Annotated in this window: 59 protein-coding genes (2 of these 59 running past the window's edge); 24 read left to right on the top strand and 35 right to left on the bottom strand. The window is 44.8% G+C overall.

Annotated elements, in window-relative coordinates; all coding sequences use genetic code 11:
• Positions 1–546, top strand: the 3' portion of a protein-coding gene (locus E7X56_RS00610; RefSeq protein WP_135603837.1) for an MBL fold metallo-hydrolase. 201 nt of this gene lie to the left of the window's left edge; 546 of the gene's 747 nt are visible here — the last part of the coding sequence; the start codon falls outside the window, past its left edge; the stop codon is at positions 544–546.
• Between the two features lie 20 nt (positions 547–566).
• On the opposite strand, the gene E7X56_RS00605 is transcribed toward E7X56_RS00610, so the two are convergent.
• From E7X56_RS00605 to E7X56_RS00595, 3 genes are all read right to left on the bottom strand, one after another.
• Positions 567–1,487 (bottom strand): DUF5803 family protein, encoded by a 921-nt coding sequence (locus E7X56_RS00605; protein WP_135603835.1) that lies wholly within the window; start codon positions 1,485–1,487, stop codon positions 567–569.
• 105 nt (positions 1,488–1,592) lie between these two features.
• Positions 1,593–3,509, bottom strand: a complete 1,917-nt coding sequence (locus E7X56_RS00600; protein ID WP_135603833.1) for a sodium:solute symporter — start codon at positions 3,507–3,509, stop codon at positions 1,593–1,595.
• Positions 3,510–3,769: 260 nt separating this feature from the next.
• Positions 3,770–4,792, bottom strand: coding sequence for a radical SAM protein (locus E7X56_RS00595; RefSeq protein ID WP_244603343.1), 1,023 nt, complete (start codon positions 4,790–4,792; stop codon positions 3,770–3,772).
• 278 nt (positions 4,793–5,070) lie between these two features.
• Here E7X56_RS00595 and E7X56_RS00590 point away from each other — a divergent pair, with 278 nt between their 5' ends.
• From E7X56_RS00590 to E7X56_RS00580, 3 genes are all read left to right on the top strand, one after another.
• Complete coding sequence (locus tag E7X56_RS00590; protein ID WP_135603831.1) at positions 5,071–6,417, top strand: DEAD/DEAH box helicase; 1,347 nt, start codon at positions 5,071–5,073, stop codon at positions 6,415–6,417.
• Positions 6,418–6,461: 44 nt separating this feature from the next.
• Positions 6,462–6,737 carry a hypothetical protein gene (locus tag E7X56_RS00585; protein WP_135603829.1) on the top strand — a complete coding sequence of 92 codons (276 nt, stop codon included), beginning with the start codon at positions 6,462–6,464 and terminating at the stop codon, positions 6,735–6,737.
• Between the two features lie 360 nt (positions 6,738–7,097).
• A complete protein-coding gene (locus E7X56_RS00580) occupies positions 7,098–7,403 on the top strand; it encodes a hypothetical protein (RefSeq protein WP_135603827.1) in 306 nt (101 codons plus the stop codon).
• A 202-nt stretch (positions 7,404–7,605) separates the two neighbouring features.
• Here E7X56_RS00580 and rpl12p read toward each other — a convergent pair whose 3' ends face one another.
• The 10 genes from rpl12p to E7X56_RS00530 form a co-directional block, all read right to left on the bottom strand.
• Positions 7,606–7,911, bottom strand: a complete 306-nt coding sequence (rpl12p, locus tag E7X56_RS00575; protein ID WP_135603825.1) for a 50S ribosomal protein P1 — start codon at positions 7,909–7,911, stop codon at positions 7,606–7,608.
• 48 nt (positions 7,912–7,959) lie between these two features.
• The gene (locus E7X56_RS00570; RefSeq protein ID WP_091689287.1) at positions 7,960–8,988 is read right to left on the bottom strand and encodes a 50S ribosomal protein L10; all 1,029 of its coding nucleotides are present in this window, start codon (positions 8,986–8,988) and stop codon (positions 7,960–7,962) included.
• On the bottom strand, positions 8,985–9,626 hold the full coding sequence (locus tag E7X56_RS00565; RefSeq protein WP_135603823.1) for a 50S ribosomal protein L1: 642 nt from the start codon (positions 9,624–9,626) through the stop codon (positions 8,985–8,987). The genes E7X56_RS00570 and E7X56_RS00565 overlap by 4 nt, the downstream gene beginning before the upstream one ends.
• Positions 9,627–9,863: 237 nt before the next feature.
• Positions 9,864–10,349, bottom strand: coding sequence for a 50S ribosomal protein L11 (locus tag E7X56_RS00560; RefSeq protein ID WP_135603821.1), 486 nt, complete (start codon positions 10,347–10,349; stop codon positions 9,864–9,866).
• Positions 10,350–10,416: 67 nt separating this feature from the next.
• Positions 10,417–10,875: a transcription elongation factor Spt5 gene (locus E7X56_RS00555; protein WP_135603819.1), complete on the bottom strand. Its 459-nt coding sequence runs from the start codon at positions 10,873–10,875 to the stop codon at positions 10,417–10,419.
• 4 nt (positions 10,876–10,879) lie between these two features.
• A complete protein-coding gene (locus E7X56_RS00550; protein WP_135603817.1) occupies positions 10,880–11,077 on the bottom strand; it encodes a protein translocase SEC61 complex subunit gamma in 198 nt (65 codons plus the stop codon).
• 198 nt (positions 11,078–11,275) lie between these two features.
• Positions 11,276–12,379: a cell division protein FtsZ gene (gene ftsZ / locus E7X56_RS00545; protein WP_135603815.1), complete on the bottom strand. Its 1,104-nt coding sequence runs from the start codon at positions 12,377–12,379 to the stop codon at positions 11,276–11,278.
• 106 nt (positions 12,380–12,485) lie between these two features.
• Positions 12,486–13,922 carry a D-aminoacyl-tRNA deacylase gene (locus tag E7X56_RS00540; RefSeq protein WP_135603813.1) on the bottom strand — a complete coding sequence of 479 codons (1,437 nt, stop codon included), beginning with the start codon at positions 13,920–13,922 and terminating at the stop codon, positions 12,486–12,488.
• Between the two features lie 109 nt (positions 13,923–14,031).
• A complete protein-coding gene (locus E7X56_RS00535) occupies positions 14,032–14,826 on the bottom strand; it encodes a class I SAM-dependent methyltransferase family protein (protein WP_135603811.1) in 795 nt (264 codons plus the stop codon).
• Between the two features lie 60 nt (positions 14,827–14,886).
• Positions 14,887–16,251 carry an NAD-dependent succinate-semialdehyde dehydrogenase gene (locus E7X56_RS00530; protein ID WP_135603809.1) on the bottom strand — a complete coding sequence of 455 codons (1,365 nt, stop codon included), beginning with the start codon at positions 16,249–16,251 and terminating at the stop codon, positions 14,887–14,889.
• Between the two features lie 93 nt (positions 16,252–16,344).
• On the opposite strand from E7X56_RS00530, the gene E7X56_RS00525 reads away from it, so the two are divergent.
• Both E7X56_RS00525 and E7X56_RS00520 read left to right on the top strand, forming a co-directional pair.
• Positions 16,345–16,746 (top strand): hypothetical protein, encoded by a 402-nt coding sequence (locus E7X56_RS00525; protein WP_135603808.1) that lies wholly within the window; start codon positions 16,345–16,347, stop codon positions 16,744–16,746.
• Between the two features lie 53 nt (positions 16,747–16,799).
• Positions 16,800–17,726 carry a ribose 1,5-bisphosphate isomerase gene (locus E7X56_RS00520; protein ID WP_135603806.1) on the top strand — a complete coding sequence of 309 codons (927 nt, stop codon included), beginning with the start codon at positions 16,800–16,802 and terminating at the stop codon, positions 17,724–17,726.
• Between the two features lie 102 nt (positions 17,727–17,828).
• Here E7X56_RS00520 and sppA read toward each other — a convergent pair whose 3' ends face one another.
• Entirely contained in the window at positions 17,829–19,064 is a 1,236-nt protein-coding gene (gene sppA / locus E7X56_RS00515) for a signal peptide peptidase SppA (RefSeq protein ID WP_135603804.1), read from the bottom strand.
• 130 nt (positions 19,065–19,194) lie between these two features.
• Between sppA and metG the strand changes: the two genes are divergently transcribed.
• Entirely contained in the window at positions 19,195–21,240 is a 2,046-nt protein-coding gene (gene metG / locus E7X56_RS00510; protein ID WP_135603802.1) for a methionine--tRNA ligase, read from the top strand.
• A 107-nt stretch (positions 21,241–21,347) separates the two neighbouring features.
• Here metG and cyaB read toward each other — a convergent pair whose 3' ends face one another.
• From cyaB to E7X56_RS00485, 5 genes are all read right to left on the bottom strand, one after another.
• Positions 21,348–21,866 carry a class IV adenylate cyclase gene (gene cyaB / locus E7X56_RS00505; protein ID WP_135603800.1) on the bottom strand — a complete coding sequence of 173 codons (519 nt, stop codon included), beginning with the start codon at positions 21,864–21,866 and terminating at the stop codon, positions 21,348–21,350.
• A gap of 1 nt (position 21,867) precedes the next feature.
• Entirely contained in the window at positions 21,868–22,257 is a 390-nt protein-coding gene (locus E7X56_RS00500) for a Zn-ribbon domain-containing OB-fold protein (protein ID WP_135603798.1), read from the bottom strand.
• Between the two features lie 6 nt (positions 22,258–22,263).
• Complete coding sequence (locus E7X56_RS00495) at positions 22,264–23,436, bottom strand: thiolase domain-containing protein (protein ID WP_135603795.1); 1,173 nt, start codon at positions 23,434–23,436, stop codon at positions 22,264–22,266.
• Positions 23,437–23,447: 11 nt separating this feature from the next.
• Positions 23,448–24,497, bottom strand: coding sequence for a hydroxymethylglutaryl-CoA synthase (locus tag E7X56_RS00490; RefSeq protein WP_135603793.1), 1,050 nt, complete (start codon positions 24,495–24,497; stop codon positions 23,448–23,450).
• 62 nt (positions 24,498–24,559) lie between these two features.
• The gene (locus E7X56_RS00485; RefSeq protein WP_135603791.1) at positions 24,560–25,300 is read right to left on the bottom strand and encodes a helix-turn-helix domain-containing protein; all 741 of its coding nucleotides are present in this window, start codon (positions 25,298–25,300) and stop codon (positions 24,560–24,562) included.
• A gap of 122 nt (positions 25,301–25,422) precedes the next feature.
• Between E7X56_RS00485 and E7X56_RS00480 the strand changes: the two genes are divergently transcribed.
• From E7X56_RS00480 to E7X56_RS00465, 4 genes are all read left to right on the top strand, one after another.
• The gene (locus tag E7X56_RS00480) at positions 25,423–26,244 is read left to right on the top strand and encodes a Dna2/Cas4 domain-containing protein (protein ID WP_135603789.1); all 822 of its coding nucleotides are present in this window, start codon (positions 25,423–25,425) and stop codon (positions 26,242–26,244) included.
• Positions 26,245–26,297: 53 nt separating this feature from the next.
• Positions 26,298–28,199 carry a phosphoadenosine phosphosulfate reductase family protein gene (locus E7X56_RS00475; RefSeq protein WP_135603787.1) on the top strand — a complete coding sequence of 634 codons (1,902 nt, stop codon included), beginning with the start codon at positions 26,298–26,300 and terminating at the stop codon, positions 28,197–28,199.
• A gap of 74 nt (positions 28,200–28,273) precedes the next feature.
• Positions 28,274–29,890, top strand: a complete 1,617-nt coding sequence (gene purH, locus E7X56_RS00470; RefSeq protein WP_135603785.1) for a bifunctional phosphoribosylaminoimidazolecarboxamide formyltransferase/IMP cyclohydrolase — start codon at positions 28,274–28,276, stop codon at positions 29,888–29,890.
• Between the two features lie 290 nt (positions 29,891–30,180).
• Positions 30,181–30,972 (top strand): helix-turn-helix transcriptional regulator, encoded by a 792-nt coding sequence (locus tag E7X56_RS00465; RefSeq protein ID WP_371413326.1) that lies wholly within the window; start codon positions 30,181–30,183, stop codon positions 30,970–30,972.
• Here E7X56_RS00465 and E7X56_RS00460 read toward each other — a convergent pair.
• Positions 30,959–31,891, bottom strand: a complete 933-nt coding sequence (locus E7X56_RS00460) for a UbiA family prenyltransferase (RefSeq protein WP_135603783.1) — start codon at positions 31,889–31,891, stop codon at positions 30,959–30,961. The genes E7X56_RS00465 and E7X56_RS00460 overlap by 14 nt on opposite strands.
• A gap of 252 nt (positions 31,892–32,143) precedes the next feature.
• Between E7X56_RS00460 and E7X56_RS00455 the strand changes: the two genes are divergently transcribed.
• A complete protein-coding gene (locus tag E7X56_RS00455; RefSeq protein WP_135603781.1) occupies positions 32,144–32,677 on the top strand; it encodes a hypothetical protein in 534 nt (177 codons plus the stop codon).
• 62 nt (positions 32,678–32,739) lie between these two features.
• The gene (locus E7X56_RS00450) at positions 32,740–34,095 is read left to right on the top strand and encodes an MATE family efflux transporter (protein WP_135603779.1); all 1,356 of its coding nucleotides are present in this window, start codon (positions 32,740–32,742) and stop codon (positions 34,093–34,095) included.
• 24 nt (positions 34,096–34,119) lie between these two features.
• Here E7X56_RS00450 and E7X56_RS00445 read toward each other — a convergent pair whose 3' ends face one another.
• On the bottom strand, positions 34,120–34,986 hold the full coding sequence (locus E7X56_RS00445; RefSeq protein WP_135603777.1) for a class I SAM-dependent methyltransferase: 867 nt from the start codon (positions 34,984–34,986) through the stop codon (positions 34,120–34,122).
• Between the two features lie 213 nt (positions 34,987–35,199).
• Positions 35,200–36,192 (bottom strand): aspartate-semialdehyde dehydrogenase, encoded by a 993-nt coding sequence (locus E7X56_RS00440; RefSeq protein ID WP_135603775.1) that lies wholly within the window; start codon positions 36,190–36,192, stop codon positions 35,200–35,202.
• Between the two features lie 303 nt (positions 36,193–36,495).
• Here E7X56_RS00440 and gpmI point away from each other — a divergent pair, with 303 nt between their 5' ends.
• Entirely contained in the window at positions 36,496–38,046 is a 1,551-nt protein-coding gene (gene gpmI / locus E7X56_RS00435) for a 2,3-bisphosphoglycerate-independent phosphoglycerate mutase (protein ID WP_135603773.1), read from the top strand.
• 75 nt (positions 38,047–38,121) lie between these two features.
• Here the strand turns inward: gpmI and fen are convergent, their stop codons facing one another.
• From fen to E7X56_RS00420, 3 genes are all read right to left on the bottom strand, one after another.
• Positions 38,122–39,138: a flap endonuclease-1 gene (gene fen, locus E7X56_RS00430; protein ID WP_135603771.1), complete on the bottom strand. Its 1,017-nt coding sequence runs from the start codon at positions 39,136–39,138 to the stop codon at positions 38,122–38,124.
• Positions 39,139–39,160: 22 nt separating this feature from the next.
• Complete coding sequence (locus tag E7X56_RS00425; protein WP_091690805.1) at positions 39,161–39,475, bottom strand: hypothetical protein; 315 nt, start codon at positions 39,473–39,475, stop codon at positions 39,161–39,163.
• A gap of 171 nt (positions 39,476–39,646) precedes the next feature.
• Positions 39,647–39,973: a hypothetical protein gene (locus tag E7X56_RS00420; protein ID WP_371413325.1), complete on the bottom strand. Its 327-nt coding sequence runs from the start codon at positions 39,971–39,973 to the stop codon at positions 39,647–39,649.
• Between the two features lie 129 nt (positions 39,974–40,102).
• Here E7X56_RS00420 and E7X56_RS00415 point away from each other — a divergent pair, with 129 nt between their 5' ends.
• Positions 40,103–41,002 carry a presenilin family intramembrane aspartyl protease PSH gene (locus E7X56_RS00415; protein ID WP_135603769.1) on the top strand — a complete coding sequence of 300 codons (900 nt, stop codon included), beginning with the start codon at positions 40,103–40,105 and terminating at the stop codon, positions 41,000–41,002.
• A gap of 112 nt (positions 41,003–41,114) precedes the next feature.
• On the opposite strand, the gene E7X56_RS00410 is transcribed toward E7X56_RS00415, so the two are convergent.
• The 10 genes from E7X56_RS00410 to E7X56_RS00365 form a co-directional block, all read right to left on the bottom strand.
• Entirely contained in the window at positions 41,115–41,597 is a 483-nt protein-coding gene (locus E7X56_RS00410) for a carboxymuconolactone decarboxylase family protein (RefSeq protein WP_135603767.1), read from the bottom strand.
• Between the two features lie 27 nt (positions 41,598–41,624).
• On the bottom strand, positions 41,625–42,560 hold the full coding sequence (locus tag E7X56_RS00405; protein WP_135603765.1) for a methanogenesis marker 7 protein: 936 nt from the start codon (positions 42,558–42,560) through the stop codon (positions 41,625–41,627).
• Complete coding sequence (locus tag E7X56_RS00400; RefSeq protein ID WP_135603755.1) at positions 42,544–43,155, bottom strand: methanogenesis marker 17 protein; 612 nt, start codon at positions 43,153–43,155, stop codon at positions 42,544–42,546. The genes E7X56_RS00405 and E7X56_RS00400 overlap by 17 nt, the downstream gene beginning before the upstream one ends.
• Before the next feature lie 5 nt (positions 43,156–43,160).
• Positions 43,161–44,402 (bottom strand): methanogenesis marker 15 protein, encoded by a 1,242-nt coding sequence (locus E7X56_RS00395; RefSeq protein ID WP_135603753.1) that lies wholly within the window; start codon positions 44,400–44,402, stop codon positions 43,161–43,163.
• Positions 44,399–44,854 (bottom strand): methanogenesis marker 5 protein, encoded by a 456-nt coding sequence (locus tag E7X56_RS00390; RefSeq protein WP_135603751.1) that lies wholly within the window; start codon positions 44,852–44,854, stop codon positions 44,399–44,401. Before E7X56_RS00390 ends, E7X56_RS00395 begins: the two co-directional genes overlap by 4 nt.
• Positions 44,855–44,863: 9 nt before the next feature.
• Positions 44,864–45,298, bottom strand: a complete 435-nt coding sequence (locus E7X56_RS00385; protein ID WP_135603749.1) for a methanogenesis marker 6 protein — start codon at positions 45,296–45,298, stop codon at positions 44,864–44,866.
• Complete coding sequence (locus tag E7X56_RS00380) at positions 45,298–46,863, bottom strand: methanogenesis marker 3 protein (RefSeq protein WP_135604284.1); 1,566 nt, start codon at positions 46,861–46,863, stop codon at positions 45,298–45,300. The genes E7X56_RS00385 and E7X56_RS00380 overlap by 1 nt, the downstream gene beginning before the upstream one ends.
• A gap of 29 nt (positions 46,864–46,892) precedes the next feature.
• The gene (gene atwA / locus E7X56_RS00375; protein WP_135603747.1) at positions 46,893–48,509 is read right to left on the bottom strand and encodes a methyl coenzyme M reductase system, component A2; all 1,617 of its coding nucleotides are present in this window, start codon (positions 48,507–48,509) and stop codon (positions 46,893–46,895) included.
• Positions 48,510–48,780: 271 nt separating this feature from the next.
• Entirely contained in the window at positions 48,781–49,581 is an 801-nt protein-coding gene (locus tag E7X56_RS00370) for an HAD family hydrolase (protein WP_135603745.1), read from the bottom strand.
• Between the two features lie 62 nt (positions 49,582–49,643).
• The gene (locus E7X56_RS00365; RefSeq protein WP_135603743.1) at positions 49,644–50,426 is read right to left on the bottom strand and encodes a thermonuclease family protein; all 783 of its coding nucleotides are present in this window, start codon (positions 50,424–50,426) and stop codon (positions 49,644–49,646) included.
• 181 nt (positions 50,427–50,607) lie between these two features.
• Between E7X56_RS00365 and E7X56_RS00360 the strand changes: the two genes are divergently transcribed.
• The 9 genes from E7X56_RS00360 to E7X56_RS00320 form a co-directional block, all read left to right on the top strand.
• Entirely contained in the window at positions 50,608–52,017 is a 1,410-nt protein-coding gene (locus E7X56_RS00360) for a response regulator (protein ID WP_135603741.1), read from the top strand.
• A gap of 72 nt (positions 52,018–52,089) precedes the next feature.
• The gene (locus tag E7X56_RS00355; protein ID WP_135603739.1) at positions 52,090–52,791 is read left to right on the top strand and encodes a matrixin family metalloprotease; all 702 of its coding nucleotides are present in this window, start codon (positions 52,090–52,092) and stop codon (positions 52,789–52,791) included.
• Positions 52,792–52,799: 8 nt separating this feature from the next.
• Positions 52,800–53,039 carry an aldehyde ferredoxin oxidoreductase C-terminal domain-containing protein gene (locus E7X56_RS00350; protein WP_135603737.1) on the top strand — a complete coding sequence of 80 codons (240 nt, stop codon included), beginning with the start codon at positions 52,800–52,802 and terminating at the stop codon, positions 53,037–53,039.
• Positions 53,040–53,204: 165 nt separating this feature from the next.
• The gene (locus E7X56_RS00345) at positions 53,205–53,588 is read left to right on the top strand and encodes a translation initiation factor IF-5A (protein WP_135603735.1); all 384 of its coding nucleotides are present in this window, start codon (positions 53,205–53,207) and stop codon (positions 53,586–53,588) included.
• Positions 53,589–53,607: 19 nt separating this feature from the next.
• Positions 53,608–54,477 (top strand): agmatinase, encoded by an 870-nt coding sequence (gene speB, locus E7X56_RS00340; RefSeq protein WP_135603733.1) that lies wholly within the window; start codon positions 53,608–53,610, stop codon positions 54,475–54,477.
• A gap of 55 nt (positions 54,478–54,532) precedes the next feature.
• Positions 54,533–55,183 (top strand): HVO_0476 family zinc finger protein, encoded by a 651-nt coding sequence (locus E7X56_RS00335; RefSeq protein WP_135603731.1) that lies wholly within the window; start codon positions 54,533–54,535, stop codon positions 55,181–55,183.
• The gene (locus E7X56_RS00330) at positions 55,153–55,791 is read left to right on the top strand and encodes a protein-L-isoaspartate O-methyltransferase (RefSeq protein ID WP_135603727.1); all 639 of its coding nucleotides are present in this window, start codon (positions 55,153–55,155) and stop codon (positions 55,789–55,791) included. Before E7X56_RS00335 ends, E7X56_RS00330 begins: the two co-directional genes overlap by 31 nt.
• 122 nt (positions 55,792–55,913) lie before the next feature.
• Positions 55,914–56,930 (top strand): PhoU domain-containing protein, encoded by a 1,017-nt coding sequence (locus tag E7X56_RS00325; RefSeq protein ID WP_371413323.1) that lies wholly within the window; start codon positions 55,914–55,916, stop codon positions 56,928–56,930.
• 124 nt (positions 56,931–57,054) lie between these two features.
• Positions 57,055–57,671, top strand: the 5' portion of a protein-coding gene (locus E7X56_RS00320; RefSeq protein WP_135603725.1) for an Era-like GTP-binding protein. The gene runs 19 nt beyond the window's last position; the window shows 617 of its 636 coding nt (coding positions 1–617); it begins with the start codon at positions 57,055–57,057; its stop codon lies off the right edge, out of view.

Below are 57,671 nucleotides of genomic sequence, written 5' to 3'. Positions count from 1 at the left end.
CATATTGACGGAGTTATCTGGACACATGGCCATTATGACCATTACACCGGTTTTGGCGAGTTCCACCGCGTCCAGAGCCATGTGGATGTCTACGGAGTTACCGAAACACTTGACTATATACTTGATTATGTCTCATTTTTAAAACCAAGAAGGCATGACATCCGGCTCTGCGAACCTTTTGAGCTTATAGGACTTACATTCACACTGTTCGAAGTGAATCACCCGCCTGTAAAGAAGGCGATCGGTGTTATGATATGTGAAGGTGAAAAAAAGGTTGTCATCAGTGGTGATACTGATAATAACATACCGGAAAGCAGCCTTGAACTTATAATGGAACCAGACCTGTTCATAGTAGATGCTATTATCCCCGATGATGTCGGATTTCATGTAAAGAAACACATGGATGCAAAAGAAGCATTGGAAATAGCTGAAAGGATAAGGGCAAAGGATGTCGTTATGACACACCTGAGCCATTATTTCAAACCTCACGAAGAGGCATCCGAAACATACCCGTTAGGATATGACGGAATGGAGTTCACATTCTGAGATCAGATTTACGTCAGACCTCATTTCTTTTCAGATATTATATTCTCATCAAATCCTTCTTCGATCAGTTCACGTGTCTTCCGAAGTTTTCTTCGTGTTGAAAGGTAGTTCCCGAGGACTATAAGCACGCCTGCACCAAGGATGCTCGTACCTATTAGAAGCATACGTGGAGCGGATTTATGATAGAACTTTACGATTATTGGTTTATAGGGAAAGTCTTCATCAGATACATCAACTTTCAGGAAATCTCTTGCCATCTCAGTAAATGAACCTGCCGTTGCACGCAGGTCATACCATACAAGAACTTCCCTGTCGAGGTCATCAAAATACCTCTCTGCAGGTTCGGGATTCACTTTGCCTACAAAGGGATTGCCCGTAGTATAGCCTTCAGGCAGAACGAACCTCACAACAGAATCATGGGCCGGGATATACATGAAATCCTGTCCCTTGGGAGTTGCCAGACTATAGGCCACAATGCCTGTGATGCTCTCATTGAACCTTATGTAGATATGTTTTTGCCCACGAAGAACATCATCATCCATAGTGTAATTGAAAACTGGCACATCCTCTATTGAAGATGTTGAAAGCCTCTCAAAGGTTTCAAAGGATGGCTCCGTATCATTTGAGCTACCTGCAAGGATCACAATATTTGAGATCGTTTCCTTGTTCGGGTTCAGCATGTCTTCCAGAGGTACGACCTCAATAACAGAAGCGTTCACTATCATATGAACAACATTTGCAGATCCGTCATTTGCAAGATAGAACGTCGTCGTGTTAACGAACCCGACATCATCGGTGGGATCGTAAAAGACTTCCAGCTCATATGTGGAAAGGTCAGGTGATGCCACTTCTTCGTCCACAGGCACAAGCTCGTTGATACAGCCTGATACCAGTACTGCAAGAGCAAAAATAAATACTACTGTTATAATTTGTTTTTTCATTGTACACATCACAAACAGTTTATGAAAAAACAATGGGTCCCATTAGTAAAAAAGGTTATTGAAAAAAGAGATAGCACTCCCGAAGAACGGGAGTGAACTTTAAATTTACTCATTGTTTGCTATTGTCAGGAGAACACCTGTCTCTTCAAGAGCAGCTGCGACCTCTTTGTATGCGATAAAAAGTTCCCTTTTCTGCATCTCAACGGAATCTACAGGTGGTTCGGATGCAAACCAGATATCTTTCTCTCCTTCACCACGTGTGATGGACACACATGCAAGCATGTCAGCCTGGATCAGCCTGTAAACAGAATCAATTCCAGTTGGTGTGACCCACGCAGTATATGCCTCTTTTAGCTGATCAACGAATTTGGTCCAGTTAACTGTTGCAGAACCTTCAAGTCTTAAATGAAGGTGTGCACGCTCCCCTGTGATCTGCTCATCGACATTTTTGAGGAACCTCTTGTACTCTGGGCTCTGCTCATCGACCGTCTGAGCCTCGTGGCTTGCCAGCTCTTCTGCTGCTTCCTTAAAGAATGGAGCAAGGTTGACAATGGAGGATGGCCTTGTCATGAAGGAGACACCGAAGAATGCAATTCCACTCAATGCCATTCCGACAATGACACCATGGTTCATGAGAATTGGGTGTACGGTCTCAAGATATGGAGGAGTCATAGGTGCGGTCATTGAAAGATCATAGATGGTAAAGGAGATCTGTGCAATAGCACCAACAAGAAGACCTGCCAGCGCACCTTCCTTTGTAGCACGTTTCCAGTAAAGTCCACCCATCAGAGGGAAGAAATAGGATGCACTTGCAATGAAGGTTGCAATGTGAATTGCATCGATGATACTATTAATGAAGAATGAGCCCACCGTTGCTGCGGCAACTATGAAAAGGACACTGAGCCTGTTGATAGCAAGCATCTGCTTCATTGTTGCATCTGGTTTTATAAATCTCTGGTAGATATCACGTGAGACACATGATGCACCTGATGTAGCAAAAGTATCAGCACAGGACATGGAAGCTGCTGCAAGGCCAATTGCACTGATACCGATCACTGCAGGTGAGAAAGTGCTGACTATATAGGTAAGTAATGCAGGTTCTGCCTGGGCCATTCCCATTGGAAATCCTGCTGCAGCGATCTCCGGATACAATGCATTCAGTCCGATGGCAATAACTGCACATGCAGAGAATACGATTGCTACCAGAAGGGAACCAAGTACCAGACCGTTCCTTGCGGAAGTTGAGTCCTTAGCTGCCCAGACCTTCTGCCATGGGTCCTGTTCAGTGATCCATCCCGGAACTATCGCAAAGACGAAGATCAGTACCATCGGGATGCCGATTATGAACGGATTCCACCAGTCAGTAGAAACTCCAGAGAAAAGATCGGCTGCTGTTGAAATATCAGCAACCCCGGAAGTAGCTGAATCAACTGCAAGGAATGCCATTACAATTGCAAATATGGAAAGGAACACGAACTGGATCACATCGGTCCAGACAACAGCATGCAACCCACCAAGGGTAACATACACAGATACTGCAAGGGCAACGATCAGAGCTGCATATATCGGATCAAGGCCATAGAATATCTGCAGCACAAGAGCAAAGCCCTTGATGTCAGCAACTGCGAAAAGTATCATCACGATAGCGATGATGATTCCCACCGGAGCACGGATCGCAGAACTGTACCTCTGCTCAAGAAGCTCTGCCTGTGTGATAGCAGGAAGGTGTTTGATCCTTTTCACGAATATAGCGATAATAAGCAATGCAAGAATGTTCGGTGCTACGAAACCCCATATGGAGCCCATTCCAAGTAGCATGAAAAATCCTATCACGGCCAATATTCCACCAGCGGTCAGCCATGAAGCTGCCGATGAGAATCCAATCCCCATCGTACCGATCTTACGACCGGCAAGCCAGAAATCGGTCACTGTCTTTTGTCTTTTTGTAAAATACCAACCAATGCCTATCAGTCCACAAAGGTAGACTGCAAGCATTACCATAAACAATTGATAACCATCCATAACTAAACCTCAGAATATTACATTTATCCAGATATTATTTGAATCATTAAATATAATCTAACCACGCTATTTCCTATTAAAGGATAGTAAGGACATATTTGGTTTAATATATAAGCTCTTTCAAAAAGAAAACCGTTTTTACCCTACTCAAATACATTAGAATTCCGAAAAATGTATAAATACACGATGATTCTTATATTTAAACACATTTCGAAATAAAATGAAACTAAAAACTAGATTAATTAAATGAAATGAAAAGTTCACATCCACTCATAATGTTGTATGACCTCGAGATTGAGATCATACATCAGGCTATTTTCAACATAACCAAAGAAGAAGCAGCCTTCACACTTCTCGGTCAGTTCCTTTTGTTGATCCTTTGAGGCCTTCCACACATTAACAATACCGTCTTTCACATTGCCCAATGATCCCCTATGAACACGGCAGTTCTCGATAGAGCCATCTGCAGTAACATCCAGGATCAGATTGTTGACATGACAATTATATCCCTTTTTCAGCTCTTTTATCATTTTAAGATAGGTCAATGAATTTATGATTGGATAGCCATCCTTTTTCATCTCGATTATCCGATCGATCGTACATTGGTATTTTTCCATGTCACGAATACCCATGTTGCCCCAGACATCCTCTTTGATCCCCCTGAACTCATACAAAGGCTCAAATGATATCTTCACATCGATATCACGTGCCAGTTGGATAAGTTCTTCGATATCATCAAGGTTCTTGCTACTGATAACGCAGTTCATCAACAGAGGATTTTTCAGTTTGTCCTTGACAGCCATAATAGCATCCATTATTATCTCAAAATCGATGCCACGTATCTCTTTGTAGCTTTTTGTCCCATCCACAGAAACAGAAAGATAATCAAGGTCATCCAGGTCATTTATCCTTTCTTTCAGCAACTTCCCGTTAGTGATCAGGGACGTGATCATACCCTTACTTTTAGCATACGCAAGGATCTGTGGCAGATCCTCCCGGAGAAGAGGTTCAACTGTCCAGGCATTGTAGGCACCAATGCCGAAAGAGTGAGCATCATCAAGCATCCTGAAAATATCATCGAGGCTCATCTCATCCCCCGGCTCCTTCCAGTATTCACAAAAGCTACAGCTCATGTTACATCTGGAATTGACCGCGTGTGAGAGAACAAAAGGTCGCTTTCGCACTCTCATCTGCCAGATCGCACGTGCTGCAATGGTAGGAGAAAATTTAGACATGGTAATCTCTTTGATCGAATGCTCTTTAAGGTGCACTATATCTTCCATCGGTATTGATAAAACTTAGCATTTATCCGGCATATCCTTTCTACGATACTTTTGAAAGGATGTTTTCAAAGTTTTCTTTTTGTTTCTTATAGGACAATGTTTATAAGCAGAAAGATGTATGAAAGGGCATCTGAAACGAAATAGGTTAAAAACCCCCATCATAATTAACATAAAAATGATTTCTAACAAGATATCCGGTGGGGATTTGCCAAGAACGAGAGACAAAGATGGCGCTCTTCTTCTTTTAAGAATTAGATATATACTAACAGGTAATCACCATGGAATCATTTAAAAACCTAGGGATTGAAGAAGCGATCCTAAGATCGATCGAAGAAAAAAATTTTGAAGCCCCTACAGAAATTCAGTCAATGGCGATCCCGCTCATTCTGGATGGAAAGGATATTATTGGAGGAGCAGCCACCGGTTCCGGTAAAACACTCGCATTTGGGTGTGGCATTATCCAGAAAATTGAGACTGGAAGGGGAATAAAGGCCCTGGTCCTTACCCCTACAAGGGAACTGGCAGAGCAGGTTCACAATTCACTTAAGGAATTTTCCCGTCATAAAAGATTAAAAATAGCATCCATTTACGGCGGAGTTGCAATTGGCCCACAGATGAAGAAGCTGGAAAAAACAGATATTGTTGTTGCAACGCCTGGCAGACTCCTTGACCATATTGGAAGAGGTACGATAGACCTGGACAACGTAGAGATGTTGGTCCTTGATGAAGCAGACAGAATGCTTGATATGGGATTCATCGATGATGTAGAAGACATCATTAAAGAGTGTCCTGAGGAAAGACAAACAATGCTTTTCTCAGCAACTGTTTCAAAGGACATCAAATACCTCTCACGCAAGTACATGAACGATCCACAGAAGGTCTTTGCAAAAGCACATGTGGACCCTGAAAAGCTTGAACAGGTATATTATGACGTTCCAAAACCCATTAAATTCTCCTTGCTTGTTCACCTCCTGAAAAATGAGAAGTCAGGGTTAGTAATGGTTTTCTGTAACACACGAAGTAATGTGGACTTCGTCCAGAAGAACCTCAGGAAAAATGACATTGATGCGATCGCCATACACGGAGGTCACACTCAGGCAAAGAGAAAGAGCACACTCCACAAGTTCCATTCAAGCGAAGCACATGCACTTGTCTGCACAGATGTTGCTGCACGTGGTCTAGATATTCCTCATGTATCACACGTCTACAATTATGACATCCCTGATGATGTTAATGAGTATGTACACCGAATAGGCCGAACTGCAAGAGCAGGCAAGGAAGGAAAGGTCATTAATGTTCTGACAGATAGGGAAGCAGATGCTTTCCAAAAGCTCGTGAGGCATCACCGCAAGTTCACGATCAAAAAAGAAGACGTACCTGAGGTTGAAAGGGTAGTCATAAAGGACGAGAAAGACAAACGTCATGACAGGAACAGTTTCAACAAATCCGGCGGCCGTCGCAGATCAGAAGGTCGCGGAGGTCAAAAAAGGTCCGGAGGGTATGGCGGATCTAAGCCGAAAAGTGGCGAAGGTTCCGGAAGATCAGAAGGTCGCGGAGGATCCAACAAATCAAGTGCAAGAACCGGATTTAAGAAACGATCCGGAGTTAAAAGACAGAAAGAGTGATCTTACCGATCACCTTTTTATATAAACATCATCTGGTTCTTTTCATGGACTGGATTGTAATAGATGCAGCAGGCGAAGCTCTCAGAAGAACGAGAAAATGCCTGCTGGAACCGTTCGATCTAAAGAAGTGGCTGAAGCTTGCCATCATAGTCGCATTAGCAGGTGGCAGAGGCAGTTCAGGATACAACGGATCAACATCTAATACCGGCATCGGTGATCTACCGGACATCCCTTTTTCTAACATCCCAAATGGAAATGAATTCATTGACCAGATCGCATCCATGCCGGATCTGCCATTGATACTTGCAATCGTGGGATAGGACTATTTATCCTTATATTGCGGTATATCTCATCGGTTAGGGATTTTGTTTTTGTGGAATCCATCACAAAAAATGACGTTCGGTTCTGGGAATACTCAAAAAAGTACCTGAGAATGGGACTAAACCTTTTCATAATACGCTTTGTTCTGGCAATCGGGTTCTTTGCCATATTCATGATGGCAGCATTACCCATGATCCTGCAGAGAATCAATGATCCATCCACAAGTTTCTTGCCCATGCTTATTGCAGGAGGAATGAGCCTTGTTGCAGTTATATTAATGATATCTATATCTGGAAAAAGTAGTGGCGACATTCAGGCAGGACTGGAAACAAATGTTAGGTTACTGGTTTGGAAGATTTATGTTGTGGGCCGGAGGTGGAGTTGTCTTCGGCATAATTATACTTTTCATCGTATTGATCCCAGGATTGCTCTTCCTTTTCATTGATGGGATCATATACTTTGCTCTTTCAGGGATCGTGCAGCAGAGTATAATATGGCTTATCCTTGCACCAATAGGAATCATAGAGATAGCAGTACTGATTCTGCTCTCAATAATGGGGATAATGCCATTACATATCTTTATGAAATATCATATGCTTGCATTTCTGAAAAAATGGCGTCCAGACACGACAATTCCATTTTTTGACCTTGCAGATGAAAGCTAAAGATCAATAGGTTTTGACCAATCACTTAGAACCAATTTTATAATCGATCATAAAATTAGTCTATTCGAATTTTGATCACTGATGCTCCCGATAGAGAGATCCAGTGATAAAAATGATAGTCCAGGTATTTTTAAATTGAAAGTAATTAAAGAAAAAAAAGATTGGTGATACCCGCATGATGCGAGTATCGTTTTGAAAGAAATTATCCGAAGAGTGCTCCGAGACCAGCCATGCCGCTCTCTTCTTCTTCCGCTTTCTCTTCTTCTGCAGGAGCTTCTTCAGCTGCTGCCTCAGCTGCTGCAGGTGCTGCTGATGCTGCTGCAGGTGCTGCGACTGCTGCGGTTGCCATTGCGTCTGCGATGTCAACATCCTCGAGTGCTGCAACAAGTGCCTTTGCACGTGCATCGTTAACGTCTACTCCAGCTGCAGTGAGTACTGCAGTAACTGCTTCTTCTGTAATGTCTTTCTCAGCGTTGTGTAGTAAAAGTGCTGCGTATATGTATTCCATTGTAAATCACCTTTTATGTTATATTAATATTAATTTATTGTTAGTAGTTTATCCAAAGAGTGCTCCAAGACCAGCAGCCATGCCGCCTTCCTCGTCGTCCTCTTCTTTTTCTTCTTCCTTCTCTTCAACGACCTCTTCAGCTGCAGATTCAACTGGTGCTGCTGATGCAGCTGCGCCAAGTGCCTCTTTCAGCTCATCGTCAATTGAACCCTCATCCTTAGCAGATGCTGCTGATGCAACAGACATCATCTCGCCCTGTGCTTTGCCAAGCAGGACGTTCATGACATCCGGCTCGAAGACCACAGCGTTGATAGCAACGTTCTTTGATTCTGAAGCTGCCTTTGCAAGTAATGTGCTGATGTTTTCGGTTGTTGGGTACACTGCGTTGACAGACAGGTTGAATGCCTGCTGAGTAGCCTGTACGAAGTCTGCGAAGATCTGTTCCTCATCAATTGCGAGTACATCAGGAGTGAAGATAGATCCCTCTTCCATAACTGCTCTCAGATCAAGACCCACTTCAAGTGGATAGATCTCCAGCCTTGTAAGCATAGCTGCGAGCTTCTGGGATACGACCTCTCCGGCCTTTGCAACTGCCTTGGTCTCCTTGATAACGACCTTACCGCCGTCGATAGCAGCAGGAATTCCTGCAGCCTGCATATCGCCCAGTATAGGTCCTGGTGGGAAGCTTGTTGGACCTGCTTCCACAACAATATCATTAGGAGTGACCATTCCGCCTTTGATAGGGGAAGGACTCTTGCTCTTCTCAAGCAACTTGTAGAGTTTGAAAGGATTCTGTTCTGTGAATATCAGTGCAGTCTGAACCTCAACAAAATCATCCATTTTCTTGATATCATCGGATGACTCATCAAGTGCTCTTCTTATGAGAGTGTTTCTGGACACCTTCAGGACAGCAACATCCTTAAGGCTCCTTCTCATTGCCTGAAGCTGTTTTGCAGGAATGCCTCCAATACCCACAACACCTAACAATGGATATGATGTGACGAGGTTCTTGATATCCTCGACCTCTTCTTTCTTCCATTTAGGGATATGTTCACTGTGGTGAAGTTCTTCCATCATACCAACCTCACAGATTTACCCATAGTAGTCGTAACATAGACCGATTTAAGGTTATGTTTACCTTTTTCGAGTGAGTGCTCGACTCTGCTCAGAACTGTCTCGATATTTTCTGCCAGCTTTTCGACATCCATGTCTCTGCGACCAATTGCTACGTGGAACGTAAGTCTGTCTTTTGAGCGTATACGAATTGAGTTCTTCGTACTGTTGATAAGATCTGCAACGTTCTTATCAGGTGTCAAAGGTACAGGCATCTTTCCACGAGGACCGAGAATTGCACCGAGGGTCTTACCGATCAGAGGCATGTACTGCACTTCTGAAATGAAGAAGTCGCACTCATTTGCAAGACTTCTTGCCTTGGATTTATCCTCGCCAAGTTCTTTGATATCCTCTTCGGTCAGAACATAGTCTGAACCAGCATCTTTAGCATTGAGTCCAACTTCACCCTTTGCGAAAACAGCGATCTTAAGGGATTTACCAAGACCATTGGGAAGAATTATCTCTTCGTCCACACGGTTCTTGGGTTGACTCATATCGAGGTTCTTTAAGTTAATTGCCAGATCCACACTTTCAGAGAACTTACGTTCAGCAGATCCTTCGACTAACTCTTTTACTAGATTTAAAGTAGTCTCTTCTACCATTCTATTCCTCCCGTAGTTAATGAACAAATGTTCAGATACAGGGTCAGACCCGGTATCCGGCGGGCATACGAAATTGCATGCCAACCGATGCGACCGCTACGGCCTACTACGGTTAAAGTAAGGAGATTTACATCTCAATTACGAGCACTTCAATAATGAAGCAATTATTTTAAACTTATCGGTCAGCCTGAGCGGCCGACCAGTTAATTTGGTACTAAGATCAGATATATATCCCGATTACCATGCTTCTGCTGCAAGAGCTTCGTCAAACTTGCCCTCATCAACAGCTTTCTGGCATTCCCTTGGATCAAGACCTTCTACAGTAACGCCCATTGGCACGCATGTGCCCATGACCTCTTTAACTGCAGCCTTGAGGGAATAGGAAAGGATATCGTCTTTCTTCATGCGAGCGACCTTTGCGGCCTGTGCAATTGAAAGATCACCAACATTGACAGTACCGGATTCCCCGGAGCCTTTCTCAATGTTCAATTCCTTAAGGATCAATGCGGCTGTTGGTGGAGTACCCACTTCAATCTCGACACTCTTGTCATCAGCAACAATTACCTTAACAGGAACCTGCATTCCATTGTAATCTTTAGTTTTGTCATTGATCTTATCGATCACATCTTTGATATTTACACCAAGAGGTCCCAATGCTGGACCAAGTGGAGGGCCCGGATTTGCTTTACCTCCAGGAACCAAGGCTTCTACAACACTTGCCATTAGAGATTCACCTTTTTTAATTTTATAAATTTAGTTTTAGTTAATGAATATAATCATACAGTACGCATCAGGATTTTTCCTTCCTGAGTATCCGTACAGTATCACCACGTATAGTTATAGGTATTGGTACAACAGCATCGAACAGCTCGACCGTTATTTCCTCGTGACCTTCGTCAACACGCTTCACACGTGCCTTTTCACCCTTGAACGGACCGGAGGTTACCTCGATGATCGCACCTTCCACAATACCTGTGACGGTTGGTTTTGGTGTAAGGAAATGTTCGATCTCCGCTATACTGGACTGGCCTTTAACAACAGTCCTTGCATGAGGAACCGTCTGAATAGCCTGTTCTACAGCACCGGAATCGGATGATTCCAGAAGTACATACCCTTTAAGCTCATCCGGAGCAATTATAGCCCTGATGTCGAGATTGTCCTTCCTGGCAACCTGAGCCAGCATCCCGGCAACTGAGCGCTCTTGATTCGCAGTTGTCTTAACAACAAATATAGCGGCATCTTCACTCATAAAGTTACACCCACTTTGGTAATTCCGTCAGCAGTATATAGATAATGAAACCAACAAAGCCAATTACCAAAATACCGGCACCAGCGACCTTAGAGATCATGTGGAACTCTTCCCTTGAAGGCTTCTTGGACAATTTCAATACCCTCAGGTATGACTTAAGGACTTGACCGACATTACGGTTTATCTTAGGCGCTTCAAACATATTACCTGCCAAACTTCTCACAACCAGTTTTAGTATATTACATATGATTGATCGGGGTTGATCAAATTCAGAGTACCAACACCTCGACCATTATAAGTTCTAGCGGCGTTTAAATAACGTGCTATATAAAATACCTTTCGATTGAACCCCACAAAAACAATTTGGTTCAAATTAGAAAGAGAAGGAGAGAACTCCTTTTCATCTTACGAAATCAATACCGTATTTTCGAGTAACGTTCTGGGAACTACCACTTCCATATATCTGTGGAGATTTCACACCTGTTACAACAAGCATTGTGCGGACAGAGTGCTCAAGCTCAGGATCTACCTGTGCTCCCCAGATCAGCCTTGCATTTGGATCGATCCTGCTGTAGACTTCCTGTACAACACTCTCTGCTTCTGCAATGGTCATATCCGGACCACCTACAACATTCACAAGAGCGGAAGTAGCACCTGAGATATCCACATCAAGAAGAGGACTCCTCAATGCTTTCTGGACAGATTCCACAGCTTTGTTCTCACCGTCTGCCTCACCAAGACCTATCATTGCCACGCCACCGTTCTGCATGACGGTCCTTACATCAGCAAAATCGAGGTTTACAAGACCAGGTTTTGTAATAAGCTCGGTAATACCTTTCACAGCTCTCATCAAAACCTCATCGGAGACCTTGAAAGCAGCCTGTAATGGCAATCTCGGGACAACCTCAAGGAGCTTGTCATTAGGAACTACGATCACAGTATCTGCAACATCCCTGAGCCTTTCAAGCCCTGCCTCAGCGTTTGTGCGCCTTACCTGACCTTCGACAGCGAAGGGAAGAGTTACCACGGCAATTGTCAAAGCACCTGTATCACGCGCAGCCTCTGCAACCACCGGAGCGGAACCTGTACCGGTACCACCGCCAAGTCCTGCAGTAATGAACACCATATCAGTGCCATCTACGACCGCGCGTACTTCATCAATGCTTTCAAGTGCAGCATCTTCGCCGATCTGTGGCAGACTGCCAGCACCAAGCCCTCGGGTCTTCTTCTTGCCGATAAGTATCTTGCTCTCGGTAGTGACATTCAAAAGATGTTGTGCATCCGTGTTTATTGCAACAAGCTCTGCGCCCTTGATGCCTTCCTGCGCCATGCGCTGAGCACTGTTCGAACCGCCGCCGCCGCAACCAATGACCTTGATGTTCGTCTGCAGATCTCTAAGCATCGCTTCGAGTTCCGCATTGATGTCATTCTGTTCCGGGACGCTGGAACGGATTTGTGTCTCTTCTACAGATCGTGCCAATGCCTCTTCTACTATGGATTTCATAACATATTCTCCACTATAGCAAAATGATCAAATGTATTATTGGAATTATACAATACTAATGCAATACCCATGTTAGATATTTGCATTATACTTTACCATCTTTTATTCAAAGGATTGCGTTATTTAACACAAAACTTTTTTTTGTCCTTTCACGTACCATTTCTGGCCCGATGGTCCTTCCGTCTATTGTAACCGACTCACCATTTGCCAGTTTCCCAAACATGGGACCCGGAGGAACTCCCATTTTTCGTGCGAGATCGGGGTTGAACCTATCATCCGTAATATACAACACGTTTTCATCGAAAACATATTCAGTATCATAACGTCCTTTTAGTATTTTAATGCATTCGTTTACCAAAAAGGTAAGGAAATCCTCTGCATCCTGCTTCCAGAAAGTAAAGAACACATTTGAGACAGTTGCATCCTCTAATTCAAAATACACAATATTTGAGTTCTGAAGTACGTTCTTCAAAGCCGCAATGTCCACTGATTTGACCAGTTTAATAAGCTCCTGATCTACCCTGACAGTTATGGCAGACATAGCATCCATACCCGAACCAGTGAGAGCCACCTCACCCAGCCTTTTCCGGATACCTTCGGAGAACTTCACCTGACCCAATATATCATGCTCCTTCACCTTATGCAGGAATATCCTGAAATCATCCCAATGGACACCTCTCATCTCCCTGATGTCGCTCTCCCTTAGCAGTTCAAGACCGGACGAATCCGCCAGATCACTTATCTTCTTCCGATCTCCCGAAGACATCGATTTCCGGTCACAGTACACCAGATCGGCACCTGACCTCTCAACTGCCTGCCGGAACATAGCTCCATCAACATTCTGGATCTGGTAATTCGGGAAATTGTGCCCAAATGTCACATCAGAACTAAAAATAAGATTCGTCTGCCTTGCAGCATAATGCCCACCGCCAAAACCAATGGCAACCGGACATTTTACCTGTTCCACAGCAAGGATAGCACGGGCAACTATATCACCGGCAGCAGTATCGACCCATTCTGACTCCGAACTTCCGATCTCCGCATACACCGAAGGAACGTTCAGGTCTGAAGGACCATGATGCGTTGACTCCATGGAGACGTCATAGCCAATATCACCAGCCATTTCAGACATTGACAGTAGAATAGAACGCAAAGCAAATGGAGCTGCTTTTGCCAGCTCACCCGGATTGCCGCCAAAATCGGCTGATCCCGGATTTCCTGTAAAATGGGATGTGAGCAACCGTCTTCCATCCGCACTCCTGTGCTTGGAAGCAAAAATTATGAGATCACAAGGAAACCCTGCTTTTTTTAGTTTCTCATCTATATTTTCCAGATAGATATGATGTATATTAACCTCCACGATCCGGAAATTGCCACTCTCATAGACTTCGGACAGGACCTCAATTATACCTGGAGGTAACTCCAACCTTCTCCATTCCCTGAGACTGAGCAAATGAGCTTTTATGTTCTGACCTGCCATATCAACAGTCGAACAGATAATGATGATGTTTGTAGAACTTTCCTTATCGATAGTTGTCTGCATGATCAATAAACCCCAGTAGTAAATTACATTTAAGTCACAAACTGTTCACAGCAATTAGAATAGCACAACTAATAACCTTTACCGCCTGCAGATGATAAGGGAGCGGAGGTCATACCTTTACCATATCGAATACCCACCTGCTAACACCGGGAGCAATATTGCCACACCGACGATAACCGATAATATTGAGTCCCATACCTGAATATTTCTTGATCAGACCTTCGATCTGCTCCCGGGTCTTGAACGTATAGAAATGCAAATGTCCACCAATTCTTACAAGCGGAAGCACATCCTCAAGGAAACGATCCATCCCATAAGGAGTTGGAATTATTACCCTGTCAAACTTTGCATTCAGCATATTCCCAATACAGGATGCATCTGCAAGGATAGGACTTATGTTATCCCCCACATGGTTCAATTTGATGTTCTCAGCCAGCCATTTGCAAGCTGCCGGATTCTTCTCAAGAGCAATGACCTTCGCACCCTTTGCTGCAGCAGGAATTGCAAATGGTCCGACCCCGCAGAAAGGAACCAACACGTCCTCACCCTGCTGAACCAGGGAAGCCACCCGTTTTCTCTCAAAAGCAAGTCTTCCATTGAAAAAAACGTCCTTCAGGTCCATTTTATACCTCATACCAAATTCCGCATGAGTTGTTAACGAGCTATCACCAAACAACAGTTCGAAACCGGCAACCCGATGATCACCTTCCAGCTTCGTCACCTTATTGAGGACCCCCCGGATATTGCCCCTCCTTGAAGAGATATACTCTGCAACAGAAAATTTATGATCGACCAATTCAGGAGGGATCGATACAACTGCAACATCCCCGATAATATCGAAACTTTTGGGAATAAGATGATGGATATCTTCAGGAAAGTCATCGAGATGCTTAAAGGAAGTCATTAGAAGGAACACCGCTTATACATGAACCACGCCTTATTGAACCTCATTAATTACAACTCATCAATACACTTTTGTGGACTTGATGTTCATGAACTCATAGAAACCGAACCTTGAAAGCTCCCTTCCAATTCCGCTCTTCTTCACACCGCCAAATGGTAAATTTGCCTCGGGCCTGAAAAAGCCATTCACACCAACAACACCCGCCTGAATCTGGCATGCAAGGGAGGAGGCCTTTACTTCATCCCCGCTCCAGATACTGGCACCCAGGCCGAACTCAGTCGCATTGGCAACTCTCATGGCCTCGACCTCATCTTTAACTGCAATGATAGGAGCTATCGGGCCAAATGTCTCATTTTTCATGACTTCCATATCAGTTGTCACATTAGAGAGGACGACAGGTGAGAAATAGTAACCCTCGCCTCCCAGACTGCCACCCTCAAGCTCTACTTTAGCACCCATCGAAACTGCTTCACGTACCTGTGCTTCAAGTAATGCAACCTGACCCTCACGGACCAGTGGACCAAGGTCTGTTTCAGGGTTCATCGGATCACCCAGCTTAAGTGCACGGGTCTTTTCCACAAAAAGAGCTGTGAACTCATCTGCAATTGATTCATCCACAATGAAGCGTTTGGATGAAATGCAGGTCTGACCGGTATTGATAAAACGACCTGAAACAGCGACCTTTGCAGCCATTTCAATATCGGCATCTTCCAATACGATGAAAGGATCACTGCCCCCGAGTTCAAGAACACATTTCTTCATGTTCCTACCCGCCGTTTCAGCCACTTTCTGACCTGAAGGAAGACCACCCGTAAATGAGACAGCGGCGACCTCCGGTCTTGATATCAATGAGGAAGCCGTAGGTCCGTCTACAAGGAGTGTCTGGAACACACCTTTTGGAACACCTGCTTTCTCAAAGATCTCCTCGATCTTAAGAGCACACATCGGAACATAGCTGGAATGCTTCAAAATCATCGTATTCCCGCCTGCAAGTACATGTGAAGCAGCACTCAGGACCTGCCAGAGAGGAAAATTCCAGGGTTTGATAGCAAGTATCGTGCCCATGGGCTCAAATGAAATGAAGGCTGATGAAGCATCATCCACAACGTCAGGCTCAAGAAGTGACTCAATATTGGAGGCAAAATAGTCGAACATGCTTGCACATTTTTCAACCTCTGGAAGCGACTGTTTTATGGGTTTGCCCATTTCTTTTGTAATGGTATCTGCAAGATCCTGCTTCTCCTTTCGAAGCACAGCAGCGACCTCTTCAAGATAGACTGCCCGCTCTGCAGCAGCAAGTGAACTCCATTCCAGGAACGTTTCGCCGGACCTTTTCAGTATCGAATTTACTTCTTCAGAGGAGTGCAATTCGAACTCACCATTGACCTTCCCATTTGCAGGATTTATTGAGACCATTGCGTTCATAGTTGGCTAATTGATCCTAATTTGATATAAGAGAGGCGGATTTGATATCAATGTATAAATGATAGTACCAGATGACAATATGGAGGTACTCAAATGAACTACAAACCATACCGACCACTGAAAGCGATAGGATATTCATTCCTCATCTGGGCGATCGGTTTTGCGTGGGGAACCGTTGTCTTCATGACCCCGACATTATCGGAGATAACCACCATAGAACATATTTCTAAAATGCCGGCCATAACCATCCCGTTACTTATCGCATATTTGTTGTTGATACCATACATTTCAAAGAGATACCTTGAAAATGCAGTGGACAAAATTGCAGAGGCAACTGCTCTCGGAGTGATCTTCCTCGCAATAAATGCACTTCTTGACCTGGTGATGTACCTGACGATCTATGATCAGGACTACTATGCATATCTGTCAATATGGCTCTCCTACGCATTGCTACTGATACTGCCACTATCCATCGGAAAACGCATGCAGAACTGAGCCCTGGCACATAACCGAACATATATAAATGCATTCACCCCCAATATATCGTTATGCAGCAATTACTTGACACCGCAGAAAAGATCAGGACCATGGAGATACGTGGAGCAGGAAGGATAGCCGAAGCCGCTTCTGCTGCACTTCGTGATTACGTACTGAGCCTCAAGGTCACCAACATAAGGGATTTTAACAGGAAAGTGGATGAGGCTGCCAATATCCTAATCCAGACACGGCCTACCGCCGTATCCTTACCAAATGCAGTACAGATCACAAAACGTCATTATTCTGATGATGTGGCAGGAGCACGTGAGGAAATTGTCCTGAATGCGGACATTTTCCTCAAACAGGCAGGAGAAGCTCTTGAAAAGATGGGGAAGATCGGTGCTAAAAGGATACATGACGGGGATGTCATCATGACACACTGCAACTCCCACGCAGCACTTTCGGTCATATCCACCGCTTTCAGGCAGGGCAAGGACATCTCAGTCATAGCAACCGAATCACGCCCGAGAAGACAGGGATTGCTTACCATAAGGGAACTGAACGATTACGGCATTCCCACCACATTAATAGTTGATTCTGCAGTCAGATACTCCATGAAAGAGGTCGACACCGTAATAGTTGGTGCTGATGCAATAACCGTCAATGGTGCTCTTGTAAACAAGATCGGAACATCACAGCTGGCTCATGCTGCACACGAAGCAAGGAAGAATGTCCTGAGCGTTGCTGAAACTTTCAAGTTCAGCCCGAACACGATACTTGGTGACATGATCGATATCGAGGAAAGGTCTGCAGAGGAGGTCATTGATCCAAAGGTTCTTGCAGAAATGCCAAATGTGAAAGTGAAAAATCCTGCATTCGACATAACACCTGCCGAATACATTGACATGATAATAACAGAGGTAGGAGCATTCCCACCACAGATGGCCTACACCATCATCAAGGAACATCTCGGATGGGAACTCACCAATATCGGATGATCAATGATCGGTCAAAGATAGCAACTAAAAGATAAGGTGATCAATGATTTGGTCACTTTTTTTACATACATTCAAATCATCAACTAAAAAAATGACCGCCGATCACTCGACGATCGTACCTACCGGACTTTCCTTATAATAACTTACCAGTTGCTCAACAGAATCTGTTGAAAAGGTTTCCTCTGAGCCGAAAAGTATGCTCGAAAGAGAAGGCCTGTTAATATAATATACTGAAGGCTCACCTTCGATACCTCCAAGTTCTGCAGCAGCATCAATAGCATCATACAGATTCCCAAAGTCATCGATCAGCCCGATCTCTTTTGCCTCCACCGCTATGTAGATGCGACCATCAGCAATATCCTTGACCTCGCTCTTTGTCATATTACGGTGCTCTGCGACACTGGTAATGAACAGATCATATACCTTGAGAACTACCGTGTCGGCATACTCCTTCTCCTCAGGAGTCAGGCCCCTCCAGTCGCCACCCATATCCTTGAACTCACCGGATTTTGAGATGTAGAAATCTATACCTTCATTATCGTAATATTCCGACCGGTTCGTGTAAACTCCGATCACACCTATGCTTCCGGTTATCGTGGAAGGGTTTGCCAGTATCAGGTCTGCAGGTGCGGAAATATGATATGCAGCGCTTGCAGCCACATCGCCCATGGAAACAACTACCGGAATACCCTGTGCCTGGACATTCTCGATCTCAGTTATGATCTCCTCTGCTGCTGCCGGCGATCCGCCTCCGCTGTTCACCCTGAGGACTATGGCCTTGACGCCTTCATCGGCTGCAGCTTCACGCAGGCTGTTGCATATATCCTCAGATGTTGCATATCCAAAGCCTGAAGGGAGATTACCTGTAAGCATGGTTCCCTGTACATAGATTACTGCAACTTTATTATCAGAAGTATAGATCTCACCACCAAAGGACAGGTAAATAAGTGCAAAGCTTCCACCAATTATAAGCAACAATGCAGTGAACAATGCAATATATTGCCATTTATGGCTCTTTTTTGGAGCAGGCGGACTTTGTGGAGCTTCTTTTGCGCCCATTGCTTCCTTTGGAGGTATTGTTGTCCCCTCTTCTTTAACCTCTACAGGAGGGTTATATGCTACAATATCTTCTTCCGGAGACTCAACTGAAGGCACAACAACACTGTCCGGCAGGTTTCCATCCTCATGAACATTGTCCAGTATCTCCGTATAATCGGGTTCCGGAGTCATCTCGAATGCTCCAAGATCCGGCACATCCTCTGTGGATTCTTCCAGGACTTCATCCAGAAGGTCTTCAGCATCATCTTTTAAATTAAAAGGTTCTTCACTATTGGTCATCCAATACCTCTGATATATATTGTAGATTGACCTGAACATTCAAAAAGCTTCTCTTGTTGATAATATAAGCGAAATATATTTTATTATTGCAGACCATGCAAAAGGAAACTAATGATAATGGAGATAAAAGATGTCCAAATTCCCATCAGATAAACCAGTCCTCGTAACATGTGGGCTGCCATATGCAAATGGAAAGGCACACGTCGGCCATTTGCGTACATATATCCCTGCAGACATATTCACAAGATCCCTCCGTAAGACCGGACAGGAGGTCACTTTCGTATGCGGTTCCGACACTCATGGAACCCCCATCGTTTTCAACGCGGAAGAGCTGAACACCACACCTAAAGAACTGATAAAGATATATCACAAGCATTTCGATGAGACCTTCAAGGAAATGGGTGTGATGTTCGATGCATTCGGCACGACCGATGATCAAACAAATCACGACCGTACTACCGAAATCGTCAACAAGCTTATCGAAAACGATTATGTTTTCCCAAAGACCATCGAGATCGCATATTGCCCGGCATGTGACCGCTTCCTCCCGGACAGGTATGTGAAAGGAACATGCCCACACTGCAAGGAAGAGGCAAGGGGAGATGAATGTGACCAGGGATGTGGAAAGCATCTTGAACCGGGAGAACTTGAGAATCCGACCTGTACCACATGCGGCGGACCTGCCGAATACAGGAAACAGGAGCACTATTTCTTTAAGCTGTCCCAGTTCAAGGATTTCCTGATAGAGCACCTTGAAAAGCTCGGAGGAACCCTCAATGCAAGGAACTACGCACTTGGATGGATCAAACAGGAGCTGACCGACTGGTGCATCACAAGGAACCTTGAATGGGGAGTGCGCTTCCCGGGACATGATGAACTTGTGGTCTACGTGTGGGTAGATGCACCTATCGGATACATCGCGTTCACTGAAGAATGGGCAGAGGCAAATAATGAGAGCTGGGAGAAGTTCTGGAAAGAAGATTCCCGCATCGTTCACTTCATCGGCGGAGATATCATATACCACCACTGCATCTTCTGGCCGGCCATGCTCAAAGGTGCCGGATATACCCAACCTTGGGCAGTTGTTGCATCAGGAATGGTGAAGATCGAGGACAAGACGTTCTCAAAGAGCCGTGGATACGTCGTATGGGTAGGAGAAGACTATCTAGACCATGGATTCCACCCGGACCTGCTACGTTACTACCTCGCAAGTTACACATCCCACACCAAGGAACTTAACTTCTCATGGGAGGTCTTCCAGGACAAGATCAATACTGAACTTGTAGGAGTTTTCGGAAACTTCCTGTACAGGACACTTCTGTTCACACACAAGAACTTCAAGGAGATACCTGCCGGCGAGATCAAACAGGAAACCCTGGATGAGATCAATTCAACCATTGAAGCTGCAAATGAGGCAATGGAGAACTATGAGTTCAAGAAATATGCCGACAGCGTAATGGCACTGGCATCATATGGAAACAGCTATTTCCAGTCCAACGAACCATGGAAGCTCATCAAAGAGAACAAAGAAGCATGTGGCGAAGTTGTTGCAAACTGCATACAGCTTGGAAAGGCACTGTGCCTGCTCTTTGAACCGATTCTGCCAGGTAAAATGGAAGATGCATGGAAGCAGATCGGAATGACAACAGATGTGCATGCAGCAGGATATGCTGAAGCCACAGAACTTGTAAAGAGCGGCACACCACTTGAAAAACCATCGATCCTCTTTGAGAAGGTAGAGGATGAAAAGACCGAACAGATGGAAGCCATTGCATCTGCAAGAGTTAAGGAAGCCATTGCAAAACAGAGTGGCAAGGAAGAAAAAGAAGAACCAAAGGAGATGAAAGAACTGATCACATTCGACGACTTTTCAAAGCTTGACCTGAGAATAGGAACCATCGTTTCTGCCGAAGAGATAAAGAAATCCAAGAAACTGCTTAAGCTACAGGTCGACCTTGGCGAGGAAGAAACACGCCAGATCGTCGCCGGTATCAAGGAATCACACTCACCGGAAGAATTGCCCGGCAAGCAGGTACTTGTACTTACAAACCTCGCACCTGCAAAGCTTTGCGGAGTGGAGTCCAACGGCATGATACTTGCAGGAACTGATGAGGAAGGCAAAGCTATCCTGTTGCAGCCTGAGAAAGGAACCAATGCCGGAAATGGCATAATGTAAGTGTCAATGTAAAGCGAATTAGAATACAAGCGCGAGAGTAAACTTCAATAGTAAATGTGAAGTTGAACTCAAACCTAAATTAAAAAGAAAGGAGAACAACTCTCCTTTTATTTCTCCATCAGCATCTCAAGATAGGATGTCCTGATGGAATCCTCTTTTTTTATCCCAATGCTTTCAAGGAATTCGAACAGCAGTTCCCTGTGAGAATCAATATCCGAATCTGCCACTAATTCCACTTCAACGAACTCACCCAGGCCTTCAACTGAATCAAGGCAGATGGTGATATCATCGTATCTGTAGATCTCCCGTGTTTTTTTCACAATTCCGGATTCAAAAAAACCAAGCGAGACAAGAATGCCCTTTGCTGCCGTCCCGTCCACAGGGGTTTCAAATTCCTCCCTTGTCTTAGAGACGCTGTCGAGCTTCCTGCCCTTGTAGGTCATGCGCGTGCCGCCGTTGACACTGCGCAGCCTCAATGCTTCGTCAGTTTCTGCAAAATCACGATGAGGTGCATTGTAATACACATCAAGGTGATCTTCAGTTCGGATCTTGAGTGCGCCCATTCCCAGGATCCTGTCCCTGACAGGACCATGGTCGGCACGCACCTTGATCTCGATCTCGATCATCTTATGCAGGGATGTATTTAGTTCCGTAATAGATCATGCCCCGGTCGCCACCCTCACCGAGCTTCCTGAACACTGGCTTGACCTTCATCCCGATATGCACATCCCCAGGTTTGCAAACTATCTGGCTTGTGAACCTTGGACCCTCATCCAGCTGGACAATGCCAAGCACATAAGGAGCCTGATGTTCAAATCCTTCTGCTGCTGTGTGAATGACAGTATAGGTCACGATCTCTCCGGGACCTGAGAACTTGTGAGACTCTATCTCACCGTCACGCCTGCACTTAGGGCATACGTTACGTGGGGGATAATAGTATGAATCACAGGTCTTGCAGTGTGTTCCAACCAGATTGTACCTGTTGATCTGCTTTCTCCAGAATCTTGCTACAGACATCGATGATCACCTCTCCCTCGCTAAAATGTGTACAACTGCTGTCGCGCCGGAACCTCCGACGTTGTGAGTCATTCCTACCTCAGCCCCGTCTACCTGACGTCCGCCAGCCTCGCCGCGCAACTGATGGGTGACCTCTACAACCTGCTTGATACCAGTAGCACCAACAGGATGACCACATGATTTCAGACCACCTGAAGTGTTCACAGCAATCTTTCCGCCAATTGCTGTTTCTCCCTCTTCGGTCATCTTTCCACCCTCGCCTTTCTTTGCAAAGCCAAGGTCCTCGATAGCACATATCTCAGCAATGGTGAAACAGTCATGGACCTCAACAAGGTCGATGTCAGCTTGGGTCATCTTTGCCATCTCGAATGCACGCTTGCCTGCTGACACGGATGCATCCAGTGTTGTGATATCGCGACGGTCATGCAGTGCGATGGTATCGCTTGCCTGTGCTGTTGCTTTTATGTAAATAGGAGTGTCCGTGTATTCATGTGCGATATCCGCAGGAGCCAGGACCACTGCAGCAGCACCATCTGTTATCGGAGAACAATCGAATATGTGTAATGGGTCTGCTACCATGATGGAGTTCAGTACACTGTCCACGGTTATAGGACTCTTGTACTGTGCAATAGGATTCATGGAACCGTTCTTGTGGTTCTTGACCGCTACAGTTGCCATCTGTTCACTGGTAGTGCCATACTGGTGCATGTGCATCCTTGCGACCATTGCATAAAGGCCGGGGAACGTTGCACCCATTATGCCTTCCCACTCACGATCTGCCGCTGCGGCCAGAGCTGAAGAAGCTGCCGTGGCGGAAACATCGGTCATCTTCTCAACACCTGCTGCCATCACAATATCCTCATGGCCTGAAGCAACTGCCATCACGGCCTGCCTGAATGCAAGGCCACCTGAGGCACAGGCTGCTTCCACACGTGTTGAAGGAATATGAAGGTCCAATGCCAGGCCTGAATAATCAGCGATCAAAGCACCAATGTGCTCCTGCTCAACGAATTGTCCGCCACTCATGTTACCGACATACATGCCATCCAGCCTGTCGCCGCTAACTCCCGAATCCTCAATCGCTCCGATACCTGCTTCCACAACGATATCCCTGAAGGAGCGTTCCCACATCTCACCGAACTTTGTGTTCTTTACACCAATAATTGCTACATCTCTCATATCAACACCCCTCATGCCAGCCTGATCTTTCCTTTATGCTTGGCATACATTGCATAATCCATATAGATCGGATCTGCCAGTAGCCCTTCAACTGTAGGTGCAGCCTCGCGGATCTCATCGATCTTGTCAGTCACCCTGAAACTGAAGGCATCTCCGCCAGCTCCTGAACCGAATGCTGTTGCGAATATCCTGTCACCTGGTTTTGCCTGGTCAAGTGTTGCGGCAATACCCATCATGCATGAGCCGGAATAGGTGTTGCCCAGCCTTGGGACGACCAGACCGGGTTTGATCTGCTCTTTGCTGAATCCCAGCATCTTGGCGACCCTTGAAGGGAACTTACCGTTAGGCTGGTGGAAAACAGCATTATCATAGTCAGAAGGTGATGTACCCATCTTTTCCATCAGGCCATTTGCAGCACCGCTCACGTGCTTGAAATATCCCGGTTCTCCGGTGAACCTTCCACCGTGTTCAGGATAAGGCATGCCCTCACGTCTCCAGAAATCAGGAGTATCAGTAGTAAATGAGTAAGTATCCTCAATAACTGCCACCATCTCAGATTCCTTACTACCGATGATGCAAGCGACACCGCCTGCTGCAGCAGTGTATTCCAGTGCATCGCCGGGCGCTCCCTGGGAAACATCGGCACCAATGGCCATTCCAAGATCGACCATTCCACTTGAGACCAGACCCATGCATGCCTGGATCGCAGCTGTACCTGCCTTACAGGCAAATTCAAAGTCAGCTGCTGTCATAGCCGGTGTTGCCTCAATGGCTTCAGCTACAATAGTACTGGTAGGCTTTACAGCATAAGGGTGGCTTTCAGAACCCGTATAAACGGCTCCGATACGTTTGGGATCTATGTTGTTTCGTGCTACTGCGGACCTTGCAGCCTCCACTGCAATTGTAGCAGTATCCTCATCCATGTCAGGTACTGATTTTTCATTTACCATCAGACCTGCACTGAGAATATCTGCATCATCTCCCCATACACGGGCGATATCTTCTACTTTTATCCTATATTTTGGGATATAAGCACCATACGAGACAATCCCTACACTCATTGTTTTATTCACCTGTTTGATGTATTAAAAGTTTTCAAGATCTATCTAAAAGAGATACTCTTTCACTCGATCACATGATACTGGCTGTACTTTTTCAGGACATCCACCAGTTCATCAATATCCATTGTCGTTGCAAGAAGTGGTATCCGATCGATCTCTGCCATCTTCCTGGCCATCGGATCTACCTGATTACCCCTTATTCCGTGAATGACCACTGCACCGGGTTTCAGATTTGTGACGCGGATAGCCACCATTGGTGATTTTCCGGTAGAAACCTTTGTGAATATCATTGCACGCTCGGTACTCCAGCCATACAACTTCTGGAACTCATGGGATGAAAGCTCAAGAATAGCCTTTTTACTGTCCACGACAGTGAAACCGTAAAGCGGCTTTTCAACCCCTTTGTTCACAACATCTGCTTCGACAAGGGTTGCAAGCTTTGCAAGCTGTATAGGATATGTATACTCATACGTGGCATACACTGCCTTGGCACCCGGATCGGTATAAAGCATACCTTCATAGCTATGGATCTTCTGTCCGCCTTTAGAGGAATCTATTTCCAAAAGTGCGTCTACGATCTTGCTTACAATAAGAGTACCGGGAGATTTCCTTCTGCCGCTTTCATAATCACTTATCACAGAAGGAGATACACCAAGATAACCAGAAAGATCGGTTTGGGCAATTTCAAAGTTCAATCGCCACTTCTTCAAAGCCTCTCCGGGCTTCTCAGATAAAGTGATCTCACCGGCCATCTTTTCAGCCAGACGCTGGCGGATGTTCTCATGGGCCATATCTTCAGTCATGCTTCGTTAGTCAAGAGGATGAATCTACATATATATTTAGCGAATGATCTTACGACAATTGACGAATAAAAATCCTTATGTTGTTCAACTATTTATAAAATGCCGATAATGTTCTATAAATCATGCCCTTGATAAATCTCAAAATGCATGCAAATGTTTCTGAACTGACGCTGTACCTGAAGTGTCCCCGGCAGGTATACTATGCTTACCGAAACCATAAGCTTGCCCCAGAGATAACTTCCGAATACCTCGAGCACATGATGCTAAAGGAGCTTTCCCTCGGATATCCTGATGCTATCGAGAGAACTACGGCTGACAAACAGAATATCCATGACGAACTTAACATCGAAATGGAACGTGTAAAGGCCGAGCTGGAACTAATATATTCTACCGAACTACGAGACCTGCCCTTCAAAGTACTGGAAACTGCTGAAAGTGTTGTTTCTGAACAGATCGACAGCATTGCCATGAACCTTTCGGAAACGATCAGGAAGCATGGTAGAGAAGAGATCATACAAATGATCAGGCCATGTCGCACAGAGCCAGTACTGCATTCTGACAAACTAAAGATGACCGGCATACCTTCTGCAATTGTGCACTACAAAGAAAAGATGGTACCGCTTAGTATCAGAACAGGCAAATGTCCGGATTCCGGTGTTTGGGGAAATGACAGGATCCACATTGCAGCCATTGCAATGCTTCTCGAGGACAACTATGAGGATAGTGTCGAGCATGGTTTTGTCCAATATGCAAGACATGGAAATATCCGAAAAGTGAAGATAAGACCGGAAGACCGCCGACAGGTTCTGAAGATACGAAAGCGTGTTGACACTATAAAGGAAGGCATCCTGCCTGAAAGGAAAGAAGGTCCTATCTGCAAATATTGCAATTTTACAAAATTCTGCACTACTACGAAGTCATCTCTTGCTTCCAAACTCTTTTGAAAAGGTTCCAGCACCCAAAACCTATTTATGCATTCTTCCAGTGACCATCTACGATGTCAAAACCTGTATATCTTGGAAAACTGCTTCTCCACTGGTGCAGTCATTGCAATGTACCCGTACTTGGGAAAAAATGCAGTTGTGGGGAAAGCACTCAAAAGGTAGAGGTCACCCCTCCTGGAGATATACGTCCGGCATTCCAGTACGACATCGATCATATCAATGCCGTTTCACTAAAGCAGTTCAACGCACCACTTATACCGGAAGGTCATCTTGTTGTAATGAACAAAGCTCCATACGATGACAGGATGGAAGAGATCATCGTTGACGGAGAAGTTCTCGCAAGCATCCGTTTTGAGATGGAAGAACTACAGTGGGTATTATTGCCAAGACTGCCCGGCGCAAGACGTCTTTTCGAAGGAAAGGACCTCAAGGACATGAAGGGATGGGTTGTACTGGACGGCGGAGCCGTGAGTTTCATATTAAAGGGTGCAAGCGTACTTGCACCGGGGATCGTTGATGCCGACCCGGACATACAGATTTCCGATGAGACGGTCGTACTTACCCCCGAAGGAGATATCATAGCTGCTGGTCGTGCACGCATGTCAGGTGCCGATATGCTGGAACACAAGCGTGGTGTCGGTGTCAAGACCCGCTGGAAAGGCAAGCCTGAGAAACTGAACGTTCCGGAAGGTGGACAGACCTGGGACGATGCCGTGAAGGCGAACTCTGATATCCTCGAACGTTTTGAGGAGAAAGCACATTCATTTATCAAAAACGTTACCGAGACCGTTAAAAAACCGGTCACTGTGTCATATTCCGGTGGCAAGGACAGTCTTGCAGTATTACAACTGACAAGTGAATGCCTAGAAGATTTTGATCTCCTCTTTGCAGATACCGGACTGGAATTCCCTGAAACCGTAGAGAATGTAAAAGAGATAGAAGAATTATACAGGAAACCACTCAGGACAAAAGCTGCAAAGGAAGCTTTCTGGGATTCCGTGGATAATTTCGGACCACCATCTGTGGAAGCACGCTGGTGCTGCAAGGTATGTAAGCTCGGCCCCATCACACAGATAATCGAAGAGAACTACGAGAACGGATGTCTCACTTTTATCGGCCAGAGAAAGTATGAGTCCGATGCCCGGGCAAAGAGCGAACGTGTGTGGAAGAACCCCTGGGTAGGAAACCAGGTGGGCGCATCCCCGATACAGGACTGGACCGCAATGCATGTCTGGCTTTACATATTTAAGACCGGGGTACCATACAATGTGATGTATGAACGCGGTTTTGACAGGATCGGATGCTGGCTGTGCCCGTCCTCATCACTGGCAGATCTGGTGCGTTTAAAGGAAACCCATCCAGAGATGGAAAAGAGACTTAATGACTACCTGCTGGAATATGCAGAGCGTATGGGACTCTCAAAAGAGTGGGTGGACCATGGATTCTGGAGATGGCAGACCCTGCCACCTGCTATTGCAGAAGTGGCAAAACAGAAAGGGATCAATATCATACCAAAGAGCAAAGTAAAGGGTAACCTGAACTTTGCTGTGACCTCCGGATACAGGCCATGCCGCGAAGGTGGGATGTCTGCAGAAGGCAGTTTTGGCATTGCACTTGATATGGAGCTAATTGAGAGTACCGGACAGCTCCATGCTGCCGGAAAGCCTGCTTATATCGAAGGGGTCGCTTCAGTACAAAATGGGGATGAACGTGCACAGATATTCGCCTCAGGGACAATCACTGCAAGAGGCAATGACGAGAAGAGTGCACGCAAGTTCATGACCAATGTGGAAAGATCGGTCAGGCGTGCCCTGAAATGCATGGGTTGTGGAGTCTGTGTGGGACAATGCCCCAACAATTCCATTACCATCAAGAAAGAAAAAGCGGTCATTGGAAATACATGCATCCACTGTGGCGCCTGCATTGACATTTGTCCGATCGTGAAATTTGGCTGATTAACGGACCAATGTACCACATTGCCAACCAGAACATTTATACATAATATATAACAACATAATTTGGTGATTTTTTGGTAAAAAGAGCACTGCTGAGCGTCTCTGACAAAACTGGAATCGTAGAGTTTGCAAGAGGACTTGAGCAACTGAACATAGAGATCATATCGACCGGCGGAACTGCAAGGATGCTCCGTGATGCGGGTATTGAGACTACCGATGTCTCAGAAGTGACCGGATTCCCTGAAATGATGGGAGGTCGTGTAAAGACCTTGCATCCAAGGATACACGGCGGGCTTTTGTGCCTGAGAGAAGATGCTTCACACATGGGAGAGGCAGAAAAAGAATCCATCGAGCTTATCGACATGGTGGCAGTCAATCTCTACCCCTTTGAGATAACCGTCTCAAAAGAAGGTGTTAACCTTGAAGAGGCGATCGAGAACATCGATATCGGTGGACCTACAATGTTACGTTCTGCTGCAAAGAACTACTCCTCTGTAGCCGTTGTATGTGACCCGGAAGATTACGGACACATCCTCAAGGAATTAAGGTCAACAGGCATAGTATCCGACCAGACAAGGGAAACACTTGCAGTCAAGGCATTCCGTCACACTGCAGACTACGACAGCACCATTGACACATACCTGAGCAAAACACTACTCGGAGAGGACGTTCTTCGTATGAACTTCACCGACGGCGTCAAGCTTCGTTATGGTGAGAACTGGCATCAGGAAGCAACATTTTACAGGGAGAAGGGTATTGAAGGACCTGCACTCTCAAATGCAAAACAACTGCATGGAAAAGAGCTTTCCTACAACAACTACGTTGATGCCGACAATGCACTCCAGACGATCAAAGAGGTAGGGAACAAGAAACCTGCTGTTGCTATTGTCAAGCACAACAACCCCTGCGGACTTGCAACTGGAAATACACTTTGTGAAGCATTGCAGCACGCATGGGACGGCGACCCCATATCCGCCTTTGGCAGTATAATCTGTACGAACACCGTATTTGACATGGAATCCGCAGAGTTCCTCAAAGGCAAGTTCGTCGAGATCATCCTGGCACCTGGATTCGAGCACAATGCACTTGAGTACCTGAAGGAGAAGAGCGCAAACCTTCGCTTGCTTGAGCTTCCACAGTTCAACGAGAGCTTTGATACAGACAGCACCTACAAGTATGTCATTGGAGGAATGCTGAAACAGCAAAGGAACATCGGTCTCTACGAGAAGTGGGAATGCGTTACAGATACACCATACCCTGAAGAAAAGCGTGAACTGTCCGAGTTCTGCATTTGTGCCTGCAAGAGCACAAAGTCAAACTCTGTAACTCTGGCATATGAGTACAGCGAAGGATGTTTTGTGATGCTCTCAATGGGTGCAGGACAGCCAAACCGTGTTGATTCCATCCGCAAGCTTGCAACCACAAAAGTAAGAGAGAACCTGGAAATGATATACGAAAGGGAAAAGCCGGACATGTCATTTGAAGAATACTGGGAGTCCATACTTTCCGAATGTGTCATGGCATCAGATGCTTTCTTCCCATTCGATGACAGCATAGTCCATGCCAACGAAAGCAAGATCAGATATATCATATCCCCAGGCGGATCGATCAGGGATGATGAGGTAATTACAACTGCAAATCGCCTGAACATATCCATGGTATTCACAGGAATGAGACACTTCCTGCACTGAAAGACCAAAAAGAATGCGTACACAGGTATGCATTCTTCCAACCATTTTTTTATTTTTCTTTTGACCTTTTTCTGGAGCGACCTTTTTCAAAGTTGTTTCAATTACGTCTAATTGTATTTCAGTTAAAATATTAGAACGATTGGTTATAACCAAATATTTCAAGACCATAGGACCTCATAATGAGAATGTCGAACAATTGTATTTTGAAGATATAACCAATATTTCAGAAATGTTTAAATAACAATTCCTAAACTATATATACAATTGATACACAATCAACCTTGGAGTTGATGCAACTGAAATCAACAGGGTTACTGAGCATTTTAACATTTTCTGAAAAACGAAAGGACCTTCTGTTCCTGTTAGAAGAAGGACCTCGATCATTATCCCAGATAAGGGAACATTTTAACGTCAGCTCACCGGAGATATCCCCCCGATTAAAAGAAATGATAGCTGCAAACCTTATCTGCAGGGATGAAAAAGAGTATTTCATAACCCCCATTGGCAGAGTTGCAGCCAAATACCTGAGGCTACTGGTGGATACACTTTGTTCAATAGAGAAAAATGAGGAATTCTGGAAAGAACACATTCTTGAAGGTATCCCACAATATCTTCTTGACAGGATAAGTGAGCTTGGAGAATGTTTCATCCATGAAGAAGGTCTTGAGAACATATACGATTCCCATAAGAACTTCTTGGACAACATTGCCGAATCAAATGAGGTCTGCGGCGTATCTTCAATATTTATACCCAGGTATCCCGAATTCTTCGCAAACCTTGCAAAGAACAATGTCCCCACATCCCTCATACTAACCAGGAACGTCTTTGAAAAAGTTAAAAATGAGTACACAGAAACGATGCAGATGTACCTGGATTCGGATAACACAAGCCTTTACCTGATCGACAATGCTAAAGTTGCGTTCATCGCGACTGACAACTACTTTTCCCTGTCACTCTTTTTCAAGAACGGGAGCTATGACCCACAGAGAGACCTGATGGGAACCGGACAGACCATTGCAGGCTGGGGAAAAGAACTCTTTGAGCATTACAAAAAAGAGGCAAGGGAAATTACATCCCTGTAAATGCCTTTAATCCGACCATCATACTTGATTCACCATCTACAACGAACAGGCGCTTGTGCATTCTGCCCTTTGACTCATTTTCCGTAGGTACTGTGAACCTACCTATGCAGATCATTCCTGCAATGAAGCTGTAAACCAGAATAATAGGCTCATAGGCAATGGCCTCTGAAAGTATCAAAATCCCCAGAAGAGAATGGGAGAATAGATGCATACCCAACAGGAGATCACGGGTCCTTCGTGGTCCAAGACTCACAGGCAGGGTCTTGATACCTGCAAGAGCATCACCCTTGATGTCCTTGAAATCATAGACAGATGAATTAACGAAAAGTTTGATCCCAAAGAAAAGGAAAACTGCAATCACAGGGAAAAGACTTTCAGCATACCAGCCTGCAATACCGGCAATGAAGGCACCCCATGTTGTACCCACAACAAGATTTTTTACTCCAAGACCGCCTTTTAGTTTCAAATGATGTTTGCCGACCTTTAGTCCTTTACTGTAAAGATAACCGGTAACAAGAGGAAGGAATGCGAGAAGCAATATTCCATCGAGGAACAGGAAATAAGCACCTGCTAAAAATGCAAGCAACGAAACGAAAAGTGCTACATCCCTTCTTGCACCTGTAAGCTCGGACCTGTTGACAGCATCTTCTTCTGAATCAAGCGCACGATCCAGTGTGTATACAGCATACACGACCAGGCCACCTGCTATACAGGAGAGAATGTTACATTGCATCTGGAGCAGAAGGAAAGCAAGATATATCCTTAAAGCCCCGGACATCGAGACCAGTGTGGAACTGTTCAAGAGATGAAGGGTTGGCCACAGCCCCGAAATGTCAGGTAAAACAAGATTATTGTTGTTACTGTTGTTGTTTTTTGGATAGCTCAACTGATTTGTGGAAATAACTGTTTTTTCAGCCATGAGTATAATAGTAGTGGACTTCCAGATATTATTAAAGTAAAATAGGATTATACCATTGAACTAACTTAGACAACTCCACTAAAAGATAACTAAATCACTAATATATACCCGTGAAAAAATAACTACTAATTACATCATACTAACCAAATGAACATCATTTGGGAAGGATTAAAAAAAGCAGAAAAACGAAGAGTTCGGGATGTTCGAATGAGTGATTGAACAACCGCATCCTGATAACTCAAGAGGCTGAAAATGAAAAACTATTGTCCTGCAATATCCGCAGAGATTGAAAGATATACAGATGGAGATCAGCAGAGATATACCATAAACTGCTGCAAAGAATCCTCCAGCCTTACAAACATGTGGAAACTAAAGATGATGGATATACGATCTCGATCAAACAGTCCCTTTGAACCATCCATGGACGTGCCATTCGGAGCTAATTCACATTACTGGACTGATACGAATGGCTTGAACATACACATCGGTTCCTGCGACACAAATGTGATCGGAGATTCAAGAAAAGGGGTCAGCAAATTCATTTCCACCATCTTTTTACAGGAATTTCCTGATATGGAATCTGCAAATGCCAGAACTTTTGGTAATGATCTTGCAGATGAGATCAACATGTTAGCCCATATGGATCCCGGGAAGGAAAACGCCAGAAGCATCAGGATCGAATGGTCATCCATGGCACTTGTTTTTTTCTACAATGAAACACAGCCTAATGATACCATACCCCTATTGATAGACGATCGATGCCACAATATTCGTAAAAAGAGATAATACGGAACTGTTTTATAAGGTGTTTTCTTTCTCACCACCAAACCTTTTCGAGGAAAACACCAATGAACGCCAGAGCCCGGATGCTTGCAGAAGAAAGCATCTCAAAGGTCCTTTTTAAACTTTCAGTGCCAGCAACCATAGGAATGGTAGTTCAGGCACTTTACAACCTTGTGGACACAATATTTGTCGGAAGGGCACTCGGGGCTGAGAGTGTACAGGGAATAGCAGGCATTACAATAGCATTCCCTATCCAGATGATAATAATGGGAGTGGCACTTACAATTGGACTTGGAAGTGCATCCATAATATCAAGAAGCCTTGGCTCAAAGGACTACAAACGTGCTGATATTGCACTTGGGAATGCCATATCTGCAATACTGGCACTCAGTATACTTATCACAGTACTTGGAAGTATTTACATCGTACCCCTTCTGAAACTGTTCGGTGCTACCGATACCATCCTGCCGTTCGCATTTGACTATACGAGAATAATATTGTACGGAACAATCGTTTTTGCATTCTCAATGACAGTCAATAATATAGTTCGTGCAGAAGGCAATGCAAAGGTTGCCATGCTGACAATGCTCATATCTGCCGGACTGAACATAATCCTTGACCCGATATTCATTTTCGGATTTGATATGGGAATCGAGGGTGCTGCCATCGCAACCGTAATATCACAGGCTGTCAGCGCCATCTACTTGGTACATTATTTCAGCAGTGGAATGAGCAGCCTGAATTTCCATGTAGGAAATCTCATTCCTCATCCGGACGTTTTCAAGGAGACCATTACCATCGGAGCATCCTCTTTTGCAAGAAGTGCATCAGGAAGCCTGATGATCATTGTAATAAACAACACACTGGCGATCTATGGAGGAGACATACCCATAGCAGTCTTTGGTGTTGTCAACCGCCTTTTCATGTTCACCTTCATGCCAATGATAGGCATAGTCCAGGGGCTCCAGCCTATTGTAGGATTTAATTACGGTGCAAAGAACTTCGAGAGGGTCATTAGCTCAACGTTGCTTGCCATAAAGGTTACCACCGTGATATCGATGGCAGGATTCCTGTTGCTGTTCCTCTTCCCGTCCCAGTTATTCAGCATCTTCACCACAGACCAGCAATTGATAGATGCGGGCAGATCTGCCACACGCATTATGGTGCTTGCAGTTCCATTCATCGGATTCCAGATAGTAGGAGCATCCATCTACCAGACCCTTGGAAGAGCCTGGCCAGCATTCATACTATCCATCAGCCGTCAGGTCCTGTTCCTGATACCCCTTGTGTTGATACTGCCCAGATTTTTCCAGCTGGAGGGAATATGGATAGCGTTCCCGATATCAGATGGACTTTCATTCCTTGTGACCTTTGTAATGCTGGCAAAGGAATACAGCATTTTCAAAGGTATCCGCGCATAATATAACGAGGAGACATCCTGAAAATTATTTGAGCTCGTTGTTGTTGTTGTTGTTGTTGTTGTTCCACCACATCCTGACCCGCATAGTATCACCAAGGTGCAGGATGGAACCATCCTCGTTCTGAGGCAGGACCGTACCCAGATATTCCCTCAGGATCTCCAGTTTTTCAGGAGTATATGCCCGATAGTGTGGGATGTAGTGTTTTACAGCATCCTCCAGTGAAGAGAAATACATACTCCGCTCGATGGGGAAGACGTTTATGTTAGGATAGATGCCCATATCGTAAAGAACGTTGTACATTATGTTGCACTTGGGAGAACTGTGATATTCCTCGTTGTGAAGGGCAGGCCATATGGCTCGATACTGTTCATCCCAGGATGTTTCTCCTGCAAACCAGTAGATGTAGACGGACCCGCTGGAAACTGCCTGAATCTTTTCAAAGGCCTGCCTGATATCGGGAACGCTCAGCGAATAGGAAGCAATCACAACATCATAGTTATCACCCATCTCTTCCAATTCAATGTCTTCCCAGCCTTTGTGTATGCACTGGATGTTGTCGAGGTTCATCTCATCAATATTTTCCTGCAGAACGGATATCATACCATCAGAAGGTTCGACAGCAACAACCTCTCGGACGCGCTTTGAGATAGGAATGGAAAGTGCTCCCGGACCTGCACCGATATCAAGAACACGTGAATCAGGTTTAAGGTCTATCTCGTTCAGGGTATGGTCAACCCGGGCAGCGCCTTTGTCCCGGGACATTTCCCAGTACCTTCTGGCGCTTTCCTTGGTCTCCCATATGTCCACCTTTTCCGATGAGCCATCCACTTCATTATAAAGCCTCATCTGTTCCTTCCATACTTCGTTCCAGTCAACTTCGCTGAGATCCATGGCAGGAATATGGGAAGTCATCAAAAAAAGTTTTTGCTCCAAAAAATTAGGAGGGTATCTCAGAAAATATAAATATTTAGAAGATGAGGAACCTTAGAAGAATGAGTATTAAGAAGAACAAAATGAAAACGAAGAAGGAAGAAGAAGAAGAAGAAGAGGATGAGGAAAGAGAACTACGCATGAGTCTCCTTTCCTTAGCAAATACGTGTCTTATTAAAGTTTTTCAGCTATCTGCACAGCATTCAAAGCAGCGCCCTTAAGGATCTGGTCACCACATACAAAGAACTCAAGACCGTGGTCACCGAAAACAAGGTTCTGTCTTATCCTGCCAACTTCCACGTCATATTTTTTGGTAGCAGTCAGTGGCATTGGGTAAACGTTGTTCTCAATGTCATCTTTTAGTTCGATTCCCTCTGTTTCGCCTAATAGCTTCTTTGCATCTTCCGGAGAGATCGGTTTTTCGGTCTCGATCACTATGCTTTCCCCATGAACCCTCATGGTCGGAATCCTTACACAGGTGCAACTAATTGCCATGTCAGGTTCACTGAATATCTTTCTGGTTTCCCAGACAACCTTCATCTCTTCACGGGTGTAATCGTTTTCCTGGAAACTGTCAATGTGTGGAATTGTGTTGAAAACGATAGGATGAACAAAGACCTTGTTCCGGGCCTCCTTGCCTTCCAAGTAATTCCTGGTTTCCTCTGTCAATTCGCTCATTCCGGCAGCTCCGGCACCGCTGGTAGCCTGGTAGGTACTGATGATGACCTTCTTCAGAACATATTCCTTGTGGAGGTTATACAGAGGAATGGCTGCAATAGCAGTTGTACAATTCGGATTGGCGATCAGCTTTGAGTCCCCGATAGCATTGGCATTGATCTCAGGAACCACCAGTGGCACTTCATCATCATATCTGAAAGCACTACTGTTGTCGATCACATAGCACCCTGCATTTGTTGCCTTTTGGGCATTCTCCTTGCTCCAGCCTCCGCTGATCGCAAAAAATGCGATGTCAAGCTGTGAATAATCTGCCGAGCCGGCGTTTTCAATGGTGATCTCACCAAAAGGTGTCTCGATCGTCTTACCTGCACTTCTCTCTGATGCATAAAGCCTTAGACTTTCCACAGGAAAGTTCCTGTCATGAAGAACTTCGATAATTTCCCTGCCTACTGCACCAGTAGCACCCATAATTCCTATCTTGTAACTCATTTTCCTTCGTCCATTAGTTGCTGAGAGTCCATGAAAACCCTGAGTTTCTTTATTAGCATCATTTATGTGAAATTGTGTGAACTTTGCTTTTGGGATCTCAATGTATTCCAAATTGATCTGCAATTCCACTTATCAGTGTTTTTTTGCTATATATCATACACATAGAAATAGCCTATCCTTGTTTTAGTTGCTCTAACAAAAAAGATAGAGGAGATTGTAAGGCCCACAAAGAGAGACCATATTAAAACAGCACCATAATGTAAAATCCGTGCATTTAATTATTATCAGGACATTCTACACCCCATGAAATTCGCTAAAAGACCCCTTATTTTAATGATACTGGACGGCTGGGGATACTCACCCGATGACAAAGGAAATGCCATAGCATTGGCTGACACCAGCAACCTTGATCGCCTTGTAGAAGAGTATCCTAATACACTACTCACTACATCAGGAGAGGACGTAGGACTTCCTGAAGGGCAGATGGGTAACTCTGAGGTCGGCCACCTGAACATAGGAGCAGGTCGTGTTGTCTACCAGGACCTGACCCGTATCAACAGGGATATTGCGAACGGGGATTTTTTCAGGAACCCTGTGTTGCTGGAAGCCATCAATAATGCAAAGGAGAAATGTTCAGCCCTTCATTTGATGGGACTTTTTTCTTATGGCGGGGTACACAGCCATATGAACCACCTGCGTGCACTCATTGAGTTTGCAAAGAACAAAGGACTTGACAGGATCTACATACATGCATTCCTTGACGGTCGCGATGTTCCACCAAGAGCAGCTCTCGAGGACATGAAAGAACACGTCAGGCTCTGCGAATCCACAGGATGTGCAAGAACAGCGACAGTCGCCGGAAGATACTATGCAATGGATAGAGATAACCGCTGGGATCGTGTACAGGCAGCATACGATGCTATCACTCAGGGAATTGGATTCCAGTCCAAAGACCCGGTATCCGCTGTTTCAGAAGGCTACGAAAGAAATGAAGATGATGAGTTCATCAAACCTACGGTGATTGTCGATGAGAACGGAGAACCTGTTGCCACAGTCAAGGATAATGATTCCGTGATCTTCTTCAATTTCAGGCCTGACCGTGCAAGAGAGCTTACATATGCCTTTGTTAACGAGGATTTCGAAGGATTCGAACGCAAGGTGCGTCCTAATGTTCACTACGTATGCATGTCCGAATACGATGAGAAACTAACAGTACCCATTGCATTCCCTTCAGAGGAACTTAAGAACACACTAGGAGAGGTCCTCAGCAAGGCAGGGATCAAACAGTTGCGTATTGCAGAAACGGAAAAGTATGCCCACGTGACCTTCTTCTTCAACGGGGGTGTGGAAAAACAGAACGAAGGTGAGGAAAGATGTCTAATCCCATCGCCAAAGGTCGCCACCTATGACCTCAAACCTGAAATGAGTGCATACGAAGTCACCGAGGAGCTCATCAAAAGGATCGATTCCGATACATATGACGTGATCGTACTGAATCTGGCAAACATGGACATGGTCGGACACACCGGAATAATAGAAGCTGCCATCAAAGCAGTGGAAGCAGTTGACGAATGTGTTGGGAAGATCATTGACCATATCCTGAAAAGGGGAGGAGAAGCCATGATCATGGCAGACCATGGAAATGCGGAAAAGATGATCGATTACTGCACGGAGGAAGGACGCTGCCACACTGCACATACATGCAACCCCGTACGCTTCGTGTATGTCACAAAAGAAAAGGGAATTTCACTTTCAAAGGGAAGGCTTTCGGATGTATCCCCTACCATCCTGAACATCCTGGACATAAAGCAGCCAATCGAGATGACAGGGCATTCCCTGATAAAAAAAGAATAATTAGAACTGCTGTAATTAGAACTGCTGTAATTAGAACTGCTGTAATTAGAACTGCTGTAATTAGAACTGCTGTAATTAGAACCACTGGTCAAGGGTACTCTGTCCGCCACCCATGCTGGATTCAAGGCGGTCGAGTGCCTTATTTACCCTATCTTCCGAAAAATCGTGCCCCTTGCAAAGGAAATCAATGATTCCGGCACGATCAGGCTTTTTCCATTTTAGCTCATAATCATCAGTTACCGGAGGGTTCATGAAGAATTCCTTTTTAGCATCAAGCTCCTCGATATCCTTGCCGGTTTCGGACAGGACACCTTCGAAGCTACCGTATTCTTTCACAAATTTAAGGGCCCTTTTCGGACCGATGTTCTCAAGCCCGGGATTGTAATCAGTACCGATGCACATGGCAATATCGATGAGCTGTGAACGTGTTACACCAAGCCCTTCAAGGCTTTCCTCAAGAGAGATAATCTCCGGCTTCACATCCACATAGAGGTTCTTGCGAGGGAGTTTCCTCTTGCCGGTTATTGTCAGGTTCCGTACAACAGAAGGCGCCCCGAAGAGCAGGGAATCATAATCCTGCGAACCGATGAGATCCGCATCTCCCTTACTTACCATATAGGCAGCCTGAGCCTCTCCTTCAGAGGGAGCTTTCACATAAGGGATGCCCATTAGCTCCAGAAGTTTTGTCGAATCCTCAATGATCTCCTTTGTAACCTTTGATGAGGCCTGGGCATACTTATATGCTTCTTCCTCAAAACCCTGTGCTTTGGCATCTTCCCATTTTGCACTTGCAGCTTCACGTATCTCGTGACGCTTCTCAAGAGTACCGGATTTGAACTCAGGAGGCTTGCCATCAAACACGAACACTGGTTTGACACCACTCTCTATGAGATTTGTGAACCTGTAAAGGATACCTGAAAGATGGGATGTTACCTGCCCGCTTGAATCTTTCAGAGGAGTACCATCACGTTGCCGGATTATGCTCAGGAACTGGTAAAGTGTATTGTAGGCATCAATAGCAACGACCTTATTCGAAAGCTCAGCTATCTCAACGGTATGTTTCAGAAGCAGATCTCCAATATCCGTACCCATGTTTCCTTATAATTAAAAAAGATCAGTCATGTCTTGAAATATCTTCGTTGACATCGATCCGCACATCTATTACTGAATCATCATGTGCATTGATCTTGCCAACCTTGAGGACATTCCCTACACGGTCGAGAACTGTTGTTTTGGTTACTTCCACCTGATGTACATCATCGCCTTTACCGTTCTTATGCACTATCAGTAGTTCCTGACCACAAACAGGATTTTTACCAATTTTAGAAACAAGATTTTTTACAACCTGTTCAAATTCAGAGTATATAAGGACCTCTGAATATTTCCCAGCTTTTTTGATTATGCCGATCGGTTCTAAATTAATGCGCATATACGCAATCCCCTATAACGTAACAATCTAATAAAGTCTAGCAATCTAATACTGTTCACATAATACCGGCCATATTAATATGTTTTACGGCATCTGTCGACTGGTGCAATAAATAGACAAAGTTCTTCGAATAACCATTTCAAACAAACAAGAGAATAGAAAGATAGGAGATCAACGATAGGTTCTCCTATTCATTGTATCCATTGCTTCATCTACCACAGTGATAACTTCGTTCATCTTCTTATCCATTGAACTTTCAATGCTCTGCACGTTTATGCGAAGAGACCGTTCCTTCTCATCCAGCGTCTTTTCGATCCTGCGAAGCCTTATGTCCACAGAAAGGATCATAGCAGCCAATGCACCTACCATGACAATAGCAGACAATATGATCAGAGAGTTTGCAGGACTATATTTGAACCTACCCAACCATTCATAGGTCAGCACAAAGGACGATACAACCATCACAAGTGAAAATACAATGTCCCGAGTATCCATCATTTTACCTCATTTACAAATGCTTGCAGCAATATTTTGCTGATGATACGTATTATAATTCTTACATACTATTAAATACTGTGCAGATATTTAGAATTCCAGAGAATTTTTGATATAAATGGAGTATTTATTGTGAGTTCTGAAAAAGACACATTAAGGGATTACGTGCCAATGTTCGTAATGGCCGGATTGATACTGGTGGTACAGTCCTTAGCACTTTTCCTGGCATCCCCTATGGAGGACCTGGGAATGAGGGCTGTGGAAAATCCCGAATCCACAGCAAATTCATTATACTATATCGGATTCATACTTGTATTCACGTTCCTGCTGCTTATGGCCATCAAAAGGAACATGAAATGGATCATACAGCTCACAATACTTCTTGCAGTGGCAGCAACCGTCTATTATGGATTTTATCCAATGTTCTTTATTCTCGGATTCAACGAGGCAATGAGCAATGCAATGGCAATTCCACTAGCAATCGCCCTGACAGCACTTCTATACAAGTTCCCTGAATGGTATGTTATCGATATCACAGGCATCATAGTAGGAGCAGCTGCAAGTTCCATTTTTGGAATATCCTTCGGGATAATCCCCGCCATAGTACTCCTGAGCCTGCTGGCAATATACGATGCCATTTCAGTCTACAAGACAAAACACATGATCGATCTTGCAGAAGGAGTTATGGACCTGAAACTGCCGATCCTGTTCGTCATCCCAAAGAAACTGAACTATTCTTTCATAAAAGACAGCCTTAAAGCAGAAGGTGAAAGGGATGCATTCTTCATGGGCCTTGGGGATGCAGTTATGCCCACAGTTCTTGTTGTATCAGCAAATGTTTTCATCGAGCACACCGGATTGATCTCACAGCCTGCTCTTGGAGCAATGATAGGAACAATTATAGGATTCTTTGCATTGACCATCTTCGTCATGAAAGGAAAACCACAGGCAGGATTACCATTCTTAAATGGAGGAGTTATCCTCGGATACATTGCAGGTGCTCTGCTTTCAGGAACACCGGTTTTGGGATAAGAAATAAAATTACGAAAAGTGATGTCAAATGTAAAAACGGACATCACTAATTGTTTTACGAATTGCTGTTACAGATCGTTACACATTTTATTCGTAATACCATCAATGACAATTAATCTTCATTGTTGACCTTACAGCCATTGCCGTTATTACCAGGAGCGATGTTACAGACATCACATTCCTCATCGCAATCAGGTTTCGAGCCATTGAACTCAAGATCAAGAGCCCTGGTACCTTCTGCGAGAACAGAGGCGTTTGACATTGCACCACCGATCAGGACAGCATCGAATATTTCTTCTTTTGTAAGACCGAGCCTGTGTGCCACACGTATGTGCATCTTCATGCAGTGATCACAGCGAATAGCCGAAGAGACACCGATACATATCAGTTCTATGGTTTTGGGATCAAGTCTTTCGAATTCCCTCATGATGGAATTGTCATACATCACTTTTGGTATCAGAAGGTCAGGCATATCCTTCATGAAGTTCAGGATATATGGGATCTCTCCATATCGTTCCCTGACACCTTCCAGTATCTCTGAAACCGCCTCATCAGGCTCCTTTTCCACGATCTCTCTGATCTTTTCGATCTCCATAATGACCCTCACTAATGTACAAAATTATTAAATTGTTGATCCTACCTCAGACCTGCGTTTGATCTTTATAAGGACATAGTCTTTCATCTTTGAAGAGGTAATGTTCGCAATATCCGAGAGCTTGAAGCCTTCATCGAACTCAATATTGCCAATAGCTTCGTGATATTCTTCAAAAGGCAACTTGACCCTCATGCCATCGAGCTGAAGTGTAATTGGTGCCGGCGTCAGAACATCATGGATATCAGGAACCTGCTCCTGTACTTCTTTCATCAGCCTTGCAGGAAGGACAACCAGCGGATCTTTTGATATCCTCTCCCTCTTGAGGTTTATGATCTCACCGACCTTTTCACTAAGCACGTCCATTGCATCAAGTTCAGGACCTTTTCTCATCCTGTGGGCAACCCTGCCAATGCCTCCCACATACATGTCAGCACCGGGAACATCCTCCGTCTTAAGGTCCGGTCCACCGGAAACCACTATGGGAATCTCGATTCCCTCAAAGAGTTTTGGCTTTTTGTTGATTATACAATCTTTGAAAGTACCGAAAGAGAACACAGCAACATCATGTTCGTTGATAAGTCTTCTTTCATAGTCTGCAGAAAGTGCTACCCTTCTTCCCATTCCCCTTGCAAGACCTATCATGTTGGTGTTCGCACCTCCACGACGCAGGTACTCCGCAACATCACATGCTGAATGTGGAAGATGATGTGAAGCAAGTGTCGGGGACACCACTGCGATCTCAGTACCTGTCAGAGGGGCAGAAGTAAGTGTACCCAGCAATTTCTTGCAAAGCTCCTCCACAAGAGGAACATCTTTTTTCGGGATAAGCATGACCAGGGTCACTTCTGTGGAAGCAGGTGTCTTTTGCACAAGATACCCACCAAGGTCTTCCAGAAGTTCAAGGATAAGGCTGTGTTTGTGGATACCGCCTTCATAGATATATGGTTCAAGCACTGCTGCCATTAACATCATCTCCTGTCAACTCTTCAAGCATTACGCGAGCCTCGTCTATCCATTCCTGTTGCATTGTATCCTCTGATGCCACAAATATGAACCTGCCATTATCAAGAGAGTGATAACGTATCCTGAAACCCTCAGGAGTGGAACGTATTGCCATATCCGCAAGTCTTTCACGAAGAGACTTTTCCGGATCATCCACAACAATATCACCGATGGAATCTTCGGCTGCCTTCAGATCATCAGAAATAACCTCGATCAGATTCCTCTGAGGTTGTATGACATTCGGTCTTCCAAATTTTGCCCATAGTTTTTCGAGGAATTGAGGGATCGTCTTCTCATCCGTTACAGTGATGATTACTTTTGATCCGGGTCTGTCAAGCTCGGTATCCGAGATCTCCCTGGCCTTTACGGGAGGAAGACCACGACGAAGGATGATCGCCATCATGAACAATGAATCCTCAGGCCTTATCCTCACTTTGATCCTGCCGATGGTCCTTACAAAAGCAAGTTCGGAGATAACATCCTTCATGATGCTTTCGTATGCTTTTGCCTCAGAAGGCTCTGCGGTCTCTACAATGAATATCTCAAGGGGTTCCATGAAGATCACCCCTTTACATAACCGGATGACAGAAGTGCTGCACCCACAGCACCGATAAGCTGTGAATGTGGAGGCACGAGCACATCGACCTTCAAAAGATCACCAAGGGCTTTGGGAACACCTGCAATGAGCGAAGAACCGCCCACAAGGATGAGGGGTTCCTTTACTTCAACTTCCTGAAGCTGCTGCTCAAATATCTGCTCGACCACACTATGGCAGGCTGCAGCAGCGACATCCTCGGGAATTGATCCTTTGGCAAGGGAATTAACAAGTGACTGGATACCGAAAACGATACAGTAACTGTTCATTTCCACATTCTTTTCCATACCCCTGACAGCAAGGTCACCAAGTTCTGTGATCTCAACACCAAGCCGCTTTGAGGTCATCTCAAGGAAGCGACCGGAAGCACCGGCACAGATCCCACCCATTGTGAACATGCCGGGAATGCCGTCCTGTACGGATATGGCCTTGTTGTCCATTCCGCCAATATCAATAACTGTTGCACTGCCCTGTTGCTTTTCTGCAAGATAGACAGCCCCTTTTGAGTTCACAGTGATCTCTTCCTGCACAAGATCAGCATTGAAATGCTCACCAATCAGGAAACGACCGTATCCGGTAGTACCTATTGCCTGAACATCCTCTTTCTTCAAACCTGCCTGGTCCAGTGCCTGCTGTAAAGCAGTATCCGCACTTTCAAGGACCTTGATGGTCGGGACCCAGCCCTCACCAATGATCTCATCGTCCTTCATAACAACTGCCTTAGTTGTGGTTGAACCGGAGTCGATCCCGGCAGTGATACCGACCTGATGTTCCCTTGCAAGGAGGTGCTTCCTTCTTGCAATAGTAGTAAGCGCTTCCAGACGGGTCAGGAGAGTAGCTGCCGTAGTGCGTTCCGTAAATGAATAACTGATAACAGGGAGGCCTGAACTCTGGAAGATATACCTGCGGATCTCATTCCTGACGATAGCAGCTTCTGCACAGCGGAAACATGATGTAACGAACACACCATCTACTTTAGATACGCCTTCAACTACTGCTTTTGCCCTTGCCATCATAAGCTTCAGGTCAGGACTTGCGACTTCCAGTCCAAATTCCATCCCTATTGTATCAAGTGATGCAACATCCATCTCAGGGTAGACCAGCTTTGCATTCAAGGTGCTTGCAGCACTTTCCAGCTCTTTCTGGACACCAGCGTACTCGCTTCCACATGAAACAAGTGCTATCAATACCGGATCTTTTTCACTCATTCATCATCACCACCGGATGGAAGGGATTTCAAAAACTCTGCTATATTATACACGAACGCCTTCCCTTCCTCTTCCGTGTGAGGATATTGTACTTCAAGAATCGGAATATCCTTCTCCCTTATGAGAAACTTCGTAAGCTCATTTGTACGTGCACATCCCATGCAGCCAAAGCTTATGGATGCATCACCAACAATGATACCAGCTTCCGCGACATCGATAAGCGGACCAATGATGGACATCCTGCCCCGAACCCCTGCCGGAACTTCTACCGCTGCATATTTCAGACCATGCTTTGGTCCCTCAGGAGTTATGTTCAAAGGAGGGGAATCCACACCCACGGTAGTGATCTTCTCGCGTATCTTCTCCATCATAGCAAGAGGCTCATGTCCAAATCTCTCGACCATGTCGGAAAGGATCAGGCTGTTTGTTGGATAAATGATAACTTTTGCCAAAATAACACCTCATAATTCTGAATCAATGATCTTCTTCAACTTCGATACATCCAGTTTTTCGGGAGCTTCCTTTGCTTCAAGCGGCTCGCCGGCATCATACTCATCCAGTGCTTTGCCGATCATTGGAAGCATGCTCACTTCTTCCCTCAGGAAATGGAAACCAGGTCTTGGGCCGCCGCCTCTTCCGGCACGACAGCGCACTTCCGCACCAGGCTTAAACCCCCTTTCCTTAACAAATATATGGTTACGGTCCATGGAGCGGAGAGTTTCCACAACCCTGTTAACAACATCTCTGGGACCATTCACCATTGTTCCGAAACAGGTCTCTTTGATGGTAATGGCATCCTCGGACTCATACACCTTCATAGCTGCATCCATTGGCAGGACGCTGTCAGAACTTATCACAACGATCTTAGTGATGTTATCCTCAGTATCTTCAGCCATTATTGATCACTTCCTGTATCTTCAATAACGTACATTACATCCCCGTCCTTTAAACCCTTAAGTTTTTCAGGCTCAAGAATGCGGCCTATGATATTTGTACTTGTGAACTTCTCACCTGTAGGACCGAACATGTCGTCATCCTCAAGCTTCACACCGACCATACCATGTCTTTTTGCTGCCTGGTTAGTAACACCAAGCTCACCAGCTACAACCTTATCCTGAGGAACGTTCTCAGGCAGGATCTCCTTGTATTTTTCAGCAGCTTTCTCTGCCTTGAAGATGTAAGTGTTCTCATATGTCATCCTTATAGGCAGTGCACCAACCGGTTTGAACTGGAGGTCAATGGCATGCCTGAAGAAATCAAGCGTCTTGGGAGCAAGTTCGTCATAAAGTTTAACGCTCACAAGCTTTGAATCCGGAACACCTACAGCTTCTACCGTTCCTTCCTTCAGAACATCAATAGTATGTGCAGGTTTCTGCTCAACGATAACAGCATCATCTTCAGTATAACCTTGCTTTACAAGCTCAATGCCAAGAGCTGAAAGCTTCTCTTCTGCTTCCTTAAAGGACAGGCCTAAGAGCCAGATAGGTTCAGGAGATGTCTTCACCATCAGCTTCTGGTCGGCCTCTGCCATCTGGACAAGCTCTATTCCATGAGAAAGATGTCCTACAACCGAATGCATGATGCTTGCAGGCCTGTCATCCCGGGCAATGAATACCTTTCCGTTTCCGTAACCCACGGTCCTGACCCATACCGAACCTCTTGTTCGTGGGTCGAAATTCTCAAATGTACACATCTCGCCATGCAATGAATGATCAGAAATAAAAGAACTTGAAACAAATTCCACATCAAAGGTGCCATCACGTGTCAACGCAAAGAAATGTTCTGCACCTTCGGGTGCTTCAGGGTGGATCTCGACCTCTATATAGGTGAAGATCCGGGAACCATCCTCGATGACCGTATTCAGGTCAGTGGTACATATGTGCTCACCGGTCTCTTCCCATTCCAGTACCGGCTCAATGTTAATTATGCTGTCACCACTGCCAAGCTCGGACAGGATGTTGATCCCGCTTACGACCTTTCCAAAAATACCATCATCAGGAGTACCATATTCCGAAGAATGGTCCTCCAGTGCAATTATCATGTGAGTGTTATCCGGATCAAGACCACCTGCTCCGAACACCACCTCATATTTGTTTAGTGATAATAAAGAATGTGTTGGTACAATATCAGCCTTGAAGGGACCAAATGCCACTGCATCCCTGGAATCCCATCGAACCTTTGTACCCTCATATTCGTTGAAATTATCTGCCCATACATCAGCAGATGATGAATCACCTTCCAGTTCTATCCTGAAGTCCCCTTTCGAGGTCTTCACAACATAATCTATTATAGCACCGCTTTTGCGACCTTCGTCCTTCTTAAGAATACCTATAGCGGTACCTTCCCCGTAAGGAGCTTCCGATGCTTTAATAGCATCCCCCAGAGTAGAACCCGGGAGCAATGCTACCTGATTATCATTGACCTCAACACTAATCTTGCCGCTCAGGAATATCGCCTCCACCACTTAATAGAGAAAGCTAAATCTTAAAGTTATGCTTCCTGAGCAACAGATACACGCTCTTCCTCTGTAAGCTTGGAAAGAACGTCATTGGGCTCACCAACAGCTATTATCTTAGCATCCCTCATTAGTGCAACGCGATCACATACCTCCTGCAGGAAATCCATATCGTGTGACACAATAACAAATGTGTCACCCATCTCATCACGTGCCTTAAGAATGGACTTTGTAACCTCGATCTTAGTTATCGGATCCATCGTACCTGTAGGTTCGTCCATCACAATAATGGTTGGCTCTTTCATAAGGATCTGTGCAAGAGCAACCCTGTGACTCTCACCCTCACTTATATCATCGGCCATCTTTGGCAGGATCGACTTTGCCTTCTCTTCAGAGAAACCGGTAGCAATAAGAGTCTTTATTGCCTTGCGCACTGCAAGCTCGTACGGGAGGTCGATACCAATAGACTCTGTCAGGTTATCAATAATGCTCCTGTGAGTGTAAAGTCCGTATTCCTGATGCAGGATACCCATGTATTTGGTAGCACGACCCCTGTTGTCAGGACCCGGGGTGGTCATGTCAACCCATTCATCACCCACACGCACGCGAATATCACCTTTTGTAGGTTGCACGATACCCATGAGGATCTCAGAGGTGGTTGTCTTTCCCGCACCACTGGTACCTGCAAGACCGAAGATCTCCCCTTCCTTTACATCAAAAGAGATGTCATTGACAGCATGTACGACACCCCTGGTAACAGAGATGTATTTCTTAACAAGGTTCTTGACATCGATTATAGGTTCACCAAGAACGATATTCTCGTTCTTTTCAATGTGTGAGACCATCTTCATGAACTCAGTGGAAACATCATGAGGATCACCCTCCATGACGACCACGCCATCTTCGAGGATGATGGCCTTATCTGCAAGCTCCTCGATAACCTCCGACCAGTGGGATGTAATGACCAGGGTCATGTCGTAAGCTTTAACAGCCCTTTCAATGACATCGTGAACAACATCTGCAGTCCTTGGGTCAAGGGTACCTGTAGGTTCATCAGCAAGAAGCAGCATGGGGTTTCTTACAAGTTGTCTTGCAAGCACTACCCTCTGTTTTTCCCCACCACTCAGGTCACGTGCAACATGCATCATACGATGGGACAATCGTACATCCTCAAGAAGCTCCATTGCCCTTGACATAGCATCATTACCACTGTAACCGATCTCGGTCAGAGAGTTCATCACGTTTGCGACAACCTGGTCATCACCATACAGTGCAAACGTACGCTGGAGCATGATAGCGATCCTTTTAGAAACGCTTCTACGTTCATGAGCATGAAGGGACAATGCAACAAAGTCCGCATCGAATGATTTCATCACGCCATCATTACAATGACGGCATTGCTCCCCGACCTTACTGGGAGGATCGATATGATCACATTTATCACATCGTGCCAGATGATAGATGATCGAACCGGAGATATTCTCATATTCCTCGGCTCCTCTCAAAGCGTGCATCAGGATAGTCTTTCCTGCACCGCTTCGACCTAGAATTCCAATGACTTCACCTTCATTGATGTTAAGATTGATGTTTTTCAGAACATTAACACCATCATAAGATATAGTAAGGTCTTTGACCTCAATGAACAATGACATTTGCTTTCCTCCGATATTGGCTGAGCGTAAGTACCTATTTGTTATATGATATTTTATGCTACTTAACAGATTTGTACTTTCTGTACAAAACCGCTAAAGTGTCGCTTATACTATGTTTGGATTTGAAATATTATTAAGAATTTATCCTTAACAGACATATCTGCATTACATAATGCAGTACATAAACATGACGCATCGGCATATCACCGTTAACATTCGAAAACAATATCAAACGAAGCAATAACGCATTCTGACAACAGTAAAAATTGCATTACAGAGAATCAACTATGCCCAAAACTTCCCCGATATCCCTGATCACCATATCTGCAGATCTCTCCAGTTTTTCAGGGCGTTCATCCCCCTGTTGAAGGGTTACAACGCCAATATCCGCAGCCCTTAAGGCAAGAATATCATTAAGGCCATCACCAACCATCATAACACTATCATATTTCTCTTTCAGGTCAAGGATGATACGTGCCTTTTCGCGGGTAGTGGCAATATCGTAAACTCGCTCCATAGGTATATCGATACATTCCGCAAGCTGCCTGAGATTTCGTCGGCTGTCACCTGATGCAATATAGACATCCACCCCTCGTGCTTTCAATTGACCGACAGTATCCTTAGTATCATGGAACATGCGACCTCCTGTACTTAGCACATATGGAACAGAGTGATCATTGCTGTCAACGATTATGCCTGCTGCCACATAGAATATTTTAGGGCAATGGACCTTCACCACATCGACCACCTGAAGGATATCTCCTACCTTAATATCACTATCCTTGATTATATCATAAGCTTCGTCCAAAGAAAAAGGAATGCTTGCACAACTGATATCGATAGCTATCCCATGATCATCAATAAAATCAATAACGCGCATATTGCGGTCAACACCAAGGATCACAGCCGGCTCCGTATGGAGCACTATCAGTGCACGACCTTTGCGCTGTGCAACCAGAGCAGTACTTTCCACACCTGTAATGATTCTCCCGCTGCCGATATCCTTTGCCACACGATACATGTGTAACAGAGTACCTGCACTATCGAAAACTACAGATATACTTTTTTGCATGTTGGTATGATCGACATAACCAATTATTAATCTTATGTTCTCAAAAAAGAAAAATGATTTTTTCAATCACTTATGATCACAATTTCAGAAGGATCTTCCACAATTATTTCAGGACTGCCTTTGTACTCAATTATCTTCCCGGTCACCAGCACATGCTTACCATCATAGTAAAGCTCAGGACTCTGCGGAAATCGGTCCCAATCATCCGACCAGATAACTACAGTAAAATACCCATCATACGGATCATGGAAATTGAGATAAATAATACCATTCCCATCATGCCTTGCCGTGCGGACCACAGTTCCCTCAACAGTTACTGTCTGCCCCACATATCTTCCTGCATCAAGATACGAGATAATGGTCTTTGCTGTTCCCTGAAAGGATTCTTCAGACCATAACCCTACGCCCTTTTCCCTTGCATAGGATTCTGATCCATCCAGCTGATCCTGATAGTATGTATCCGGCTCATAAGTTTTTGAAACCGCCAGTCCTGAAAGCACCAGATCATTGTTCACCATACTACCATCAAGCCAGACATATCTTAACAGACGTCCATATCGATCCGTATCGCTCACATCTGCTTCAAGTCTGACCGTCCTTCCAAAAAGATTATCGACCATATACTGCTTTGCTTCCTGATAATATGGCTCTCCTCTTTCAGGAGTATCCACCCCGATAAGACGGACCTTCTCACCAGTGGATATGACAAATGTATCCCCATCAATTACCTCCGTCACATTTGCAAAAGTGACAGTTCGCTCCGAAACTGCTTCATCAGGCCCAACGCACCCTGATAGTGAAAGGATAGAACTTAGGAGTAACAGGATAATAATGATCTTATGCATAGGGTGAAGATTTCATCAAGATATTTCAAGGTTTCCTGCATGATATGACCCTGCCGAAAATAGAAAAGGCAGAAACCATACCATTCAAAAATATGTGCATGCCGGAAGAAAATAGTTTACTATATATACAAGTTTAGCAAAGGAAATTGTTGTGTTATTAAGTGTCCTTTGATAAAACAACTTGATCCACAGGACGGTACCCAGATTGCAGGAACATGCTTTACCAAAAATACTGGTTGTCGATGATAATCAGAAGATCTTAGAACTGATGGAGGCATACCTGTTTCCTGACTATGAGGTGATAACTGCTTACAATGGACAAGAATCTCTTGATATTATCAAAAAAGAAGAGATAGACCTTGTTCTGCTAGACGTGATGATGCCTGATATGGAAGGATACGAAGTTTGCAATATACTGAAAAATGATCCCCACACCCAATTCATACCTGTAATAATAATATCCGCCCTTTCACACAGGAAAGATCGTATTAAAGGATTTGAAGCCGGTGCTGATGAGTTCCTCACAAAACCTGTTGATCAGCTGGAGCTCAAAACAAGGATCCGATCACTTCTGAAGATAAAGGAGCTTAATGAAAAGAACGAATATGAACGCAACCTTGCACACAATTACCTGGACATTGCCGGAGTTATGCTCACAGTCTTCGATACTGACCGAAAGATCCAGCTCATAAATAAGAAAGGATGTGAGATCATCGGTTGTAAAGATGATTCTTTGCTAGGAGAAGACTTTATTGAGACACTTGTACCGGAAAGGTACAGGGAAAAGGCAATTCAGAAATTTTACCAGTTCACTAGCGGAAATACAGAAGGTCCGGAAAGCTTCGAAACCCCACTACTGAGACTGGACGGAGAGGAGAGAAATATACAGTGGCACAACTCGCTCCTACATGGCAGAGGAGATGAGGTCATAGGTGTCTTATGCTCAGGCGAAGACATAACTGACAGGAAAAGAGCTGAAGAGGCACTGATCAAAGCAGAGGAGATCCACGAAAAAGAGATACATCATCGGATCAAGAACAATCTCCAGATCATTTCCAGCCTTCTTGACCTTGAGTCTTCCAAGTTCACGGATCCACAGGTGGTCAGAGCGTTCGAGAAAAGCAGGGATAGAGTGCATTCAATAGCAATTACCAATGAAGAAATTTACCGTTCAAAAGAGAGGGGTAAAGTAAATTTCCGCAATTATGTGCATGATGTGATAAATTACCTGTACCACATGAACAATCACCAGACCGAGTTCATAGATATGAATATCGAATCTGAAGATATTCTCATGAGCTTTGATAACGCAAGACATCTGGGGCTGATATTAAATGAACTTATCATGAACAGTTTCAAGTATGCTTTCCCGGATGGAAAAGGGACTATCTCCATTAGTTTCCGGCAATTTGACGATCAGTTCACCCTTGTGGTAGAAGATGACGGCATTGGATTTCCCGTAAAGGACATATCAAAAACAGATACACTTGGGCTGAAGCTGGTAAATGAACTTGCGGAACAGATCCAAGGTAACATCCGTATTGATGGAAGTTCAGGTACAAAGTATACAATTAACTTCCGGAATTTGTAACCTCCCAAAAAAGACATATCCTTTGAAAATAAAGTATAATGTAATAATGAACCTTGCAACGAATGAGAGCGTATGAACATCAGAACAACAATAATCACCATACTGCTCATAATCGCGCTTGTAACTCAGGGATCCGCCCTGTTAGGTGAAAAGGAATACCCTAAATTCTTAGAAGAACCATGGGACCATTCACCAATTACAATATACATAGATGAGCAGAACATACCACCCCATTACAGCCCTTCTTACCCGGCTACAGTAGTCAATGCCATGGAATATTGGGAGAAGGGGGGAAACGGGAAACTGAGCTATACCCCAGTTTTTGAACTTGTCAACACTTCCGATGCAGATATTTATGTCATGTGGGTGGAGAACATGGAAGAAGTCACCGGTGCAGAGAAAGGTGTTGCCGGTTTTTGCAGACCCATGATCGCTAATGGACGATACGTCCACGCAGACATCGTCCTGGAGGTTGGGGATTACAGAGGTTTTTCCTGGCAGCAATACGGCGATGCCAATATGGAGCAACTTGTCACCCATGAACTTGGTCATGCTCTTGGACTTGGGCATAGCAATGACATACGGGACATAATGTATCCTACCTATGAGCAAAGGGAGAATTTGAACCCCCTTCTTGTAGAAACTACCTATCCACTCATAGTCATATCCATATTAATAGCTATTGGGATCTCAGGATATCTTGGAATTGGATGGTTACGATATCACAAAAAAAGGCAGAGGCTTGAGAACGAACTTCTCAAAGAGATGAAGTGACCGTTTGGTTGTATAAAATTGAGCAGAACAATGACCAGGAGATGAAAAATGAAAGGATGCTCAATATGAGGGCAGGTTTTGATGGTGAAAATGACACACTGCCTGAAATGTTCTTTGGAAAGGATGCTATCGATAAGAAGGAGTTCGAGGGCGTTCTGTCTGATTATTACCACTTCCGGGACTGGCATCAAAATGGAAAGCCTTCAAAAAGAAAGCTTGAAGAACCCGGACTTTTAAAAGAAAATTGATCAAAGGAGCTATCGGAAGGACAGGATTATAAATTCTTTTGAAACATCCATCCATTTGAAAGGCTTTATACGTTAACTTCTTATACAGAACGTAGAATTATAAGCACAGATTTATCCATTAATAAAAAACTTGACGCTTTTTTACGAGTGACAGGAGGATCATAAATGAAACAGCAGGTAGAGGTTAAAGAACTTAAAGAAGGTAAGTATGTACTTGTCGATGATGAGCCATGTGTAATCAAAGGCATCACAAAATCAAAACCAGGTAAGCATGGTTCCGCAAAGGCAAGGATCGAGGTAATTGGTCTCTTCGACAATCAGAAGCGTTCCATTATAAGCTCAGTTTCCGCTAAGACATACGTACCTATCGTAGAACGTAAAACAGCACAGGTACTATCAATTTCAGGAGACATTGCTCAACTCATGGACATGGAAGATTACTCCACATTCGAACTTAAGATCCCTGAACAGTTCAAGGACAGGGTCGTTGAAGGCGGAGATATCACATACCTTACATCCATGGGCAAAATGAAGATCGACCTTAGATAAACCCCTTTTAAGGGATATTATGTTCTACCGGCCTGGCATGATGGATGCGCTGGCGGATTACGAATCTGCCGGATACGTCCTTTTTGGAGTACCATTTGATCGTACATCCTCATTTCGTGCCGGGAGCAGATGGGCTCCGGATGCTATGCGGAGTGCCTCTGCAAACTTTGAAAGTTATAATGCTTTTTTTGATATTGATCTTGCCGAACTTCCCATACACGATGCCGGGAACTTCGAGGCAGGAGTTCTGGTCGATGATGTGCTTAGTGAGCTATATCTGGATATCATCGGGATCACTGATGAAGGAAAGATACCCATAATGATGGGAGGAGAACACTCACTGACCCTGCCATGTGTCAAAGCCTGTGCGAAAAATGCAGAGGGCAACTTTGGAGTTGTCGTACTGGATGCACATTTTGACCTTCGCGACGAATTTGAAGGTGTGAAGTACAACCATGCCTGCGTGTCAAGACATATACTTGACGAGGTCACTGATAATTATGTGACCATAGGGGTACGAAGCGGCCCAAAGGAAGAATGGGAATTCGCAAAAGAGAACGACATCTGTTATTATACACCTGAAGATGTCAGCAACAAGGGACCTGATGTGCTTGTTCAGGAAATAAAGGAATATCTTGACTGCGACAGCATATACCTGTCACTGGACATGGATGTCCTTGATCCTTCATATGCGCCTGCACTGGGAACACCGGAACCATTCGGCCTTAGCTCTGTAGAGGTACGGGACATTGTCAGAGGACTAGCCCCCCTGTCAGCGGGTTTCGATGTAGTGGAGATCGCACCGGAATATGACAGCGGCCAAACCGCGATCCTCGGTGCAAAACTTATTCGCGAATTCATTGCTGCAAACGCTGCTTCAATGAACTGATCTTTCTTCATGGTTAAGTTTATACATACCCCCAACAATCATATGGACAGAGACCATGACAGAGGAAGTAATAGTAGTTTGCCCAATGTGTTCACCAAAGGAAGCAGTGGGACATGATGTTTTGAGACCAGGCCAGAACCCTGTAGTCCAATGCCACGAATGCGGAGCAGTGCATCCCGCTACCATCGAAGAAAAAAAGCCCGTTAAAGTTAAGGTTATCGTCAGCAAGGATGACGTTTCATTCACACTTCACACAAATATCGACGCCGGTGAAATGATCTATGTCGATGACGAACTTGTGGTAGATGATGAAGAAGCAGATGAGGTCTACCCGATCATCGTCACTGCGATAGAATCAGGCGGCCGCCGGTTAGACCGGGAGAAGATCGAGAATGTCGATGTTATATGGGGACGTGCCACAGATGAAGTTACCACAAAGATATCAATAAAGGTCCGCAACGGATCCACTTCTGTGGAAAAAAGAGTACCCGGAGAGTTTGAGTTCATTGTAGGCCAGAACTACAATGCTGAAAGGAAGGATTTTCACATAACCAAGATCAAGATCAGGGATGGAGGATTCCAGTCCCGTAAAGGAGATCGTGTTCCTGCTAAATATATCAAGCGTATCTTTGCTACCGAAGCACATAAAAGAGGATGGGGAGAGGCAAAGACTTCATGGAGTTCGAAGAGAGAAGAAAGATACTGATAGATTCCCTGACAATCAACGGGATCAGTGACAGAGTCCTTGACGCGATGATGCGCGTCCCAAGGCACCTTTTTGTACCGGAAAAACTGCAGGACTCTGCATATATGGACATGCCGCTTCCTATCGGGCATAACCAGACCATCTCAGCACCTCACATGGTCGCGATCATGTGTGAACTGCTGGACATTTCCAGTGGAATGAAGATCCTGGAAGTTGGGAGTGGTTCGGGTTACAATGCTGCTGTTATGGCAGAACTTGTAGGGGATGAAGGTCACATCTATACAGTGGAACGAATACCCGGACTGGCCGATTTTGCAGAACAGAACATCAAAAGAGCAGGATACAAGAATGTCACAGTTTTTCAGGATGATGGGTCCTGTGGCCTAGCTGAACATGCACCCTATGCCCGTATCAGTGTGACCTCTGCAGCACCGGACGTTCCACAGCCGCTTATTGATCAGCTGGCAACGGAAGGCACAATGGTGATCCCTGTTGGCAATGGCGAGCAGCAACTTGTAGTCGTGAGAAAGGACATGGAAGGCAATGTCAGCTACAAGGGTTGGGGGGGAGTTATTTTTGTACCTCTCATTGGGAAGTATGGATATTGAGGATTATATCAACAGACCATGCAATTCATAACGATTTTTTTATTGATTGACTTGATTGTGCCTTAAAGCTATATATGAGTGTCATACTATATACCAATATATAGAATGACGTGTCGATATAGGTGATTTTTATCGAAACCAGAAAGATACAGCAGACCGGCGGTTCCACATACATTGTATCCCTGCCAAAGAAATGGGCCGAACGTGCCGGAATTACAACCGGCTCACAGGTAACACTCCAACCGCAGCAAGATGGAACTCTCAATATTGCAGCCGAAGGAAGTACCCAGAACCCGAAAAAAAAGAATGTCATTGATGTTAATGGATGCGTAGGAGATGAACTGGTACGCCTCCTGATAGCGGCATACCTATCGGGCTCTGACATGATAGAGATAAGGGGCAACCGAATACAGGCTGAGCAGAAGAAGATCATAAGGAATGTCTGTTACAAGCTCATGGGCCCTGAGATCATCGAGGAGACCGCAAATTCTGTACTTATCCAGGACCTGCTGAACCCAAGTGAGGTTTCGATCAAGAAAAGTGTCAGACGGATGTTCCTTATTTCAAATTCAATGTTAAAGGATGCAATGCAGGCACTGAAAGATCAGGATATGGACCTTGCGCTTGATGTTATCGAACGTGATGACGAAGTGGACAGGCTTTTCCTGCTTATTTCGAAGCAGTTCAGGACGGTACTTCGGGGAAGCCGTCTTCCGGACACATCAGAAACTACAATTGACGAGTACCATGACCTGCGCCTTGCTGCAAGTTCGCTGGAACGTATCGCAGACCACGCACTCAAGATAGCAAAAACTGCATCCACACTGAATACACAGATCCCGGACAAGACCATGAAACTTATCGAAAGCTCCAGCACAACTTCGAGCAACATGGTGGAAGATGCCATAGATGCATTATACAACCAGAACACAGATCTTGCCAACCAGGTCATCGCAAAGGTCGATGGTACAAAAGCAAGGATCGATGAACTGAACGCATCGCTTCTTGAACTTGAATCTCCTGAAGCTATTGTGGCCCTGGGGACCGTAGCAGACAGTATCGACAGGATTGGGGAATACGGAGCAAATATTGCAGAATTGGCGATCAATCTGTCAATGGCAATTGTCCAGAAAAAATAATGATACAGTGAGATATTAAGATGTAAAAGGATCGAATTGAATTCAAGCGATTATTTATAAGGCATGAGTAATATCACTCATCATAGATTTGAATGGATGCCACGTTCTAAGTCGGAGGGATTTGATGGGCGTAATAAGATCTTTTAGGAAAAATTTTTCAAAATTCTTCAAAAAGCTGTTTAACAAAAAGAATGCAAGGATAGGAATATATGGCCCGCCTAATGCCGGAAAGACAACTCTTGCAAACAGGATAGTCAGGGACTGGACCGGTGACGCAATGGGTTCTGTTTCACACATTGCTCACGAAACACGTCGTGCAAGGCGTCGAGAAGGTGTGACCATACAGTCCAACGGCGGGTCCATCAGTCTGGATATCATTGACACCCCGGGTCTTGCTACTAAGATCGATTTCCATGAATTCATGGAACAGGGTATGAATGAAGCAGAATCCAAGAGAAGAGCAAAGGAAGCTACCGAAGGTGTTATTGAAGCTGTGAAATGGCTGGAGAACCTTGACGGAGTTATCCTTGTGATGGATGCTACGGAAGACCCTTACACACAGGTCAACGTAACTGTCATAGGCAACATGGAAGCAAGAAGTTTGCCATTGTTGATAGTTGCTAACAAGGTCGATCTGCCGGAATCATCCCCTACTACAATAAGGGAAGCATTCCCACAGCATCCAATGGTAGCAATATCAGCTCTTGAAGGAAAGAACATAGATACATTTTATGACGAGAT

Source organism: Methanococcoides sp. NM1, from assembly GCF_900774285.1.
Lineage (GTDB): Archaea > Halobacteriota > Methanosarcinia > Methanosarcinales > Methanosarcinaceae > Methanococcoides > Methanococcoides vulcani.
The sequence above is the reverse complement of the archived record's forward strand: the minus strand, read 5'-3'. Positions and strand labels throughout refer to the sequence as shown.

Excerpts from the sequence above, each read along its gene's own strand:
- E7X56_RS00605 (WP_135603835.1), bottom strand. The coding sequence starts at position 1,487 with ATGAAAAAACAAATTATAACAGTAGTATTTATTTTTGCTCTTGCAGTA.
- E7X56_RS00600 (WP_135603833.1), bottom strand. The coding sequence starts at position 3,509 with ATGGATGGTTATCAATTGTTTATGGTAATGCTTGCAGTCTACCTTTGT.
- E7X56_RS00595 (WP_244603343.1), bottom strand. The coding sequence starts at position 4,792 with ATGGAAGATATAGTGCACCTTAAAGAGCATTCGATCAAAGAGATTACC.
- E7X56_RS00590 (WP_135603831.1), top strand. The coding sequence starts at position 5,071 with ATGGAATCATTTAAAAACCTAGGGATTGAAGAAGCGATCCTAAGATCG.
- E7X56_RS00585 (WP_135603829.1), top strand. The coding sequence starts at position 6,462 with ATGGACTGGATTGTAATAGATGCAGCAGGCGAAGCTCTCAGAAGAACG.
- E7X56_RS00580 (WP_135603827.1), top strand. The coding sequence starts at position 7,098 with ATGTTGTGGGCCGGAGGTGGAGTTGTCTTCGGCATAATTATACTTTTC.
- rpl12p (WP_135603825.1), bottom strand. The coding sequence starts at position 7,911 with ATGGAATACATATACGCAGCACTTTTACTACACAACGCTGAGAAAGAC.
- E7X56_RS00570 (WP_091689287.1), bottom strand. The coding sequence starts at position 8,988 with ATGATGGAAGAACTTCACCACAGTGAACATATCCCTAAATGGAAGAAA.
- E7X56_RS00565 (WP_135603823.1), bottom strand. The coding sequence starts at position 9,626 with ATGGTAGAAGAGACTACTTTAAATCTAGTAAAAGAGTTAGTCGAAGGA.
- E7X56_RS00560 (WP_135603821.1), bottom strand. The coding sequence starts at position 10,349 with ATGGCAAGTGTTGTAGAAGCCTTGGTTCCTGGAGGTAAAGCAAATCCG.
- E7X56_RS00555 (WP_135603819.1), bottom strand. The coding sequence starts at position 10,875 with ATGAGTGAAGATGCCGCTATATTTGTTGTTAAGACAACTGCGAATCAA.
- E7X56_RS00550 (WP_135603817.1), bottom strand. The coding sequence starts at position 11,077 with ATGTTTGAAGCGCCTAAGATAAACCGTAATGTCGGTCAAGTCCTTAAG.
- ftsZ (WP_135603815.1), bottom strand. The coding sequence starts at position 12,379 with ATGAAATCCATAGTAGAAGAGGCATTGGCACGATCTGTAGAAGAGACA.
- E7X56_RS00540 (WP_135603813.1), bottom strand. The coding sequence starts at position 13,922 with ATGCAGACAACTATCGATAAGGAAAGTTCTACAAACATCATCATTATC.
- E7X56_RS00535 (WP_135603811.1), bottom strand. The coding sequence starts at position 14,826 with ATGACTTCCTTTAAGCATCTCGATGACTTTCCTGAAGATATCCATCAT.
- E7X56_RS00530 (WP_135603809.1), bottom strand. The coding sequence starts at position 16,251 with ATGAACGCAATGGTCTCAATAAATCCTGCAAATGGGAAGGTCAATGGT.
- E7X56_RS00525 (WP_135603808.1), top strand. The coding sequence starts at position 16,345 with ATGAACTACAAACCATACCGACCACTGAAAGCGATAGGATATTCATTC.
- E7X56_RS00520 (WP_135603806.1), top strand. The coding sequence starts at position 16,800 with ATGCAGCAATTACTTGACACCGCAGAAAAGATCAGGACCATGGAGATA.
- sppA (WP_135603804.1), bottom strand. The coding sequence starts at position 19,064 with ATGACCAATAGTGAAGAACCTTTTAATTTAAAAGATGATGCTGAAGAC.
- metG (WP_135603802.1), top strand. The coding sequence starts at position 19,195 with ATGTCCAAATTCCCATCAGATAAACCAGTCCTCGTAACATGTGGGCTG.
- cyaB (WP_135603800.1), bottom strand. The coding sequence starts at position 21,866 with ATGATCGAGATCGAGATCAAGGTGCGTGCCGACCATGGTCCTGTCAGG.
- E7X56_RS00500 (WP_135603798.1), bottom strand. The coding sequence starts at position 22,257 with ATGTCTGTAGCAAGATTCTGGAGAAAGCAGATCAACAGGTACAATCTG.
- E7X56_RS00495 (WP_135603795.1), bottom strand. The coding sequence starts at position 23,436 with ATGAGAGATGTAGCAATTATTGGTGTAAAGAACACAAAGTTCGGTGAG.
- E7X56_RS00490 (WP_135603793.1), bottom strand. The coding sequence starts at position 24,497 with ATGAGTGTAGGGATTGTCTCGTATGGTGCTTATATCCCAAAATATAGG.
- E7X56_RS00485 (WP_135603791.1), bottom strand. The coding sequence starts at position 25,300 with ATGACTGAAGATATGGCCCATGAGAACATCCGCCAGCGTCTGGCTGAA.
- E7X56_RS00480 (WP_135603789.1), top strand. The coding sequence starts at position 25,423 with ATGCCCTTGATAAATCTCAAAATGCATGCAAATGTTTCTGAACTGACG.
- E7X56_RS00475 (WP_135603787.1), top strand. The coding sequence starts at position 26,298 with ATGTCAAAACCTGTATATCTTGGAAAACTGCTTCTCCACTGGTGCAGT.
- E7X56_RS00465 (WP_371413326.1), top strand. The coding sequence starts at position 30,181 with ATGCAACTGAAATCAACAGGGTTACTGAGCATTTTAACATTTTCTGAA.
- E7X56_RS00460 (WP_135603783.1), bottom strand. The coding sequence starts at position 31,891 with ATGGCTGAAAAAACAGTTATTTCCACAAATCAGTTGAGCTATCCAAAA.
- E7X56_RS00455 (WP_135603781.1), top strand. The coding sequence starts at position 32,144 with ATGAAAAACTATTGTCCTGCAATATCCGCAGAGATTGAAAGATATACA.
- E7X56_RS00450 (WP_135603779.1), top strand. The coding sequence starts at position 32,740 with ATGAACGCCAGAGCCCGGATGCTTGCAGAAGAAAGCATCTCAAAGGTC.
- E7X56_RS00445 (WP_135603777.1), bottom strand. The coding sequence starts at position 34,986 with ATGGATCTCAGCGAAGTTGACTGGAACGAAGTATGGAAGGAACAGATG.
- E7X56_RS00440 (WP_135603775.1), bottom strand. The coding sequence starts at position 36,192 with ATGAGTTACAAGATAGGAATTATGGGTGCTACTGGTGCAGTAGGCAGG.
- gpmI (WP_135603773.1), top strand. The coding sequence starts at position 36,496 with ATGAAATTCGCTAAAAGACCCCTTATTTTAATGATACTGGACGGCTGG.
- fen (WP_135603771.1), bottom strand. The coding sequence starts at position 39,138 with ATGGGTACGGATATTGGAGATCTGCTTCTGAAACATACCGTTGAGATA.
- E7X56_RS00425 (WP_091690805.1), bottom strand. The coding sequence starts at position 39,475 with ATGCGCATTAATTTAGAACCGATCGGCATAATCAAAAAAGCTGGGAAA.
- E7X56_RS00420 (WP_371413325.1), bottom strand. The coding sequence starts at position 39,973 with ATGATGGATACTCGGGACATTGTATTTTCACTTGTGATGGTTGTATCG.
- E7X56_RS00410 (WP_135603767.1), bottom strand. The coding sequence starts at position 41,597 with ATGGAGATCGAAAAGATCAGAGAGATCGTGGAAAAGGAGCCTGATGAG.
- E7X56_RS00405 (WP_135603765.1), bottom strand. The coding sequence starts at position 42,560 with ATGGCAGCAGTGCTTGAACCATATATCTATGAAGGCGGTATCCACAAA.
- E7X56_RS00400 (WP_135603755.1), bottom strand. The coding sequence starts at position 43,155 with ATGGAACCCCTTGAGATATTCATTGTAGAGACCGCAGAGCCTTCTGAG.
- E7X56_RS00395 (WP_135603753.1), bottom strand. The coding sequence starts at position 44,402 with ATGAGTGAAAAAGATCCGGTATTGATAGCACTTGTTTCATGTGGAAGC.
- E7X56_RS00385 (WP_135603749.1), bottom strand. The coding sequence starts at position 45,298 with ATGGCTGAAGATACTGAGGATAACATCACTAAGATCGTTGTGATAAGT.
- atwA (WP_135603747.1), bottom strand. The coding sequence starts at position 48,509 with ATGTCATTGTTCATTGAGGTCAAAGACCTTACTATATCTTATGATGGT.
- E7X56_RS00370 (WP_135603745.1), bottom strand. The coding sequence starts at position 49,581 with ATGCAAAAAAGTATATCTGTAGTTTTCGATAGTGCAGGTACTCTGTTA.
- E7X56_RS00365 (WP_135603743.1), bottom strand. The coding sequence starts at position 50,426 with ATGCATAAGATCATTATTATCCTGTTACTCCTAAGTTCTATCCTTTCA.
- E7X56_RS00355 (WP_135603739.1), top strand. The coding sequence starts at position 52,090 with ATGAACATCAGAACAACAATAATCACCATACTGCTCATAATCGCGCTT.
- E7X56_RS00345 (WP_135603735.1), top strand. The coding sequence starts at position 53,205 with ATGAAACAGCAGGTAGAGGTTAAAGAACTTAAAGAAGGTAAGTATGTA.
- speB (WP_135603733.1), top strand. The coding sequence starts at position 53,608 with ATGTTCTACCGGCCTGGCATGATGGATGCGCTGGCGGATTACGAATCT.
- E7X56_RS00335 (WP_135603731.1), top strand. The coding sequence starts at position 54,533 with ATGACAGAGGAAGTAATAGTAGTTTGCCCAATGTGTTCACCAAAGGAA.
- E7X56_RS00330 (WP_135603727.1), top strand. The coding sequence starts at position 55,153 with ATGGAGTTCGAAGAGAGAAGAAAGATACTGATAGATTCCCTGACAATC.